This window comes from Pantoea sp. OXWO6B1 (assembly GCF_001641135.1).
Classification (GTDB): Bacteria; Pseudomonadota; Gammaproteobacteria; order Enterobacterales; family Enterobacteriaceae; genus Pantoea; species Pantoea allii.
Genome location: NZ_LWLR01000001.1, coordinates 2,438,850 through 2,495,657, shown reverse-complemented (window position 1 = coordinate 2,495,657; position 56,808 = coordinate 2,438,850). Strand labels below are relative to the sequence as shown.

Annotated in this window: 56 protein-coding genes (2 of these 56 running past the window's edge); 24 read left to right on the top strand and 32 right to left on the bottom strand. The window is 49.8% G+C overall.

Features of this window, described 5'->3' with window-relative positions; translation table 11 throughout:
* Window positions 1-1,359, bottom strand: the 5' portion of a protein-coding gene (rhaB, locus tag A6A26_RS13890) for a rhamnulokinase (RefSeq protein WP_063881160.1). The gene continues 123 nt to the left of window position 1, outside the view; only the first 1,359 of its 1,482 coding nucleotides appear in the window; the start codon lies at window positions 1,357-1,359; its stop codon lies off the left edge, out of view.
* 289 nt (window positions 1,360-1,648) lie between these two features.
* Here rhaB and rhaS point away from each other — a divergent pair, with 289 nt between their 5' ends.
* Window positions 1,649-2,470, top strand: coding sequence for an HTH-type transcriptional activator RhaS (gene rhaS, locus A6A26_RS13885; RefSeq protein WP_063879276.1), 822 nt, complete (start codon window positions 1,649-1,651; stop codon window positions 2,468-2,470).
* Window positions 2,471-2,484: 14 nt separating this feature from the next.
* On the top strand, window positions 2,485-3,348 hold the full coding sequence (gene rhaR / locus A6A26_RS13880; RefSeq protein ID WP_063879275.1) for an HTH-type transcriptional activator RhaR: 864 nt from the start codon (window positions 2,485-2,487) through the stop codon (window positions 3,346-3,348).
* 29 nt (window positions 3,349-3,377) lie between these two features.
* On the opposite strand, the gene rhaT is transcribed toward rhaR, so the two are convergent.
* On the bottom strand, window positions 3,378-4,412 hold the full coding sequence (gene rhaT, locus A6A26_RS13875) for an L-rhamnose/proton symporter RhaT (RefSeq protein ID WP_063879274.1): 1,035 nt from the start codon (window positions 4,410-4,412) through the stop codon (window positions 3,378-3,380).
* A gap of 767 nt (window positions 4,413-5,179) precedes the next feature.
* Window positions 5,180-5,485 (bottom strand): hypothetical protein, encoded by a 306-nt coding sequence (locus A6A26_RS13870; RefSeq protein ID WP_063879273.1) that lies wholly within the window; start codon window positions 5,483-5,485, stop codon window positions 5,180-5,182.
* A 376-nt stretch (window positions 5,486-5,861) separates the two neighbouring features.
* Here A6A26_RS13870 and A6A26_RS13865 point away from each other — a divergent pair, with 376 nt between their 5' ends.
* A complete protein-coding gene (locus tag A6A26_RS13865; RefSeq protein WP_063879272.1) occupies window positions 5,862-6,446 on the top strand; it encodes a sugar O-acetyltransferase in 585 nt (194 codons plus the stop codon).
* Window positions 6,447-6,611: 165 nt separating this feature from the next.
* Here A6A26_RS13865 and A6A26_RS13860 read toward each other — a convergent pair whose 3' ends face one another.
* Window positions 6,612-7,196: a histidine phosphatase family protein gene (locus tag A6A26_RS13860; RefSeq protein WP_063879271.1), complete on the bottom strand. Its 585-nt coding sequence runs from the start codon at window positions 7,194-7,196 to the stop codon at window positions 6,612-6,614.
* A 264-nt stretch (window positions 7,197-7,460) separates the two neighbouring features.
* On the opposite strand from A6A26_RS13860, the gene A6A26_RS13855 reads away from it, so the two are divergent.
* Window positions 7,461-7,976, top strand: a complete 516-nt coding sequence (locus A6A26_RS13855) for an MFS transporter (protein WP_063879270.1) — start codon at window positions 7,461-7,463, stop codon at window positions 7,974-7,976.
* 470 nt (window positions 7,977-8,446) lie between these two features.
* On the opposite strand, the gene A6A26_RS13850 is transcribed toward A6A26_RS13855, so the two are convergent.
* Both A6A26_RS13850 and A6A26_RS13845 read right to left on the bottom strand, forming a co-directional pair.
* Complete coding sequence (locus A6A26_RS13850; protein WP_063879269.1) at window positions 8,447-9,049, bottom strand: glutathione S-transferase; 603 nt, start codon at window positions 9,047-9,049, stop codon at window positions 8,447-8,449.
* 4 nt (window positions 9,050-9,053) lie between these two features.
* Window positions 9,054-9,905 (bottom strand): alpha/beta fold hydrolase, encoded by an 852-nt coding sequence (locus tag A6A26_RS13845; RefSeq protein ID WP_172823894.1) that lies wholly within the window; start codon window positions 9,903-9,905, stop codon window positions 9,054-9,056.
* Between the two features lie 101 nt (window positions 9,906-10,006).
* Between A6A26_RS13845 and A6A26_RS13840 the strand changes: the two genes are divergently transcribed.
* Entirely contained in the window at window positions 10,007-10,870 is an 864-nt protein-coding gene (locus tag A6A26_RS13840; RefSeq protein ID WP_063879267.1) for a LysR family transcriptional regulator, read from the top strand.
* A 210-nt stretch (window positions 10,871-11,080) separates the two neighbouring features.
* On the opposite strand, the gene A6A26_RS13835 is transcribed toward A6A26_RS13840, so the two are convergent.
* Window positions 11,081-11,914, bottom strand: coding sequence for an oxidoreductase (locus A6A26_RS13835; protein WP_063879266.1), 834 nt, complete (start codon window positions 11,912-11,914; stop codon window positions 11,081-11,083).
* A gap of 101 nt (window positions 11,915-12,015) precedes the next feature.
* Here A6A26_RS13835 and A6A26_RS13830 point away from each other — a divergent pair, with 101 nt between their 5' ends.
* Window positions 12,016-12,936: an AraC family transcriptional regulator gene (locus A6A26_RS13830; protein ID WP_063879265.1), complete on the top strand. Its 921-nt coding sequence runs from the start codon at window positions 12,016-12,018 to the stop codon at window positions 12,934-12,936.
* 269 nt (window positions 12,937-13,205) lie between these two features.
* The gene (locus A6A26_RS13825) at window positions 13,206-13,529 is read left to right on the top strand and encodes a hypothetical protein (RefSeq protein ID WP_063879264.1); all 324 of its coding nucleotides are present in this window, start codon (window positions 13,206-13,208) and stop codon (window positions 13,527-13,529) included.
* Window positions 13,530-13,591: 62 nt separating this feature from the next.
* Here the strand turns inward: A6A26_RS13825 and A6A26_RS13820 are convergent, their stop codons facing one another.
* Together A6A26_RS13820 and A6A26_RS13815 are read right to left on the bottom strand one after the other, a co-directional pair.
* On the bottom strand, window positions 13,592-14,110 hold the full coding sequence (locus tag A6A26_RS13820) for a GNAT family N-acetyltransferase (RefSeq protein WP_063879263.1): 519 nt from the start codon (window positions 14,108-14,110) through the stop codon (window positions 13,592-13,594).
* A gap of 167 nt (window positions 14,111-14,277) precedes the next feature.
* On the bottom strand, window positions 14,278-14,892 hold the full coding sequence (locus tag A6A26_RS13815) for a TetR/AcrR family transcriptional regulator (RefSeq protein ID WP_063879262.1): 615 nt from the start codon (window positions 14,890-14,892) through the stop codon (window positions 14,278-14,280).
* Between the two features lie 54 nt (window positions 14,893-14,946).
* On the opposite strand from A6A26_RS13815, the gene A6A26_RS13810 reads away from it, so the two are divergent.
* From A6A26_RS13810 to A6A26_RS13800, 3 genes are all read left to right on the top strand, one after another.
* Window positions 14,947-15,843 (top strand): DMT family transporter, encoded by an 897-nt coding sequence (locus A6A26_RS13810; RefSeq protein ID WP_063879261.1) that lies wholly within the window; start codon window positions 14,947-14,949, stop codon window positions 15,841-15,843.
* Window positions 15,844-16,308: 465 nt separating this feature from the next.
* Window positions 16,309-17,427, top strand: a complete 1,119-nt coding sequence (locus tag A6A26_RS13805) for an alkene reductase (protein WP_063879260.1) — start codon at window positions 16,309-16,311, stop codon at window positions 17,425-17,427.
* 14 nt (window positions 17,428-17,441) lie between these two features.
* Window positions 17,442-17,756: an ArsR/SmtB family transcription factor gene (locus A6A26_RS13800; RefSeq protein WP_063879259.1), complete on the top strand. Its 315-nt coding sequence runs from the start codon at window positions 17,442-17,444 to the stop codon at window positions 17,754-17,756.
* Window positions 17,757-18,042: 286 nt separating this feature from the next.
* Here A6A26_RS13800 and A6A26_RS13795 read toward each other — a convergent pair whose 3' ends face one another.
* The 8 genes from A6A26_RS13795 to A6A26_RS13760 form a co-directional block, all read right to left on the bottom strand.
* Window positions 18,043-19,212: a Gfo/Idh/MocA family protein gene (locus tag A6A26_RS13795; protein WP_063879258.1), complete on the bottom strand. Its 1,170-nt coding sequence runs from the start codon at window positions 19,210-19,212 to the stop codon at window positions 18,043-18,045.
* Between the two features lie 10 nt (window positions 19,213-19,222).
* On the bottom strand, window positions 19,223-20,146 hold the full coding sequence (locus A6A26_RS13790) for a TIM barrel protein (RefSeq protein ID WP_063879257.1): 924 nt from the start codon (window positions 20,144-20,146) through the stop codon (window positions 19,223-19,225).
* Window positions 20,147-20,357: 211 nt separating this feature from the next.
* The gene (locus tag A6A26_RS13785) at window positions 20,358-21,380 is read right to left on the bottom strand and encodes a LacI family DNA-binding transcriptional regulator (protein ID WP_063879256.1); all 1,023 of its coding nucleotides are present in this window, start codon (window positions 21,378-21,380) and stop codon (window positions 20,358-20,360) included.
* 417 nt (window positions 21,381-21,797) lie between these two features.
* Complete coding sequence (locus tag A6A26_RS13780; RefSeq protein ID WP_063879255.1) at window positions 21,798-22,292, bottom strand: glutathione peroxidase; 495 nt, start codon at window positions 22,290-22,292, stop codon at window positions 21,798-21,800.
* A gap of 105 nt (window positions 22,293-22,397) precedes the next feature.
* A complete protein-coding gene (locus tag A6A26_RS13775; protein WP_063879254.1) occupies window positions 22,398-22,787 on the bottom strand; it encodes a hypothetical protein in 390 nt (129 codons plus the stop codon).
* 176 nt (window positions 22,788-22,963) lie between these two features.
* Window positions 22,964-23,494: a glyoxalase superfamily protein gene (locus tag A6A26_RS13770; RefSeq protein ID WP_063879253.1), complete on the bottom strand. Its 531-nt coding sequence runs from the start codon at window positions 23,492-23,494 to the stop codon at window positions 22,964-22,966.
* 391 nt (window positions 23,495-23,885) lie between these two features.
* A complete protein-coding gene (locus tag A6A26_RS13765; protein WP_063879252.1) occupies window positions 23,886-25,850 on the bottom strand; it encodes a methyl-accepting chemotaxis protein in 1,965 nt (654 codons plus the stop codon).
* Window positions 25,851-26,220: 370 nt separating this feature from the next.
* Window positions 26,221-26,601 carry a hypothetical protein gene (locus A6A26_RS13760; protein ID WP_063879251.1) on the bottom strand — a complete coding sequence of 127 codons (381 nt, stop codon included), beginning with the start codon at window positions 26,599-26,601 and terminating at the stop codon, window positions 26,221-26,223.
* A 213-nt stretch (window positions 26,602-26,814) separates the two neighbouring features.
* Between A6A26_RS13760 and A6A26_RS13755 the strand changes: the two genes are divergently transcribed.
* Together A6A26_RS13755 and fhuA are read left to right on the top strand one after the other, a co-directional pair.
* A complete protein-coding gene (locus tag A6A26_RS13755; protein WP_063879250.1) occupies window positions 26,815-27,654 on the top strand; it encodes an AraC family transcriptional regulator in 840 nt (279 codons plus the stop codon).
* Between the two features lie 634 nt (window positions 27,655-28,288).
* Window positions 28,289-30,463: a ferrichrome porin FhuA gene (fhuA, locus tag A6A26_RS13750; RefSeq protein ID WP_063881159.1), complete on the top strand. Its 2,175-nt coding sequence runs from the start codon at window positions 28,289-28,291 to the stop codon at window positions 30,461-30,463.
* Between the two features lie 177 nt (window positions 30,464-30,640).
* Here fhuA and A6A26_RS13745 read toward each other — a convergent pair whose 3' ends face one another.
* The 8 genes from A6A26_RS13745 to A6A26_RS13710 all read right to left on the bottom strand — a co-directional run bounded on the left by A6A26_RS13745 (window position 30,641) and on the right by A6A26_RS13710 (window position 40,255).
* Window positions 30,641-30,958 carry a PTS lactose/cellobiose transporter subunit IIA gene (locus A6A26_RS13745; protein WP_063879249.1) on the bottom strand — a complete coding sequence of 106 codons (318 nt, stop codon included), beginning with the start codon at window positions 30,956-30,958 and terminating at the stop codon, window positions 30,641-30,643.
* 40 nt (window positions 30,959-30,998) lie between these two features.
* Complete coding sequence (locus A6A26_RS13740; protein ID WP_063879248.1) at window positions 30,999-31,304, bottom strand: PTS sugar transporter subunit IIB; 306 nt, start codon at window positions 31,302-31,304, stop codon at window positions 30,999-31,001.
* Window positions 31,305-31,436: 132 nt separating this feature from the next.
* Window positions 31,437-32,399 (bottom strand): alpha/beta hydrolase fold domain-containing protein, encoded by a 963-nt coding sequence (locus A6A26_RS13735; protein ID WP_082875184.1) that lies wholly within the window; start codon window positions 32,397-32,399, stop codon window positions 31,437-31,439.
* A gap of 35 nt (window positions 32,400-32,434) precedes the next feature.
* Window positions 32,435-33,718: a carbohydrate porin gene (locus tag A6A26_RS13730; RefSeq protein ID WP_063879247.1), complete on the bottom strand. Its 1,284-nt coding sequence runs from the start codon at window positions 33,716-33,718 to the stop codon at window positions 32,435-32,437.
* A 187-nt stretch (window positions 33,719-33,905) separates the two neighbouring features.
* A complete protein-coding gene (locus A6A26_RS13725; protein ID WP_063879246.1) occupies window positions 33,906-34,850 on the bottom strand; it encodes an AraC family transcriptional regulator in 945 nt (314 codons plus the stop codon).
* A gap of 36 nt (window positions 34,851-34,886) precedes the next feature.
* Window positions 34,887-37,502 (bottom strand): family 78 glycoside hydrolase catalytic domain, encoded by a 2,616-nt coding sequence (locus tag A6A26_RS13720; protein ID WP_063879245.1) that lies wholly within the window; start codon window positions 37,500-37,502, stop codon window positions 34,887-34,889.
* 55 nt (window positions 37,503-37,557) lie between these two features.
* Entirely contained in the window at window positions 37,558-38,796 is a 1,239-nt protein-coding gene (locus A6A26_RS13715; RefSeq protein ID WP_162287592.1) for a PTS sugar transporter subunit IIC, read from the bottom strand.
* Window positions 38,797-39,367: 571 nt separating this feature from the next.
* Window positions 39,368-40,255, bottom strand: coding sequence for a LysR family transcriptional regulator (locus A6A26_RS13710; protein ID WP_063881157.1), 888 nt, complete (start codon window positions 40,253-40,255; stop codon window positions 39,368-39,370).
* A gap of 101 nt (window positions 40,256-40,356) precedes the next feature.
* Between A6A26_RS13710 and A6A26_RS13705 the strand changes: the two genes are divergently transcribed.
* On the top strand, window positions 40,357-41,331 hold the full coding sequence (locus A6A26_RS13705) for a nitrilase family protein (protein ID WP_063879243.1): 975 nt from the start codon (window positions 40,357-40,359) through the stop codon (window positions 41,329-41,331).
* Between the two features lie 414 nt (window positions 41,332-41,745).
* Here A6A26_RS13705 and A6A26_RS13700 read toward each other — a convergent pair whose 3' ends face one another.
* Window positions 41,746-42,654, bottom strand: coding sequence for a LysR family transcriptional regulator (locus A6A26_RS13700; protein WP_063879242.1), 909 nt, complete (start codon window positions 42,652-42,654; stop codon window positions 41,746-41,748).
* 98 nt (window positions 42,655-42,752) lie between these two features.
* Between A6A26_RS13700 and A6A26_RS13695 the strand changes: the two genes are divergently transcribed.
* Window positions 42,753-43,475, top strand: coding sequence for an SDR family oxidoreductase (locus A6A26_RS13695; RefSeq protein WP_063879241.1), 723 nt, complete (start codon window positions 42,753-42,755; stop codon window positions 43,473-43,475).
* Window positions 43,476-44,080: 605 nt separating this feature from the next.
* Window positions 44,081-44,290, top strand: coding sequence for a DUF6434 domain-containing protein (locus A6A26_RS13685; protein WP_063879239.1), 210 nt, complete (start codon window positions 44,081-44,083; stop codon window positions 44,288-44,290).
* A 124-nt stretch (window positions 44,291-44,414) separates the two neighbouring features.
* Here A6A26_RS13685 and A6A26_RS13680 read toward each other — a convergent pair whose 3' ends face one another.
* The 4 genes from A6A26_RS13680 to A6A26_RS13665 form a co-directional block, all read right to left on the bottom strand.
* Window positions 44,415-45,446, bottom strand: a complete 1,032-nt coding sequence (locus tag A6A26_RS13680; protein ID WP_063879238.1) for a methionine synthase — start codon at window positions 45,444-45,446, stop codon at window positions 44,415-44,417.
* A 25-nt stretch (window positions 45,447-45,471) separates the two neighbouring features.
* Entirely contained in the window at window positions 45,472-46,455 is a 984-nt protein-coding gene (locus A6A26_RS13675; protein WP_063879237.1) for a DUF1852 domain-containing protein, read from the bottom strand.
* Between the two features lie 377 nt (window positions 46,456-46,832).
* Window positions 46,833-47,180, bottom strand: coding sequence for an HNH nuclease YajD (gene yajD / locus A6A26_RS13670; protein ID WP_063879236.1), 348 nt, complete (start codon window positions 47,178-47,180; stop codon window positions 46,833-46,835).
* Window positions 47,181-47,383: 203 nt separating this feature from the next.
* The gene (locus A6A26_RS13665; RefSeq protein WP_253851887.1) at window positions 47,384-47,731 is read right to left on the bottom strand and encodes a helix-turn-helix domain-containing protein; all 348 of its coding nucleotides are present in this window, start codon (window positions 47,729-47,731) and stop codon (window positions 47,384-47,386) included.
* A 195-nt stretch (window positions 47,732-47,926) separates the two neighbouring features.
* Between A6A26_RS13665 and A6A26_RS13660 the strand changes: the two genes are divergently transcribed.
* The 4 genes from A6A26_RS13660 (at window position 47,927) to A6A26_RS13645 (ending at window position 49,851) form a co-directional block, all read left to right on the top strand.
* Window positions 47,927-48,109, top strand: a complete 183-nt coding sequence (locus A6A26_RS13660; protein ID WP_063879235.1) for a hypothetical protein — start codon at window positions 47,927-47,929, stop codon at window positions 48,107-48,109.
* 212 nt (window positions 48,110-48,321) lie between these two features.
* Window positions 48,322-48,717, top strand: coding sequence for a VOC family protein (locus A6A26_RS13655; protein WP_063879234.1), 396 nt, complete (start codon window positions 48,322-48,324; stop codon window positions 48,715-48,717).
* A 172-nt stretch (window positions 48,718-48,889) separates the two neighbouring features.
* Window positions 48,890-49,324 (top strand): bifunctional diaminohydroxyphosphoribosylaminopyrimidine deaminase/5-amino-6-(5-phosphoribosylamino)uracil reductase RibD, encoded by a 435-nt coding sequence (locus A6A26_RS13650; protein ID WP_063879233.1) that lies wholly within the window; start codon window positions 48,890-48,892, stop codon window positions 49,322-49,324.
* 278 nt (window positions 49,325-49,602) lie between these two features.
* Window positions 49,603-49,851, top strand: coding sequence for a DUF2543 family protein (locus A6A26_RS13645; RefSeq protein WP_063879232.1), 249 nt, complete (start codon window positions 49,603-49,605; stop codon window positions 49,849-49,851).
* A 70-nt stretch (window positions 49,852-49,921) separates the two neighbouring features.
* On the opposite strand, the gene A6A26_RS25515 is transcribed toward A6A26_RS13645, so the two are convergent.
* Together A6A26_RS25515 and A6A26_RS13640 are read right to left on the bottom strand one after the other, a co-directional pair.
* Window positions 49,922-50,095 (bottom strand): hypothetical protein, encoded by a 174-nt coding sequence (locus A6A26_RS25515; RefSeq protein ID WP_156506666.1) that lies wholly within the window; start codon window positions 50,093-50,095, stop codon window positions 49,922-49,924.
* Window positions 50,096-50,165: 70 nt separating this feature from the next.
* The gene (locus tag A6A26_RS13640) at window positions 50,166-51,746 is read right to left on the bottom strand and encodes an APC family permease (protein WP_063879231.1); all 1,581 of its coding nucleotides are present in this window, start codon (window positions 51,744-51,746) and stop codon (window positions 50,166-50,168) included.
* 1,239 nt (window positions 51,747-52,985) lie between these two features.
* On the opposite strand from A6A26_RS13640, the gene A6A26_RS13630 reads away from it, so the two are divergent.
* The 5 genes from A6A26_RS13630 to glnP all read left to right on the top strand — a co-directional run.
* A complete protein-coding gene (locus tag A6A26_RS13630; protein WP_063879229.1) occupies window positions 52,986-53,843 on the top strand; it encodes a MurR/RpiR family transcriptional regulator in 858 nt (285 codons plus the stop codon).
* A 129-nt stretch (window positions 53,844-53,972) separates the two neighbouring features.
* Window positions 53,973-55,301 carry an aspartate aminotransferase family protein gene (locus A6A26_RS13625; protein WP_063879228.1) on the top strand — a complete coding sequence of 443 codons (1,329 nt, stop codon included), beginning with the start codon at window positions 53,973-53,975 and terminating at the stop codon, window positions 55,299-55,301.
* Window positions 55,301-55,852, top strand: coding sequence for a carboxymuconolactone decarboxylase family protein (locus A6A26_RS13620; RefSeq protein WP_063879227.1), 552 nt, complete (start codon window positions 55,301-55,303; stop codon window positions 55,850-55,852). The genes A6A26_RS13625 and A6A26_RS13620 overlap by 1 nt, the downstream gene beginning before the upstream one ends.
* Window positions 55,853-55,978: 126 nt before the next feature.
* On the top strand, window positions 55,979-56,731 hold the full coding sequence (gene glnH, locus A6A26_RS13615) for a glutamine ABC transporter substrate-binding protein GlnH (RefSeq protein WP_063879226.1): 753 nt from the start codon (window positions 55,979-55,981) through the stop codon (window positions 56,729-56,731).
* A gap of 50 nt (window positions 56,732-56,781) precedes the next feature.
* Window positions 56,782-56,808, top strand: partial view of a glutamine ABC transporter permease GlnP gene (gene glnP / locus A6A26_RS13610; protein WP_063879225.1) — the beginning only. 630 nt of this gene lie beyond the right edge of the window; only the first 27 of its 657 coding nucleotides appear in the window; it begins with the start codon at window positions 56,782-56,784; its stop codon lies off the right edge, out of view.

The following is a 56,808-nucleotide window of genomic DNA, read 5'->3' as shown; positions in this document are numbered from 1 at the left end:
GATGCAGCGGCGGAGTTCAGCGACATCGCGCAGTTCTCCCAGTGCAATCAGCTGGCAGCCGACATTGCCGAGCGTGGAGGCCTCAACCGGCCCCGCCAGCACCGGCAACTGGCAGGCATCGGCGCACAGCTGGTTCAGCAGCGGGTTCTGGCTGCCGCCGCCGACAACATGCAACTGGCGCAATGGCGTGCCGCGCAACTGGCTGAGCTCCTCCATCGTCTGGCGGTAGAGCAGCGCCAGGCTGTCAAAAATCGTGCGGGCCAGTGCGGCGTCGGTATGCGGAACCGGCATTGCCTGTTCTGCACAGGCATGTTGAATGGCGTGCACCATATTTTCAGGATTGATGAATCGGGCATCGTTGGGATTGATCAACGCCTGGCAGGCTGGTTGACGGGCGGCGGCGTCAATCAACGCGCACAAATCGTGGATGCCGCGTTCCGAGCAGACACGCTGCAGCAGCCATAATCCCATAATGTTTTTCAGTATCCGGTAGCCTTCCGCGCCGCCTTCATTGGTGACGTTGGCATTCATCGCCGCGTCACTCACACAGGGTTGCAGGCTTTCAATCCCCATCAGCGACCAGGTACCCGAACTGAGGTAGGCGGTGTTGTCCGCCAGGAGCGGCGTCGCCAGAACGGCGCTGGCCGTATCGTGGGTGGCCACGGCGATGACCGGAATCGGTTTGCCGCTCGCACTGATAAAGTGACCGACCCTGTTGCCCGGAGGCTGCGGTTTACCGAACCACGCGGGATCGACGCCCGCCCAGGCCAACAGGTCAGAATCCCACTCACCGCTGTGGATGTTCAGCAACTGCGTCGTGGTGGCATTGGTGTATTCCCAGTTCATCACGCCCGTCAGGCGATAATGCAGATAGTCCGGGATCATCAGCGCATGTTTGACCCGCGCCTGCCAGTCCGGCTGTTGCAGATGCAGAGCACGCAGCTGATATAAGGTATTAAAAGGCAGGAACTGAATACCGGTACGTTGATAAATGGCCTGCTGCCCAAGGTCCTCGATGGCTTGTTTCATCAGGCCTTCGGTGCGCGGGTCCCGGTAGCTCACCGCCTCACCGACGCGTGCTCCTTCGGCATCCAGTAACACCAGATCCACGCCCCAGGTATCAATGCCGATGCTGTCGGGCACAATGCCCTCTTCATCCAGTTGCGCCAGTCCAGCCCGGATCTCGTGCTCCAGCCTGTCCAGATCCCAGCAGTCATAGCCGGCCTGGCAAACGCGTTGATTGGTAAAGCGGCGCACTTCGCGCAGCCTGATCTGCTGGCTGGCGGCCGTCCACTGTGCAAGCATCACGCGCCCGCTCGATGCGCCTAAATCAATCGCCACACTATTACGCATGCTCATCGCCTGTTCTTCCTGAAATGACATGGCGACAGGATACGCAGCGCACCCTGCTGTCACCTTAGCGGCACTGCCAGACGGTTAGCGGCACTGGCAGGGTGACAAAGGTGTTCGTGAGGAAGCTCACAGAACTCCTTAACGGCAGAGTTGTGAGCTTTCCCGCATTTTTATCAATCACTTAAGCGATCTTGAAAATTTCACGCATTTCCTGCGCTGCACGGTTCAAAATTCAAGGTAAGCTGCACATCGCCTGCGTAGACTCGGTTGCAGTTTTGTTAAACGAGGGCGAATCATGACTGTTCTGCATAGTGCTGATTTCTTTCCGGCTGGCGATTACGCCATTGCCATTGAGCCGCGTGTGCCCCAGCAGGCGTTTCCTGAACATCACCATGATTTTCACGAAATTGTGCTGGTCGAACAGGGTTCAGGCATTCATGTGTTCAATGGTCAGGCGCAGACATTAAGCGCCGGTTGCGTCTGCTTTGTGCGCGATCACGATCGTCATCTGTATGAGAAAACCGACAACCTGTGCCTGACGAACGTGCTGTATCGCAGTCCGGTGGCGTTTCGTTTTCTATCGGGCTTACAGGCGTTGCTGCCCCTGGAGGATGACCGTGGGTGCGCGTCTCACTGGCGGATTAATCAAAAAGCGATGGCGCAGGCCCTGCTCCTGGTGGAACAGATGACGCCGCAGGCGGTGTGGTCGCTGGAGCGTCAGGCGCATCAGGAAAGGCAGTTTTTACAGTTACTCGTACTGCTGCGTGAAGCGGCGCACAACCCCAACGCGCAGGATCAGGAAGCCAGGCTGCACCGGTTGCTAGACTGGTTGAATGATCACTACAGTGAGGAGATTAGCTGGGAAGCACTGGCCGATCGCTTCTCGCTGTCACTGCGTACACTGCATCGCCAGATGAAGCAGCAAACCGGTAGCACGCCACAGCGATATCTTAACCGGCTGCGTTTATTGCAGGCTCGCCACCTGCTGCGTCACAGCGATATGCGCATAACGGACATCGCCTATCAGTGTGGATTCGGTGACAGTAACCATTTTTCTACCCTGTTCAGACGGGAATTTGGCTGCGCGCCCCGAACGGAGCGCCAGCCTATGTGGTAAGCGGAGCATTAACTATGTCACTGATCCTGTCACGTAAGGACTACTTCCCGGCCAGCAACTTGCCCATTGCTGTGGCTGAACGTATGCCACAGCCCTCCTTTCCGCCGCATCAGCATACTTTCAGCGAGATCGTTATCGTCTGGCGCGGCAATGGCCTGCATATCCTTAACGATCGCCCGTGGCTGATTACCTGCGGCGATGTTTTTTATATTTGCGACAGCGACTGCCATAGCTATGACAGCGTGCACGATCTGGCCCTTGATAACATTCTGTATTGCCGGGACCGTTTTCATCTTGCGCTTGACTGGGGCCAGCTGTTACCGCCCCAACAAGAAACCATGCCCAGTGGCTGGCGGCTCACGACTCGTGGTATGACGCTGGCACGGGGCGTCATTAGCCAGCTGGAGCGCGAGAGCCGCAAAAGTGATGCGCTCTCCGTGCAACTGTCCGAGGCGCTTTTTTTGCAGCTGGCGCTGATTTTACGTCGCCATGGTTATGCTCCCGAACGTGCCGGCTCCCTGCCTGAAGGCGAGCAACTGGATCGGCTGATGTCGGCACTGTTAGTGGACATCAGTCGCCCCTTGAATCTGGCAGACTTTTGCGAGCAGCATCAGCTGAGTGAACGCTCGCTTAAGCAGCTGTTCCGCCAGCAAACCGGCATGACAATTGGCCACTATTTACGTCAGTTACAGCTGTGTCAGGCCAAACATTTATTGCGCACCCAGTCCGGTTTAATCAGCGAGATTGCGGCGCAGTGTGGGTTTGACGACAGTAACTATTTTTCTGTGGTATTTACGCGAGAAACCGGCCTGACACCCAGTGCCTGGCGGCAGCGCTTTCTGCCACAACGCCTGCGCACCGATAATGAAAAAGCCTGACGTCAGCGTCAGGCCTGATTTCTTTTGTTTCAGGAAGCCATGCCAAGCCCGACGATGTTGGCCGCGATAATGATAACCACACAGCCAATCGATAACACCCGAACCGGACGGCGTCCCACGTCCTTCCACTCTTTCAGCACCAGCCCTACCACGCCGCCACACAGCACATACAGACTCATGTGCAGCATCCAGCTGACAAAGTCATACTGCGGCGGGATTTTGGCGTGTCCCCAGGCATAGAAGAAAAACTGCAAATACCACATGGTTCCACCCAGAATGGCGAAGGCGATATTGGCGAACAGTAGCGGTTTCGCGATGGAAAAGTCCTGCCGCACTGACAGCTCTGGCTTCAGCGCCAGGCGCATAAAACAGTACGCCAGGTTAATCACCGCCCCGCCGCCCATGATGACCACATAGCTGGGTAACGCCACGTAAAGAGGATTAATGCCCAGGCTGGCGGCCGCCTCATGCATGGGTTTCGCCGCATCCATTGCGAACGACATCCCGGCTGAAAAAATACCGCAGATGACGGCCAGCACCAGGCCTTTCTTCAGGTTGAACTCTTCCGCGTTAATCCCTAGCGCCCGCTCTTTCAGTAACCCCGCACGCGAGACGATGGCCACGCCCACCAATGCCACCAGCACACCCAGCAGCGTCATGCGGCCGCCGGGCGAGTTGAACAGCTCGACGAACCGGCCCTGCAGCAGCGGCGTCATCAATGTGCCGACGACAAGCGTAATACCAATCGCGATCCCGATGCCCATCGACATGCCCAGATAGCGCATGGTGAGCCCATAGTTAATATTGCCCACGCCCCACATAGCACCGAACAGAAACACCGGCAGCAACTGCGAGGCGCTGAAGCTGGTGTAATAAGCCCAGAAGTTTGGCAGCAGTACCGCACTGACCGCCCATGGCAAGATCAGCCACGACATCACACCGCCCACCGACCACATGGTTTCCCATGACCACTTTTTCACCTGCTTAAACGGAGCATAAAAACAGGCGGCACTGGCGGCCCCCACCAGATGCCAGAAAATACCTGCAATAATGGCGCTGTTCATTGTTATTCCTTTTTCAGGTTGAGGCCAAACAGGAAACCGATGTTTCCCGATTAGCAGCAGTCTAGAGGGAGCTGCTTTCTCTCAGCCTTTGAATGGCTGCCGGGAAAATAAAGTGGCTGGCAAAATCCAGTGAGTCATCAACATAAGGATCACAAATTCGCATTTGCCGATCTTTCGCAGGCTGTTAATTATAAGTTATTTATTATTCGGGTAATTTTCCTTTTTTGTTAAATGGAACAGCAAAACCATCACGACACTGCCGGGATGTCCTTTAACGTGGCATTCACATCAAGTGACGCAGCCTCTGACTGCCTCGCAGCGTGAACGGCAGACGAGAACACATGCGCGGGCCAGGGAATGAACAACGGTATGGGTAGTCGGGAGGGATAAATCAGGTGTGCGGTGGTCAGCGCGGTTTATTCGCGGGCTGTCTGTCGCGACAGGACAGGGTTTTCTCTCGTCATCGCATCAAGCGGGTTTATGGCACCGCGGACAGCCACAGCAGATAGTGCGCCCCGGTGTTGAACGCGGTCTTCACACGTAAGTTCTGCACGTCAGGTTTACAGGATTAAACAGCGCGAGGTTTCGGATAGATGGCATCGGGTATTTTTTTACCCGATGCCATGAAAAGCAGAGAAAGCCATTGCTGACATGCACATTTTATTCTGTTCACCGTGCGTCATCTTAACGAAGTTGCACGTCTTACGCGTCCGTTGAAAAATCGCGCCTGCGTGTCATCCCAGCCCTGAGCGAAGGAGAAAACATCATTAAAAAAGCGTTTCGCTAATACATATTTCCTCGACCCGAATAATATTCGCCACAGGAAACCCGGCCATATCGTCGCGGAATGCCTGGCTACGCATATATTGCTCATTCAGATGTTGAACATGACATCCCTCCGGTAAGGTGACCACAGCCATCACCTGATTTTGCTGGTCATTTCCCCCCAGAAACACATTGTCCACCTCTATGCCAAATTTCAGCAAACTGACCCTGTGTTTTGGCCAGCACTGTCTGAAATACTCCACAGCGCTCGCTTTATCCTTCAGTGTATAAATTCTTAACTGCTTCATAAAACCACGCCTCGCTGTCATGACCGGGAAATGAGGAGCCATAGTAAAAAACGGCGTTGGCAAAATTTATGCAAAAAAGCACATCTACGCTTTGCTTACATTTTGCTGTGACGGGTTTCGGGCGCTGAAACCTCAACCAGCGTGACGTTGGATAACGGCGGTGCCTGCGTCTGGTAGCGGGTCGGCATGGCGTCGTTCCCCTGCTGTTTCTTAATATGATTAAATCGTGTGCGATACATGTTTAAAGGCGCGAACATGCCACAGACGCATCCGGGACTGTCAGGGCCGCAGGGGTGACAGAAACGCGCTAAGCTGGATAGCACCTGAACACGGTGCCTGAGATAAAGACATTTAAGCCGAAAGGATAAGGAAGAAGATGAACGAGGTGACCCGAGTACCAGATGGTACTTTGTATGATGCAAACCATGATGAACGCATTCTTCAACGCCGGGGGCTCGCTAAGATGCTTTGTTATGACTATAACCTGAGTCGGCCTGATAATAATGAAACACGCCTTGCGCTGCTCACCCGGCTGCTTAAAAAGTGTGGCAGCAATCCCGTTATCGAACCCCCTTTTTACTGCGACTATGGCGTTAACATTACGATTGGCGACAATTTTTACGCTAACCATAATCTTATTATTCTTGATGGGGCTGACGTGGTGATCGGTGATAACGTCTTTCTCGCACCCAACGTCGGTATTTATACCGCAGGCCATCCTCTGGATGCCGAACGCCGAAATCAGGGACTGGAATACGCGAGCCCTGTGACCATCGGCAATAATGTCTGGATTGGTGCGGGTGTCAGCATTATTCCGGGCATAACAATAGGTAACAACGTTGTCATCGGGGCGGGAAGCGTAGTGGTCAAGGATATTCCGTCAGGCGTTCTGGCTGTGGGTAATCCTTGCCGCGTCGTGCGTGAAATAACCGAAAAAGATCACGCCCGCACCTCATTTTGAAAAGAGGAGCTTGTAACCTGCTGCTGCGCAGTAGAATGCTCAGCCATCAGGCTGGACGCTTTCCGCCTTTTCAGCGTGACGCGAGTCGATTCATTTGACTCAGCTGCGCGCCCAACCCTGGGCGCTGGCTCTGCATTTACCTTACATGCAGAGCCGCTAAGTCAGTCAATGATGAGCGCTGTCAGGGCATTCCGTTGAGACGCCATTCAGCCCCTCAGTCTCGTGAGAAAACGATTTGAAATGCTGCTGGTCGTCAATTTTCACAACATACAGTGAATCAAAATCTGCCGAGGGCCAGTCAGGGATCTGCCCGGCATCACCTCCCGTTTTTTCAACCAGCGTTCGGGCTGCCGTGACCAAATTTTTATGTTCCCAGGCGATAAATGTCAGCGGAACCTGTTTTTCTGAAAGCAGGTCAGAGACCAGTTTACCCGGTTTGTCAGCGTGAAAACGAAGTATCACAGGCTTCGAAATCTGGACCGCCAGGGGAATAATGGTGGAAAGTGGGCGCAGTGAACTTCCTGTTTTATCCTCTTTAGGTGCAGAAGCATAAAGCGCATCCGGGTTTCCATAGCGGCTAAGCAACACAGCAGGAAGCTTCAGGGCGCGGTTCAGTCCTTTGCAGGTCAGTTGCCCACTGGTGTTATCGGGTTTCTCCCCATGACGGAAGAAAACATACGTGCTGTCCGCGTCGGCACTCAATGGGATCATGATGGTCAGTCCAAACAGCAGCACAAAAATTTTCTTCATCCGTATTTCCTGTCAGCGTTAAAAACAGATCTTATAGCTTATTTTATGCTCATCTATGATGACAACGCGTAAATGACAGGTATTTAGTGAATTGCAGAATCTGGACCTTAAAAGCTTCTTTTACTGGCGATGCAACAATTTGCTCTTAGTTTACGCTCTTTGAATTCCAGGCAAATATAGGCCTGTTCATTTCACCAGGGCCGCCTCCCTTCCTGAAAGCGTAACGCGCCACACCCAGCTGAAACCACATGCTTAACTTCTGCAATGACTTTCACCTCTGACGCTGGAAAAGTCTGGCCATCACTAAATGTAGGTCTTGCTTTTCTTCCACTAACCCTGATGGTTACATTAGGCAGCTTTAGTGCCGGAAAGCTCAATAGCCTGTTCGGCCCTTTTAGGCTGATAGCCGGATGTTATGGGCTCTACGCTGCAGGATTCGCAGGACTCATGATACTAAATGAAAATGCATACTACTGGCAGATCGCGCTTTGCTTTCCGCTTCTCAGCCTTGCTGCCGGCATCATTACGCCAGTCGCTACAGCAGCGGTCATGAATGCTGTTGTCAAAGAACAATCGGGACTTGCTGCCGGTGTACTCAATGCCAGCCGGCAAGCTGGTTCTGCGCTGGGCGTCGCCATCTTTGGTGGTCTCCTTGGTGATATAAAAACCCTCGCAGAGAATCCAGATACAGCTATTTATATCGGTATCGCTTTCTCACTTCTTGGCGGCCTGGTATGGATCATTTGCATGGACAGACATTCTGCCTCTGTAAAAACTTAAAAAATCTGATTATTGAGATAATGTCCGCTTTATATGAGAAACGGACATTGACTTATATAACGTCCTACTCAGAACACCACTATGTATCAATAATCAATTAAATAAATTCTGCTAAATAAACCGGAACTACGGCTTCATAAAAATATTCTTTCGAGTAAGCAGCAACGTCCCGCTTGATTAAGGATAGCGTTGCATCGACCCGTTGAACTCGCAGCACGAGGCGGACTTTAGAAGGGGAACGGTTCGCTTTGAGCGAGAAGCGAAAGATAACTGTTCCCTGCGTATAGCCACGATAATGTCCTTTTACAGGTCTATAGAAGCCATGGCGATTCAGTTATTAAGGGTTGTGCGTCTTTTCTATAGATATTTAACTGGCGTCTACAGAGTAGCCTTTTACAACGGATTGATTTTAATGCAGTAAGTGTTTCCCTTATACAGATACTGCATCAATGAGACGCCACCCGCACTCTTTAACTCAAAGGTGTTGCCAAAAATTCCGGGCGCTGTTCGGCCAGCAATGTAAACCCGGTTACTTCCGGATACAGCTCACGGCTGAGGGTATCTGGCAACATCAATTCTGTAAAACTCCAGGCCACTGCGATGCTGATACCGGCCACGGACAGTATGTCAGGATGACTTTCTCGCAGCTCGTTCTCCAGCGTCTGCCATGCACCATGAAGTTGTTGAGTTACCCGATTCAACCAGGGCTGATACTGTTTTTCTTCCGGCCTGAGACGCTGTTCGTACACAATCTGCACCGCTTTTTCGCAGGCTGCCAGGGCGAAGCCGGTAAGATGCAGATCCCGGAGTTCTTCCACTCCGGACTTTGCTGTGGGTGCAGGCGAATGACCGCAATATCTCTCAAGGTAATGAATGATTAGTGTGGAGTCGATCAGCACCTGATTATCATCTGTGATAAGCGTTGGAACTTTGACAGCCGGATTAATTTTCGTTAAGACATCAAAATCGCCGAATACCGAAAGCGGTCGATGCTCGAATTGAATACCCAATACTTTCATGTAAATAGCAACCCGTCTGACATAGGGTGAATCCAGCATTCCGATCAGGATCATGGCTCTACCTCATATTATGTTGATTAACAAAATCAATTAACTGTGCGGCGACAGGCAAGGGAGCATCTTCCATTAAAAAGTGTCCGGCCTGTTCATAGATATGAAGCGAGGAAGAGACGATGTCGCGCTGCAAACGCCTTCCATACTCAACGGGTTGCCATTCATCTTCGGCGCCCCATAAAACCTGCACAGGCAGCCGGAGTTGCGGCAATTTTTCTGCAAAGTCACTGGTGTAACAGGCATTATAGTGCGCAACCTGATGCTGGTAAAACGAAGGTTGCCCTACCACACCACAAAGCGGTGCGAGATAACTTTCCAGCCGCTGCTCTGTCATCAGATGCTTATTGAAAACAGCCATCTTTAACTGGCGAGACATCGCGCGGTAATGCTCAGTGGCGGGGATCAGCGCATAATCCGCATAGTTATCCCGCATATCTTTCCATGTGGGTGAAGGCCAGGAGTCGTAGCTGGGAATATCGGCAATCGTAAGCGTCTTCAAAAGGGATGGGTTATCGAACGCCAGTCTGAGTGAAATGGCCCCGCCGATATCGTGTCCAAAAAGATGTGTTTCTTTGAGCTGCCAGTGTTCAAGCAGTTTCAGCAGAAAACCGACTTGAGCGGCAACCGAGGTATCAGCCGTCAAAGGGCGCTCTGATGCGCCAAACCCAGGCAGGTCATACAGATGAACATGAAAACCCGCATCGACAAATACCGGCACCAGTGACTGCCAGATCACTGAGTGTGCGGGCGTGCCATGAACCAGCACCAGAGGTGTTCCTGAACCATGGACCCCGGTCGCAATGCGACAACCCTGGATCAGAACGTGGTCATTCATTAATGCGTTATTAGCGGACATCAGCTTTTTCCGTTGTGTTTGTTTCAGTCAGGCTATCCGTTGACTGCATATGACACCAGTGACATTCTTTCCCGCTGTAAACCCACTTTTGTCATATAAAAATGAATAAACGACTCTCCGTTGACTCACTCAGAGTGTTCCGGACCGTGCTGCAAACGGGCAACATGAGTAAGGCCGCATTACTTCTCAACCTGAGCCAGTCCGCTGTAAGCTGGAAGCTCAGACGGCTTGAGGATCAACTTAAATGCCAGCTACTTACGCGCATCGCCGGAAAAGCCGTTGCGACAGAAAAGGGCAGCGTTCTGCTGCAACATGCGGAAAAAATACTCACTGAACACGATCTCGCCGTGGCCTATTTTTCGCCTTCGTCGCTACGTGGCAAGCTGCGAATAGGGGTTACTGAACACATCTCAATGACTGAAATATGCGAGGTGATTTCAACCTTCACTCATCACCACCCAGAGGTGGATATACAACTGGTGGTGGAGCAAAGTCATCTCCTGCGTCAGCATTTTGCTGAAGGCGGTCTGGAGATCATTTTACATCAGGATTTCACGGGCACGGCATCGACGGAAGATAAGGTATTGTGGAGTGAAAAATTAAACTGGTACGCAACGCCTGCCTGGCGGCATGAATCGGATAAGCGCCTGAAGCTTATTACCTGGGGACCGGATTGCTATTACCGAAACCTGGCTGAGGAGAAACTTCGGCAGGCAAAAATTCCATTTACTGTGATGCTGGAGTGTCCTTCAGTGGCTGGTATGCTTGCGGCGATAACCTCGGGTCTGGGGGTAGGAATTCTCAATCAATACAGCGTTGAGAAAACAATTTGTAATGCGCATGAACTTGAGACATGGATGCCTCTGCCGTCGGTTGATTGCCTGCTACGCCTGAATAAACACCGCGTTAATCCAGCAAGCGAGGCCTTCTGCGAGATGCTGACCAGGCTGATACATAAACATTGATAGTGAATTGGCTGCAATTAATTGATGAAAATAACGTGTTGTTAGTCATGTCCGCTTCTGGCACAAAGCGGACATGCTGACTGAGCTGGAGGTCCGCTATGAGCGAAAAGCGGACCATACATAAGTACTAGCATCATCCTTAAGTAAAATGGCCGACTGTCTGAGCGGCCATACCAGATTGTCCAGTCAATTCCCGCGGTCAGAGACGGGTTAGCCATCAGTCGAAAGCGTTAATTTTTCCCATTTTTCTATTTCCCTAGAAAAATCAGTGAGCTTTTGCCGCACCAGACTCAGAGCATCACTGCCTAACAACAGGTGTGTGGGTGGGTTCTGACTTTCAATCAATGTCAGGATGGCCTGCGCCGCTTTTACGGGATCACCGGGTTGATTTCCGCTTTTTTCCTGACGCGCCTTGCGAATGGGGTCAAAGAACGCGTCATAGTCTGTGATGGTTCGAGCACTGCGTGACATTGAGCGACCTGCCCAGTCGGTGCGAAACGAGCCGGGTGCGACAGCGGTGACTTTTACGTTAAACGCGGCCAGTTCCTTGCTTAAGGTTTCTGATATGCCTTCCAGCGCAAATTTGCTGCCGCAGTAATAGCTGATACCGGGCAGGGTGATGAAACCGCCCATCGACGTGATATTGATGATGTGCCCGCTGCGTCGCTCTCGCATGACCGGCAGTACTGCTTTTGTCATCGCTACTGCGCCAAACACATTCACGTCAAACTGGCGACGCATGTCTTCAAGAGAGGATTCTTCCAAAATACCTTCATGGCCGTAACCGGCATTGTTGACCAGAACATCAACAGGACCGACAGTTTCCAGTATTTCTCTGACCACCTCATCGACACGTTCAGTGTCAGTCACGTCAAGCAGACGGCCGAATGCCCGCTGCGCATCAAGCGCTTCAAAAGCATCAATGGATTCACAGTTGCGTAAAGTGCCGATAACCCGATGGCCCGCAAGCAGAGCTTCCTTCGCCAGGGCAAGACCGAAGCCGCTACTCACACCAGTGATAAAAATCGTTTTTGCAGATGTCATAATTAATTCCCATGCAGTAAAAGCTGCATGATATTGTCTGTACTGATGGATTTTCAGGCCAAATCTTATGGTTTTATTGCCTGATTTTATGAGGCTCTATAATGTCCGACATGATTACACGGGTGAAAACACTGGCAATTCAGGAGGGATATAACCTTACTGCATTGCCCGACGTGAGAATTTTGCGCGCCAACCGACCGCTTGCAAGAACGCCAGTGCTGTATGATCCCGGAATTGTTTTTGTCTTTCAGGGCAGTAAACGCGGTTACTTCGGCAAAAAGACCTATTTGTATGATGAACAGCACTACCTTGCCGTCTCAGTGCCCGTGCCTTTTACAATGGAGACTGACGCATCAGCAGAGCATCCGTTGCTGGCCGTCTATATTCATCTTGATTTTCAACTGGCCGCTGAACTGATGCTACAGATCGAACAGTATGGCGCTCTGCCCCCTTCCGCCGCGCCTGAGAGCATGATATCAAGCCCGATGGATGACACGATAAAAACAGCGGTATGGCGCGTGCTTGAGGTTCTGGACAATCCGACTGAAGCTGCAATTCTGGGGCCAGCGAGGATGCGTGAACTCTATTTCCGTGTGTTAACCGGCGCGCAGGGCAATGCAATGCGCGCGGCGCTGGCCTTGCAGGGGCAGTTCGGCAAAATTGGGAAAGCGTTACGGCGCATTCATGCCACATATGCTGAGCCTGTAACGCTCACCGAACTGGCGAAGGAAACCGGCATGAGCGTGCCGACATTTCATCACCATTTTAAAGCGATAACCAGCATGCCTCCGATGCAGTATGTAAAATCGGTCCGCCTGCACCAGGCGCGAATGCTGATGGTCCGCAAGAAGCTTACTGCTGCTGCCGCAAGCTACGCTGTTGGCTACGAAAGCCCACCGCAGTTTAATCGTGAGTTTAAACGGCTGTTTGGCCTGCCGCCGGCAGAGGAAGTAAAACGTATGCAGCGTAACTTCGCGTTTCCCTCTTTGCAGCAAACATCGACATTTGTTTCGTCGCACTGAGGTTTGGATGATATTTTGAAAATAAACTGATCAATGCAATGTCCGCTCCTGGCACAAAGCGGACAGGCTGACTGAGCTGAAGGTCCGCTATGAGCGAAAATCGGACATAGTGCTGAACTTAAATAATTATCCCTTACTAATCTTTGCGAAAAAGGCCGTTAACCCTGACCAGTAAAGACAAGGCAAAATCACGCATCCGGTCATTCAGTCGCGTCTGGTCAAGATATGATATCCTCTAGGATACTTACAGCATTGAAAGGTGAGTCCGGATGGAAAAGACCTTCACTCCTGAACAAATTGACATTATCAATCGTGTTGTCTTCAACCATATAGATAAAATGACTGAGGAAGTGGCTAACATAGTTGAAAAAACAGAGAAAGCCGCGCACCAGCAACTATCAGATCACGGTATAAATATGGCAGATTTTTATCCTGCCAATCAGCTATTTCTAATGATGACAATCGTACAAACATTGATAGACCGGGTGCATGGTGGGGACATGGCTCTTGCTCAAAAAATGATAACTATGGAAGCGAAAAGACTGAATGTCAGCGTCAGTGTCAAGGCTGTTAAATCAGGCGGACGGGCTTGAACGATTAAATTGCTAATCATGTCCGCTTCTGGCACAAAGCGGACATGATGTTCACATCCCCATTACGACGGATCGCGCTGAATGCTAAGTTCATAAACGACGCAGGGCACATCATAATGCTGTTCTGTTGCTTTGTACGTCATGCCTAATCGCTGCATCACTCGCTGAGAGGGCGCATTTTCAGGGTCAGCAACAGCCACTAAATATGTTGCGCCCATCTGCTCTGCTGCGAAATCAATAATCGCTTTAGCCGCTTCTGTTGCATAGCCTTTGCCATTGTGTTCCGGGACAAGCCGCCAGCCAATCTCTAAGGGTGCACCTTCAACGTTTGCCAGGTACTGGAGGCATGCTGCTCCAACAATGGCACCGGACGCCTTCTCTTTGATAGCCCACCACGAAAATCCATATTTCTGCCATCGGGCCTGAACTCGCCTGATATTTTCCCACGTCTCTTCTGGTGTTTTAACAATACCTTTGCTGATATACCGCATCACGCTGGCATCGTTTTCCATTACCCTTAAGCCTTCGTAGTGTGAGTCATCATAGGGTTCAAGCCTTAAACGCGCAGTTTCTAAATTCATCTGACACTCCTTTTACCTGAAGGCATTGCTTTCGCTGAACTTCTCCACATAAACCACCATAGCACGATGTAAGCTGCCTCCGCTTCTGGCACCAGGCGAACATCTGAGAATCTGTATCCGCGATGAACCCATTGCGGTGATGATATTAACAGCAGATTGCTGCTCTTTTAGCGCGGAGGGTCGGCGGTCAGGTCGGCACCGGCGTCGGGCTCTGAAAAAAGAATGCCTGGTAGCACTTGTGTCAAAAAATCATAAGGACAAGTGCTCCCCTCTATGCGAATACGTATCATAATCCCTTCGTAACTGTGAATAACCAGCTTTGCCGCGCTTTCCGGCGTCATCCCTGGCGAAAGCGTCTGGGCATCATTAAACACGGTAATCAGATCGCGCTCCCAACAGGCAAAAATTGCCCGCAGCTTTTGCCGAATCTTTTCACTGTGTACGGCCCCCGTCTGTCCAATAATCCCTGCCAGACAGCCCGCGACTTCAGGTTCACGCTCAATATACAGGCTGTGCCCGTTTAGCCAGCTGATGAGACGCAGGCGGGGATGCAGGGAGCGGTTCAGTAACGTCTCTGCCCGGAGTGCGTCAAACGTCTCGATATAAGCGTCAAGTGCGGCGCAGGCAAACTCTTCCTTACTCGGAAAGAGATTATAAAACGATCCTTTAGGCATACCTGCCTCACTCAGAATCGTTGTTATCCCTCCCCCTTCGTACCCTTCTCTCATGAAAACCCGTATACCGGCACTCAAAAGACGTTTGCGCGTATCATTCTTTGCCATAATAATTAGACCGTTCTACTTATTTTGTCAGACTATAAGGGATAAGGATAAACGATGCCACCGATAAAGACCGCCAGCAGACACACGTTGGGACTGATTATGGTGTTTCTTTCGGCCATCATGTGGAGCTCCGCAGGCTTCTTCGTGAGGATGCTCGATATGAACACGTGGGCGATGGTTGCATGGCGCTCGCTGTTTGCTTTTCTGTCGCTGGTTCTTCTGCTCATGGGGAGCGGCTATCTGCGCCGCTTTTCATTCCGTCATGATGTGGGCTTAAAAGGCCTGATAACCGCCACTGTTATGGCGATTTCCATGTTTTGCTATGTCGCAGCGCTGAAACTCACCAGCGTCGCAGGCGTGATGACCGTTTATGCAACAATTCCCTTTTTTGCGCTGGGGCTGGGCTGGCTGATACAGAAGAAGGAAATTACAAAACGTGCGCTTATTTCCGCAGCAGTGAGCCTCACAGGGGTGATTGTTATGGCAGCCTCTGCCTCAGGGAAAGGCGATATGGCGGGTAACACACTGGCTCTGGTGATGACGGCCGGGTTTGCCGCCAGCATAGTGATGTCAGGAAAGTGGCCAGAGATGAACCTGCCGGCTGTTACGGCTCTCGCATGTGCCCTCTGTGGTGTCTTCTGTTTTGCGATGATGCCACAAGACCTTCCCCTTCCCGGTTTGCATGACATCTTATGGTTGTTCGCTTTTGCGCTGGCGACGCAAAGTATGAGCTATCTGCTGTTCATGGCAGGAAGCCGATATGTTAACCCCGCGGAGGCCAGCCTGATTGCACAAACAGATATCCTCCTGGGGCCTTTGTGGGTCTGGATATTCTTCAGTGAATTACCGACCAACAATACACTCCTGGGTGGGGGAATCACCTTTGTTGCGGTAACGGGTTATCTGGCAGCGGAGTATTACCTGAAAAGAAAATCAGCCCGGAATAACTGAGGGCTTGCACCGCTCAAAAGCAAACCCGATGCTGAACACATCACAGCATTGACAACCTCCGCGTCTGGCCCAGAACGCGCTGCGTGCAGGCTGAACAATGATGCCAGCTATAAGCCAACAGCGGATATCTGCTGTTTTCCGGCGGCAAACAGAGGATGGGCGTTACGTGATTATGAATGCCTGCCTTATGCATCCCTTTGCCTCCCTGCAACGCTTTCACCTGGACGTCAGCCTGTATTCAGTTGCCGACACAGGCTGCCACCATGAAACAGATGAAACTGTCGGCGTAAGCAGATGCGTTTTGATGGAAACCTCCCCGCCTTGCGCAAAGGCATAGTGGTCGCGGTAAAACGTGTCGACAGCGACGTCATGGGCCATGCGGTACAACCGCACAAATTACACATTTACAAATTTAAATGTATAAATATAATGCCCACCTTTGTTTCTTCTCACAGGATAGTTGTTATGACGTCTCTTTTCGCGCCCCTGACGCTGGGTGATCTCACATTACGTAACCGCATTGCGCTCCCTCCCCTGACCCGTTGCCGCAGCGAGCAGCCGGGCAACGTCCCCGGTACGATGATGGTGGACTACTATCGCCAGCGTGCCAGTGCCGGTTTTATGGTGACCGAAGGGACACAAATTGAGCCTCGCGGACAGGGTTATGCCTGGACGCCGGGCATCCACAGCGAAGCACAAATCGCCGGATGGCGAAACGTCACCGATGCCGTTCATGCCGAGGGCGGAACCCTCTTTTGCCAGCTCTGGCACGTGGGACGCGTCTCGCACAATGAACTGCAGCCCGGGAAACAGCCGCCTGTTGCCCCTTCAGCTGTTGCCGCCAGCGGCGTACGGGTATTTATCGAAACCGGGCCTGGTGCCGGTGTGCTGACGGACCCCAGCCTGCCGCGCGCGTTGACGACCTCTGAAGTGAAAGAGATTGTGGCGATGTACCGTACGGCGGCGGAGAATGCCAAAAAAGCCGGTTTCGACGGTGTCGAACTGCATGCGGCCAACGGTTATCTGATCAATCAGTTTATTTCTGAACACACCAACTTCCGCACCGATGAATATGGTGGTTCGCTGGACAACCGCCTGCGCTTCCTGCGCGAAATCGTCGAGGCGGTGAGTTCAGTGTTTGGCAGTCACCGTGTCGGGGTACGTTTCGCGCCGCTGTTCTCAAGCACAGAGGAAGAGCGCGTTTATCTGGGGCTGGTTGAAAGCGATCCCCATGCCACTTACCTTCGTGCTGCCGAGATGCTGAACGCGCTCGAAACAGGCTATCTGTCTATCGCCGAAGCGGACTGGGACAACAGCCCGGAACTGCCAGAACGTTTTCGTATTGCGCTGCGCGAAACCTTCCGTTCACCCATTATGTATTCTGGGCGTTACACCAAGGAAAAAGCCGAACGCATGCTGGAAAAGGGATGGGGCGACCTGTTTGGTTTCGGACGTACGTTTATCGCTAACCCGGATTTACCGACACGTTTTAAAATGGGCTATCCGCTGAACGAGGTGGATGCTGGCTCGCTGTATGGCGGAAGCGAGAAAGGCTATACTGACTATCCTTTTTATCCTGCTTGAGGTTCGAAGACGGCATGACACCCGAAAATGCCATTAAATTACTGGCCAATCCTACGCGGGTTGCGGTGCTCAAATGGCTTAAAAACCCTGACGAAGCCTTTGCTGACTATGCTCAGCTCTATCCCTTCGATCAGTACGGTGTCTGTGCCAGTCTCATTCAGGACAAGGCGGGCCTCTCACAGCCCGCGACATCCTTGTGTCTGAAAGCGCTGCATGATGCCGGTCTGCTTGAGGCCAGTAAGGTGGGAAAATGGACCTACTATCGCCGGCGCGAACAGGCGGTATACGAGATGAATGAGGCAATCATCAAGTCTCTCCAGCAGCTGTAGGCCGTTCCTCCGAGAGGATAGCCTCTTTTAAAGCCGGGCATCAGCTATCAAAATCACCAGCAAAGGCTACTGTCTGCTTCTGGCACCAGACAGACAGTAGCCTGATCACTGTCCAGCATGCGCAACATGCGAGCCATGCTCATTTTACCAGGTCGCCCTGAAGTGTAGTCCTTGCGACCTCGCCTGAGGTCGGTTTTCAGGCCGCGAAAGTCAGTGAACTCACCCAATCTACGGCTTTTTCAGCCCTGTTAAACAGAGTGAGTCCAGACTTTTTATGGCAGAGATTTCAGCACTCTACCCACACCGAACCGGCGTCGGCTGAACGTACACAGTTTTCCACCCATCTGACGCCCGCCAGGCCCGCATGCACATCGGGATACCAGTAATTGTTCAGGAAGGCATCGTCACCGCGATCGGTGGCATCCATCGCCAGCGCAAAACGTCTGTAGAGATTCGACCATGCTTCGAAAAGTCCTTCCGGATGTCCCCCGCCTATGCGGTCATCTTCACGGGCAACTGGATGAAGATAGTCCATGCCTCTCTCCAGAATGCGTACCGGCTCACCCTGAATTTCGAAGCGGAGCTGGTTCGGCTGCTCATCCCACCACTCAATACTGGCTCTGGAACCGACGATTCGGACTTTCTGTCCATGCATTGAGCCGCAGTTAACGGCCGAGGCCCACAGACTTCCTACCGCACCATTCTCGTATTCCATCAGAACAAACGCGTTGTCTTCAAGAGGAGCACGGCTTTTCACAAAACTCTGGCGTGAGCAAAGCAGCCGCCTGATTTTCATGGCAGGTGCCATGGTTTCAGCGATACATAATGGATGGGTCGCAAGGTCACCCAAAACGTAACTGGGCCCGACAAAGCGTGGGTTCACGCGCCAACTGGTACTGGCGTTATTCTGTTCAACCGATTCGTTGTGAAAACCGTGTGCAAACTGCATGTTGATAATGCGGATGTCACCCAGTAATCCCTCCGCAATCATTTCCCTGGCCTGATGGATAAGCTGATGACCGGTATAACCATAAGTCACGCCGACGATCTTCTTTTTCTCCCGGCTCAGTGTCGACAGATGCTCCGCCTCTTCGACCGTAAAACACAGCGGCTTCTCACAGATCACATGCAGACCGGCCTCAAGGGCTGCGCAGCAGACGGCAAAGTGGGTGTTGTTCGGTGTGGCGATCGAGACGGCCTGAATACCATCATCGCGTTTTGCTTCTGATGCAAACAGGGTTTGATAGTCGGCATAGCACCGGTCCGGGCTAAGGCCCAGTGCTTCACCAAACGCGCGTCCCCGTGCAGCATCAATATCAAAGGCCCCGGCAACCAAAGTGAAGGTGTTATCGCGTAGCGCCGATGAGCGGTGGATGTAACCGATTTGGCTGGTTCCGCCACCGCCTACCATGCCCCAACGCAGTGATTTTTCGAGCGGTTTAATACCGTTAATCATGATTTTCTCCTCAGAAACCGACTGAATGCAGATACTGCAGACTTGCCGTGACGTCTCGCAGGCTGGTATCCGCATCACGCGGGTCCCTTTCCTGTTCAATGGTTATCCAGCCCTGATAATGCCGCTGGCGCAGAAAGGCGTGGACTTGTGGATAGTCGATGGCACCGCGGCCAAGTGGGCACATAACGCCCTGCGCACAGGCGGTGAAAAAATCCAGGCCTTCGTTGATGGCACGACGCCAGACAACCTCGTTGACGTCCTTGAAGTGAAGATAATCAATGCGGTCCCAGTAACGATCCAGCGCAGCAACCGGGTCCATGCCCGCGTAATACAGATGGCCGGTATCCAGGCACAACCCGGCTACTGTATGGGGAATATCCTGAACCAGCTTTTCCAGCTCATCGGCAAACTCAATGCAACCACCCGCATGGGGATGAATGACCGGCCTGACACCATATTCTTTCCAGGCAATCTCACTCAAAACAGTGATGTGTCTGATCATTCTCTGCCAGTCACTATCCTTAAGCCGTGGGGCTTTTTCTGACTGGCCGGCGGTGGCGGCACGTTCAGGATCACCGAAGTCAATAATCACAAGATAAGGTGCAGGTTTATCCTGACCGACAGACTCGCCTTTTTGGTAAAGGGCGCTCAGGTTGTGACAGATTTTGTGAGTCAGCGCGATCATTGCCGGGAAGTTCTCTTCACTCACCAAATCGTCGAAAAGGGTGCCCGCCACGACGGTCAGCTGAAACCCGTCAAGCGCCGATTTCAGCGCATCTGGCTGGACTGGCAAATATCCCCACGGCCCCAGTTCCAGGCTTTTGTAACCTGCAAGCCGGGCCTCTTTGAGGACATTCTGCCAGGGGGGAAGAAAGGGATTCTTCGGATCGTCCACGCCCCAGCTACAGGGCGCAGTTGCGATGGACATGGTCATGATTTTTCTCCTGATGCGGCAACACTGATGAACACAGACAGGCCAGACGCAAGCGCCTGACTCACTGCGCGCAGTATTGCGCCGGTTTTTTATTACCGGCAATCATTCGGAGTGAGTTATTTGATAGCGATCATGATTTTTTTATATCATTATTTTGATAGTTTTAAATCAAATCCAGACAGCACAAGCCTTTGCCTGATGGCCAGGGGATTTAGATATTTTCCGGGGTGATGAGATCGAAAGGCAGTGTCACGTAGACAGGATTGCGATCGATTTCCTGATGCCTGCTGATAAAAAGTGAGACGATCTTTTCAGCCACTGCATCGATACGGTGACGTAGCATGATTTCGACATGGGCTTCGATGAGCGCCATCTCATCACCGATAAACGGGCCATGACAGAGCATTTTTATATCCTGCCGCTTACTCTCGACGATGGCCTTAATTACGCCCTCAATGCCACCGCATGGCGCATAGATCATCGTAATCATGGGATTATTTTTTAGCAGCTGAGAGGCAGCTGAATAGCCCCCATTGATACTTTCGAGCGTCTGTAAAGGCTCCAGAACCACGACATCTTTTCTGTTTTCACGCAGATACGAACGGAAGCTTATTTCACAGCTTTCCTGACAGTTAAAACGGTGGTCACCAAGCAGAACGCCAATCACACTGTCTTTTTCAGCCATGCGTTCGGTAAACCATCCCGCCGTGCGCCCTGCTTTAAGGTTATCCAGCCCTATATAGCCAGCCTGGCCGCAGGGAGACAGATCGGAAAACAACGTGAAAATTTGCACGCCTGAAGCGGAAAGCTGCTTAATGGTATGCCGTATAAGAGGATGATCGAGCGCAACAACGCCAATAATATCAACGCGTTTTGCCAGTGACTCAAGAGAGGATACTACTTTCTCAATATCATGAATATCCGCCCACAGAAACACCGGTTCCGTTGTCAGTTTTCCCTGTGCACAGCGACTGATTTCGTCCGAAAGCACCTGATAAAAAGAATAATCATTGGGAAGAAGAATGAAGCCGGTGCGCACAGCACTTTTGACCGCCGCGGCTTCATGGGTCATCACCTTGCGGAGGTCTTCCCGGTAGCCGAGCGCGTCAGCAGCACGCAGAACCCGATCCCGGGTTTCCTGCCTGACCGAGGCTCTGTTGTTTAACACACGATCAACCGTAGCGACGCCGACACCCGCCGCTCTGGCCACAGCTGACATAGATATTTTTTTCATTGCGCCGCCTGGAATGATAGATTTCTATCATTTTAAACACAGAAACCGTGCAGCGGCAAAATACTTGATCGCATTCTGCTGTTTCATCAGGTTTTTTATGAGATTGCTCTCTCAAAAACCTGCGCCCGAAACCCCGAGCTTTTCATCTTCATCTCCATCACGTCGCCTCTGATCAATTCATAAAAGGCTGCCGGGCCTTGTTCAGCACGATGCGCCAGAGACCTGCAATCTGTACCTTGCTGTCAGTTCACTTCTGGCACAAAGCGGAGATGTGCATCAGGTCAATGCTTGCCATTGTTCTGTCGCAGATAACGGGGTTGCTGACGCCGCGGCGTATACCCAGCAGGGCGCAAGCTCCGTGCTGAATAAATCTTCACACGGCGATAACCCGGTTAGCGCAAACGCTTTCAGGATGGGCTAGCGCAACACGTTGCTTTCAAGAGCGGTCAGGATGGTGGCTTCCATTTTTTCCGGGGTAGCGATCGGTGCAAAACGCTTGAGCGGTTTGCCGTCGCGTCCAATCAGAAACTTAGTGAAGTTCCATTTGATACGCCCGCCCAGCACGCCGGGCAATTCAGCTTTCAGGTAACGAAACACCGGATGCGTTGCGGCGCCGTTGACCTCCACTTTCTCAAACATCGGGAAGCTCACACCATAATTGATGTGACAAGTCTGGGCGATGTCATCGGCACCGCCGGGTTCCTGCTTACCAAACTGGTTGCAGGGAAAACCCAGTATCATCAGTCCCTGGTCGGCGTACTTCCGGTAGAGCGCTTCAAGGCCGGCGTATTGTGGCGTGAAGCCACAGTGGCTGGCGGTATTAACCACCAGCACCAGCTTGCCTGCGTAATCACCCATAGAAATGCGTTCGCCACGCAGGCTGATGGCATGAAATTGATAAAAAGGGGTCATCGCGTCATCCTCAAAGTAAAACCCGGTCTGTGGCGGCATTGCCGGGCATCGCACAGGGCCAGATAGCGTGGCGCAGGGCCAGCAGGCTTACATCCTGTTCAGCGCTCACGACTTTGCCGCAGAACGTCGTTCCATGATGTTTTTCGCATAAAGTTCTATACCGATGTGATGTTCATGACTGACTTGCGCAATGAATGTCTGCAGGCATTCTGGCGTTGAGTGAAGCGTGTTCGCAACAAGGTCATCGAAATCGTGCGGGGTAAAGCGGTCATAGCCCTTTAACGTCGAACGCTGAAGCAGCGTATGTGCCGTAATTTCGAGAACGGCGCGTCGGTAATCATCGGACAGCAGGACATCAAGATCGTCCTGGCTAATCTCAAAGGCAAATTCATAGGTGATAAAACCGGAATCGACAGGGAGGGAGTAGATCAACGTATCCCCTTTCTGTTCGACATAGGGTTCATATCCGTCACCCATGAGGTGGACTGACTGCATATCACGCTCCTTCTTTTTCCAGCCATTCAAGAGTACAAATTCACCAAACGCGCTGGTTGCCGCTGCGGGCGAATGTCCGCCATTCGCCCAAAGCCACTGACATCACGCGCCTGTTCAATGAAGCGATGACGCAGACATGGCCCGCTTAGCCGCTATGACCAGGCTGACCACGCCGATCAGCCCTGACAGAAACGGAGCCGGTTGCCAAAGGGATCATGCACTTCCATCACGCGCCCCCAATCCTGCTCAACAATGTCCGGGCGACCGTAGCCGTACTTTTTCTCATGCAGCTCATCCCGGAATACCTGAATATTCTGCACAGGAATAAATACCGTTGCGCCAGGGCTGGCATCGCCATGATGCTCAGAGAGGTGCAACTGTAAGCCGTTTCTGACTATCCCCATATACAAGGGCAAACCGGGTTCGAAACGGTGTTCGAATTCGGCACTGAAAGACAGAAAATCCAGATAGAATTCTCGCGCCTTGCGCTCATCAAAAATTCTTAATATCGGGATGGTTTTACTGAAAGAAACGGCCGAAGGCGGGGTTTGCGCGGGCAATGTGGCGGATGCCGTATTCCAGTCTCTGAAACCCAACTGATGTGCCACTGTTTCCAGGGCGGCTGAGTGAGAAAGCGTGAGGTCACGCTGCGCCAGAGAAGATTTGAGTTTTGTCGCCATTTGTTTGGCTTGTTCGATAGATAACATGGGTTCTCCTGTCGTCAAGGCTCGATGGCGCTCGCATTACCCTGCCCCGACTCTCAAGAGTTGTTAGCTATTTGATATCAGGAAAAACCATGCTTTCACCTTATCCTTGCGGACGCGAGCGGCAGGCAGCATTGGCCCTGGGTGACAGTATAGCGCAACGGTGTAAGACGCAAGTTCGGGTCCTTCTGTAAAGTGTGCAGCATCTGGCGTGCCGTTAACGGTTTGCCTTAGCCGCGCGAGGGTTGCCATCAATAAGAAACCGGCGCACCGCCCGCGTTTGCAGACAGCCGCGCTGCGTCAACGAGCAGCTGAAGCGATCACATGGCCAGGCCAGGCAAACGATAAAGACTGGCTGGCGCAGCGCGTTTATAACCGCTGCGCCAGCGCTGCCTTAACGAGAAGTGGACAGGGTTTGCAGGACTTTCAGCTCGGCCACCGCTTCCTGCATGGCATCCATGCCCGCAGTTAAGGTGCGCAGACTATCCAGCTGCTTTGCCATACCTGCCCGTTCATGCCGGGTGCGATCACTCATCACCGCAATCGCATCGGCAGCGTGAATGCTCCGGTCAGCCATATCCGTGGCGGTTTGTACGGTGCTTGTCGCAACGTCGCGAATGCGTGAAATCGTACTCACCGCATCGTTGATATTGCTTGCCGTGGCTTCCGCCTGCTCTTTGGAGGACTGCGCCAGACGACGCACTTCTCCGGCAACCACGGCAAATCCCCTGCCCGCCTCGCCTGCCCGTGCGGCTTCCACCGCCGCATTGAGCGCCAGAATATTGGTCTGGAAAGCGATATTGCTGATGCCATGCGTAATAACGTTGATGCCATTGGAGATCGCTTCCAGATCGTCCAGCCCCTCGCCCAGGCGACTCTGCGCCTGCTGGCTCTCTTTGGCGATATCGCTGATGGCACGGATGCTGCTTTCGGCCATCATCAGTGCTTCGCCCTGGCTCTGGGTTGCCGCCTCAAGCACCGGCAGCGCCTGCACGATGGGCGCTAACTCCTGCTGATAGTTCACCACGCGGGCCAGCACGCCCGACTGCACTCGGTTGAGCGCCTCCCAGCGACGCAACGCGCGCTGAGCGTAATGCGCGGCATAGCTCGCATATTCCACTGGAAATTGCGCCATGGCATTGACGCTGTGATTAAAGAACACCAGCGCAGAGAGCGTCTGGTTGATCGGCACGCCAAGAATCTCACCAAAGCTGGAGAAGCCTGCGGCAGGAATCCCTTTAAAGAAATGCGCATCGTGCAGCTTATCGGCATTGCCTGCGCGACGCAGTATGCAGTCGTTCATCAGAACAGCCGCCGGTTTGCCGTGACGCTGGGTAAACGCCTGCCAGTCACGCTGCGTGGCCTGTTTAAAATCGGTCTCACGCATTAAATAAAGCCGATCGCCAAACTCCAGATCGCAGAAAAACTGCACACTCTGGCTGTCCATCTTCGCCACTGAGCGAATAAAAAACACCTCGCCCACCTTAACGGCAAATGTCAGCCCTTTCAGCTTCTCGGTTAGCTGCTGTTCGTTGCAGCCAAGATGTTCGGCCAGTGCCTGGGTGAAAGGCTGCTGCTGCCCCTGCGGGTTGAACACCGAGGTCAGCGTACGCTTAACGGGATCGGCTTCCGCAATGAGCCAGCTTTTATTCAGCGGCTCAAAGTTCTGACTCTTGAAGGGCGAAAAAGATTTACCCGCTGCCATCTGGCAGAAAACGATAACGGCTTTGCCCTGCAGCACCTGACCACCCACGCCAATCCATGTGCCATCAAAGGTTGCGCGTCCGCCTGCGGAGCCACCAATCGCCAGGCACGGAAAACGGCCGGTGTTATACCAGGCCTGCATCAAAAATCCTTCCGATGCTGACAGGCCGTCACAGTAAATCATGGCAAAGGTGCGGTCAGCAGAGAGCGGCATACGCAGCTTCAGCGCGGCCAGTTCATGCTGAATGGCGCTGATGCGATCGCTTGCCGTGTGGGTGTCATGAAGATGCAAATCGACGATGTGCGTTTCATGCTCCGCAATCAGATTGCGCGGTAGCCAAAGCCAACTGCCTTCCTGCCCTTCACCTTTGCAGTAAGTGGTCTGCTTACCGCTGGCGCTGAGTGCGCCGTTCGAGGAGAGCGTAATGACGGTCAGATCCGCCGATGTAAAACGTTGCCATACCTGACTGACCTTCTGAAAATCTGCCTCTGGCGGCACAAACGTCAGCAAAATACCCGCAGCACGATTGCTGAGGCCTGCTGCAGAGAGCGATGTTGGTAAGCTTTCACAGTTGAAAATCCCGTCGGCGGGCTGAGCGGCCCCTGCAAAACGGGAACCGGTTAAGCTTCTGGTCATTGTCTTGATGACAGACATAGTGTTATTTCCGTTGTTATTAAAAGGAATGCACGTACTGGTGTTGTAAAAAAAAGAGGGCTACATGCCGATCCGTTCGCGATCGGTATTCGTGAGCCCTCCTCGGCACTAAAAATGAGCCGAGCAAGCGTTATCGACTCATGCGGCCATAGCTTCAGCGATTGCTGTGATTATTATTTTCGATGGGTGTAAAAGGAGGTATTGGGAAGGATGTCTGCTGACGGTCAGAAGCAGACAGCGGCTTAAGAAATGCGCTCACAGGCTTTACATGCAGGGATTGAGAGGAGGCTCGGAAAGGCAGTCGCCATTTCATCTTTTAATTGCGACTGTTGGTTGTGAGCGGTGTGCGTTTTAACCGGATTTATCTCGCTTAAAGTAATGTTTTTGCGGTTGCTAAAGCCTCTTCTTTTGAGGGGACCATCAATAAAGGATAGCCCCAAAACTTTTCATATATCACGGCGAAAGGTCTGGCTGCCGTCCTTTTGACAATGTTTGGCTCAATCATTATGGAGGCTTTAACAAAGGTTCTTAATTCATTTTTGTGAGCTTTCATCCAGCGTGTTGTGAGCTTCATCTCATCGGCGGAATGCTCATGTTTGCTTTCAGTAAAACCTTCATCGTTAAGCAATACGAAGGGTGTCTTACGCGCCAGTAACGCTTCGAACTCACTAAACGGAGACGCAACCGTGTCCTTGCCCGAAGCATTCATGTTTATCCATACAATAGGAAAATGAGCATCATCAATTCGCATAGCAATAATCCTGTCAATCAGTTAATTAAATTTTCAGAGCTGATGTCGCGCCGATAAACAGCCACGTCAGTGACGTGGCGCGCAGCACAGAAAGAAACCAAAACTCTTATTTAATAAAATTATCTAAATACCCCTTAGACTGCATTGCGAATGTTGGTCATAATGTTGTTTAAATCCGCCAAAAACGCTTCGCTCAACCTTAAGGCTGAATGTATGTCCCTGGGACCGTCGCTAAATTCTGTTGTTATGCCTGATATTGACAGCATTCCGCGCGCCGTTTTTGCCATGAGCGCATCCATGGTTTCACGCGGCTGGGAAAATAAAACACACCAACATCGTAAGTCGCAATTACTCTATTCCGTCCGGGGCGTGCTCAATTGTGAGGTAGACGAGGGGATGTGGATTGTTCCACCGCAATGTGCCGTGTGGATACCGGGCAACATGCCACATTCTGCACGTGGTTCTGGAAATACAGAATGCTATTGCCTGTTTATTGAACCCGAAGCGATGCCTGGGCTGCCGAAAACCTGCTGCACACTCTCAGTAAACCCACTCATGCGTGAATTATTGCTTAAAGCAGCGAGTTTACCGAGGCTCTATGCGACAGAGGGGCCTGAAAGCCGTTTGATAGCAACCCTACTTGATGAATTATCTATAGCGCCTGTAGAAGACCTGCATCTGCCAATGCCACGTGATCGAAGGCTGCGTCAGCTTGCTGAAATGATGCTGGCCGATCCCATTAACAAATCCTCTTTAAGCGAATGGGCTCATCGCATTGGTATGAGTGAAAGAAGCATGAGCCGGCTGATGCTGCAGGAAGTCGGCATGAGTTATGGCCGTTGGCGTCGGCAGCTACATGTCATTCTTTCACTTCAGCGCCTAACCCGCGGTGAAAGCGTTCAGACCGTGGCGCTGGAACTTGGCTATGAGAACGCCAGCGGATTTATCACCATGTTCCGAAAAGCAGTCGGCAAGCCGCCAGCACGCTACCTTTTTGAAAGAACAGAGAAATTTGCAGCAGGTGTTATGCCTGGCAAAATTTATCTGGATTAAACGCACAGCCTGATCCGTCATCCCTTGCTCGTTCAGTTCGCCCAGACAACAGACGTTCCCCCCCTTTTCTTGACGGATTGTTCCGCCTGGGGGTTGTTGTTTATCACACTTCATTCATACCCAGTGGCATGACGCCCTGGCGGAAAAAAGCCGGCCTTTAACCGTCGTTGACGCCAAGAAACATTCAGGTGTTTCTCTGATTTCGTTGTAGCGATATTGCCGGTGAAGGCGACATCAACCACATCATTTCTGACGTTAAGTCTGGATTCCCCCCCGCTGAAAAGAAAAACTCGTCACTTTTGGCTGAAATGAAAAATTTTATGTCTGGGTTTCGCTATCGAAAAAATCATTCTCGCTATTAAATGAGAATGATTTTTATTTGTGTTGGATGTTTTACGACTGAAACGTTATGAATCCGCGTGCTGAACAGCGATAACGGCTGCGTTCCCACCGATGCGCAGCCTGAGTGGCGTTGCCTGACAACAGGGTCACAGAAGGCGCAGATGCCGCTGTTCGGGGCCGGTTTACCGTCATGGAAAGCAGACTTCTTTTTTAGAAAGTGGCGCGCGCGGGCCTGGCGCTTATTCGTTTCAGTCAAATGTATTTTATTCAAACCCTACGAGTGCATACAGACATGAAAGTACGAAGAGTCCTTGTTCCACGTTACTGTGCGGTCATCATTAGCGCATTAATGAGTTCACTGTCATTTCCCGCCCTGTCAGCAGACAGCGACGGGGCTTCACCTAAGCAGGATACACTTACGGTAACAAGCGATGGGCAGAGTAACGCTGCAGAAAATGCCTGGGGACCAGTAGGTTCCGTGGTGGCAAAACGAAGTGCGACAGCCACTAAAACAGATACGCCACTCCGTAAAACCCCCCAGTCAATTACCGTTGTCACGCGTGAAGAAATGGATTTGCTCGGCCCACAGACACTGAAAGATGCTTTTCGTTATTCAGCCGATGTGATGGTTGACAGTCGCGGTTCAGTAAGCGGGTTTAATTCAGTTAATATCCGGGGGTTCAGCCAGGTCGGCGATAATATTTATCTTGATGGACTCAAACTGCAGAGTGACAGTTTCACTTCATTCCAGGTCGATCCTTATATGCTGGAACGCGCTGAATTGCTGCGTGGTCCTGCCTCTGTCCTGTATGGCCTGAGTGACCCCAGCGGCATTATTGCATTGGTCAGCAAGCGTCCGACACCGGAAACCCTTCGCGAAGTGCAGTTTAAAGCAGGCAACCATAATCTTTTCCAGACCGGTTTTGATTTTGGCGGCGCGGTTGATGACGACAATAAGTTAACTTACCGACTGACAGGCGTGGCCAGCGATCAGGATCAGCAACAGACGGGTGAAAAAGCCAAGCGTTATTCTATCGCGCCGTCCTTCACATGGCGTCCCAGCGACAAAACCCAGTTTACTTTTTTAAGCAGTTTTCTCGATGAACCCGATACAGGATGGTTTGGCTACCTGCCTAAAGAAGGAACGGTAACCAGTGGCGCGGGTGGAAAATTACCCACCAGTTTTAACGATGGTGAACCGGGCTATAATAAAATTTCCCGTAAACAGAAGTTAGTCGGCTATGCCTTCGACCATCAAATCAATGACAGTTGGACAATACGACAGAACCTGCGCTACGGAACGGTAGATATGGATTACCGAACAATCTTTGGAAGCCAGATTTCCCCCTTTGATCCGTCGCAACTGACCCGAGGTGCGCTTAAGGCTAAAGAGCATTTGTCGACCTTCGCTGTTGATACTCAGGCGCAACATACGTTTTCCACCTATGAGGTAGACCACACGTTGCTTATGGGCGTGGATTACCGGCGCACGCGTAATGATGTATGGCAGGCGCTGGGTATAGCGTCCAGTCTGAATCTGGTCAATCCTGTATATGGTAATACGGCGGTGCAGTATTTCGGTTACCGGGATCAGGTCGATCATCTGCAACAGACGGGCCTGTACTTGCAGGATCAGGCGGAATGGAATCACTGGGTATTCACACTGGGTGGGCGTTATGACTGGTCTGAAGTAGACAGCGTCAATCGTCTTACTAACAATACCTCCGCCGGACAGGATGATAATGAATTTACATGGCGTGGAGGCCTGAACTACCTGTTTGATAACGGTATTTCACCCTACATTAGCTACAGTGAATCCTTCCTGCCAACCACGGGATCAGACTATACAGGTAAAATGTTCCAGGCATCTCGCGCCAAACAATATGAAGCCGGGATAAAATATATTCCTGACAATCAATTGATTTCCGCAACCTTGTCGGTATTTCAGTTAACAAAAGATAAAAATCTGAGTTCAGATCCTGAGCATATTTTATATTCAATACAAAATGGCGAGCAACGCTCCCGAGGTATTGAGCTTGAGACAAAAGCAGCGCTGACAGAAAATGTCGATATTATCGGCAGCTATTCCTACACGGATGCAGAATATACCAAAGATACGTTGTATCAAGGTAATCGTCCTGCTGAAATTCCAAAAAATATGGCGGCATTATGGGGAAACTATACTTTCCATGAAACGTCTCTTAGCGGATTGACGGTAGGATTAGGCAGTCGGTATATCGGGTCTACGGAAGGTGATAACGCAAACTCCTTTAAAGTGAAGCCCTACACGATCTGGAATGCCGTCATACAGTATGATTTGGGCAGATTCAGTATGCCGGGTTCAACCATAGGGCTGAACGTTAACAATCTCTTTGATAAGAATTACGTCGCAGGATGCTACGCCACAACAGCGTGTTTTTACGGCGCGGAGCGACAGATTACCGCAACCGCTACGCTCAGGTTCTAGAGCGCACGTCCTGGAGTACATTTTTTCCGCCATCACACAGGGTTAATATTGTCCGCTTGTCGCTCATGGCGGACAGTTTTCCTGGTTCAGTCTGTTTTGTGCAGCAGCGGACGTTAATCAATAAGCGTCCATATTATATGGACGCAATAGATGAGATCTGTCAGCAAAAGCGTGAGGCTATGCAGAACGCGCTGGAAGCTGGCGATAAATATCAATGAATTCCTGGACCATTTCCCGGACTAACATCGAATTCATAATATGATCCTGCGCATGAACCAGGACCAGATTTACCTGAACTTTGCCGCATCCCTCGTCCATACCAATAAGCATTGTTTGTACGTCGTGAGCCCGCTTAGATGCGGCAAAAGATTCATTCATTTGCGCTTCGACCTCATGCCAGTCACCCTTTTTTGCAGCGCTAAGGGCCTGCATGGCACAGCTACGGGACTCACCTGCATTGATGATGAGTTCCATTACCGTTGATTCCATATCCATTTGCTACCTCAATTCTGTTATTGCTGATGATTACCGTTCGTTATTCAAAAAGAGCCAGTGCATCATTGAGGATTTTCTCTCCGCGCATCATGCCGTAATCCATGCTATTGATTACCGCTATTTTTTTTCCCGCTGATATGGCTTTAGCCTGAAACTCCTCAAATTTATACTTGATCTGTGGTCCCAGAAGACAGCAGTCATACAGAGCCAGAGTCCGATCAAAATCTTCCATCGAAACCGCAACGATATCGACTTCGATGTTGTTCTTTTCTGCAGCCTGTTTCATTTTTTTCATCACCATGCTGGTAGACATACCGGCAGCACAACATAAAAAGATACGTTTCAAGTTAACTCCCTATTTTTTACAATCGAGATTTTCACTGAACCAGTGAAATAATCCCCAGAATATGTTCAATTCAATAGTGCAACTGACCTGCAATTCGTTTTTATCACGGGAATGATCCGGCATTACCCGTAGTTATTTTTTGTCCTTCAAATGGGTATCCAAAAAATTAATGATGATCTTGGTTATCTCAGGCTGATACCACATCAAACCAGCATGGTCGGCCCCCTCGACGATATAACGCGTTGAATCACGTCCATGTGCAATAAGCGCCTCATGCAAAATACCTGTCTGGCCTGGCGACACCACATTGTCGGCATCGCCGTGCATCAGTAAAAATGGCGGGGTTTTGTCGGAGATATAGGTTATAGGATTTGCCGCTTTAGCCTTGCCTGGGTTAGAAAGAATGGACCCTCCGCCCTGCCACGGAATGCCGTTGACCAGCATTGCTTCCGGAATAGCGGGAGACTTGTGCGCCTCTATAATTTCATCAGAAAAATCTTTCCCGACCGTGGTGAGATCAGATAAGCCATACAGATCAATCGCTGCCTGCACATCGCTGCTTTGCCCGGAATATTCGGTCGTATCGAACGTCTTGATGCCGTTAGTGGTGGCGACCATTGCAGCCAGATAGCCGCCGGCTGACTCACCCATCACGGCGATCCGGGAAGGGTCAATACCCAGTTTGTCAGCATTGGTGCGTAAGAACCTGACGGCCGTTTTAGCATCTTCAAGCAGGCCTGGAAAGACCATTGTCGGGACTACCCGGTAGTTTATGCTGGCCACCACATAACCCGCCCGTGAAATATCGACACGTTGGCCAATGAACTTTGATTTCGGTGCATCAATAAATCCCCCACCGGTGATAAATACCACTGCAGGAAGCGGTTTTGGGGAGTAAGGCTTAAGAACGTCCATTGACAGTTGCAGAGGCCTGCCCATGGTATTCTGTGTAAATGAGTAAGTAATATCAGGGATCATTTCAACAGCCAGTGCATTTGGCGTTAATTTGATATTTTTACTTTCTGCTACCTGACCGGCTGCGGAAACAGATAAGGTAAAGAATGCGGTCAATGCCACAATTGATTTTCTATACATTTTTTACTCCTGAATAGCGTTAAAGACAGACACCGTCAGAACCAGACTTCCATGCGATAGCCCACTCGCCATTCAGATGCTTTTGGCAACAGGGTTATTTCACGATCTCCCCCGGCGTAGGTCAATGTCAGACTGGCAAGTGGTGCGATATAAGGGAGCACGTCCAGTTGAAGAGCCGGACCTACTGAAATTTTGTAGGCATTGCCATTAGCACCGGCGACCCCATTCTTGTTTTTGGTATTGTTTACAATAAATTCATAGAGCATTGAAATGTTCTGATGATGAAGGTTTTGTTTTACCGTTACGCCACCAAAAATCCCCGTTTCATTTTCGTAGCCATAAATCATATCGCCACCAGAATAAGCCAGGTCGGGTATAACCGTGGTTCGGTCTGCAGACTTATCACGTTTGGTATATTCATATATAAAAGCGGGATTTACGGTAAAATCTTCAAATTGTGAAATGCTTCCATCGACAGTAAATCTGACAGATGAATCCCCTTTCTCACTGAGTACACTTATTCGGCTGGTATTCAGGTATTGCGCTATAACGCCTTTGCCATACTGAATTTGTAGTGAAGATTGACCTTTAATCAGGCCAAGGTAGTTTGGCATAGTGTATTTAGCTGAGAAACTTGTGGCCTGCTGTACACCGGTACCAAGTGGGTTATCCAGTTCTTTGACATAAGTAATGCCCCACTCTGTTAATCCGAGCCGATAAGTGAGGTCGAAAATCCGGCGTGAACCTTCTGCGGCCATCGGCGCGCCAGAGCTTGACCAGTCAATCTGAGCGGTCCCTACAGCAAAATCAAAATTTTTACTGCTGTAACCTATTCCTGAATCAATGTGAACTTCTTTAGTATTATAGGCAAACACATTGATCCGCTCGTCCAGATAGCGGCGGCCCGCCCAGATATTCGACTCATCTGGCAGGAAATTCAGTCCACCAAATCTCCCATAGTTTTGTGCAGTTTCAAGAGCTTTATCTCCGTACCCTACAACCTGATAAGTGTAATCAGCCCACTGTTCAGGCGCGCCGATCCCTGTCCATTTCTTGGTAACGGCAAGCGACGTATAATAATCGTGCCAAAAGCTGTTACCGAGATCCCCCATTTTTCCTCGCGGGTCCTGATTCGGGCCAGTGGGATCTGCATGAAGCGTCATGTTTTTGGGTCTGTTGTATTCGCTCTGAAAATCGCCGGCAACCATTCCATAGCCATTTAATTGAAACGAGCCATCCTCAGAAATATTTGCAGAATAGCTTTCATTTATACAACTACAAAACAGCAATAAATAAAGCGTTATTTTATTTAAACACATTATTATAGCTCCACTGGTAATGGTAGGGTAATTTTTTAATAATAAAAGAAATCACAACCATTATATTTGACCGCCAAAGTAGAGTTATAACCAGGCTTGTGTTTTTGTATGTCGAATTTTGCATTCAATATTAAATTTAAAAAAAGCCAGACAAAAATGCCTGACTTTTCCGAACAGGGAAAGAGGGTTAGTTAAAACTATTGCGATATTCCTTGATACTCATGCCGTATTTATTTTTGAATATTTTATAGCAGTGAGTGGCATTTTCATAACCGGACATGTTGATTGCGTCAATTATTGAATAATTTGTGTTTTTTAGTAAATGCGTTAGGATATCCAACCTTTTTTCAATAAGGAGTTCACTAAAGTTCTTTCCGGTGAAGTCTTTGAGTAATTTGCTTACCTTATAATTCGGCTGATTTAACCTTCGAGAAATGTCGTTAAGTGTCGCAACTTTATAATTCTCATCAATATATCTGAGGACAGATGTTGATATCGAATTATTGTAAGTTCCATTAATGTGATAGTCACTACACTCAATATTTGCAAGTAATTCGGTCAGCAACAAACCCACTAAAAAATTAACGCGCACCTCTCTAAGTTTATTTGCGCTATAAATCTCAGTAATGATGATGTGCATAATGTTCTGGATAGAATCTATCTCACCCACTTTGAAATGAATATGTTCCCCATAACGACGCTTACCATTTATTGACGCGAGAATGAAATCCGATATCAGGTTATCCTCATCAAACAACGACATTAATTTGCCAAAAAACTCCGTTTTGATGATGAAGTTAATGATGATGTCGTTATGGCCGGCAGAATCAATTTCGTGTTTAGCAAACTGGTTGAGGAGCATAATTTCCCCTTCCTGTAATGTCATGGGCACGCCATTGACATTTTGACGCATACTTCCTTGATAGATATAGATGAGTTCTATAAAATCATGTGAATGCAAGGACACTTTTGTGAAACGAGTCTGTTTTTCAATATAAATATAGTTATCTTTAAAAAACCTACGCTCCATGCGGTTCTTAAACTTATGACTCAGCTGATAGTTAGCACGTAAAATCTCAAGTTCTCTCTCTGTATATGCTAACAGACTGTCATGTATTTCAGGATTGATCATAAAACACCTACATGGAGCTTTTAATTAATGAAGCGTTCAGGTCAGTAACACGCTGACCTCACCAGCATTTCGTATATCAAAGTATTGATTAACACCATCGGAATACTGAGGTTCATGGATGTTACCCGTGACATTATACTCTTCTGAGATAACCAGAATGCATTTTTTTAAATTAAATGGAATATTGATCACTATTTCAATACCTTTTGCAAGACGTTGCCATTTGCAAGAAATGTATCCCCTCACAGTTTGATGTGTACAGTCGACGAACTGTAATGAATCCAAAAATGCAGGTTGTATTCTTACAGTATCACTACCTCTTGCATTATCCTCAATAATAATACCTCCTGGCCCTTGAGTCATCCAGCTAGTATAAGAACTGAACATCGCATGATTGCATGAGCCATTCTTATTATCACCAAAAAATTCTTTCAGGGTAGTATCCTCGTCATGAAGCATACTTTTGAATCCCCCACAGGCGTGAAGCCATTTCATGATTACTTCATTTTCATCATAATGACGGAGAACTTCATACAGGAAGCTTTGCCCAAAAATTCCGCAGGTTACCAGGTAATTATTATCGCGGATAGCATTAGCCAGTTCACTGGCTAACTTTTTGGGGTTATCACTTAATTCCATATAGAGTGCAAAAACATAGCTTGTCTGACTTTTATCTGCAAAGCTGTCATCAGCATTTCGAAAATCAGTAATAATACGATCCCTGATTTCAAGTGCTTGTTTCGCATAAAATTCAGACTTACCGTTCAGTCTAAGAATAGTGCTGAATTTATGGAGTAACTTTACATGCAGATAATAGATACATGCGGTCGTGAAATTGCGAGCGGGCGAACCAGACTTATAGTCAACGGCACCAGAATCTCGACTCCCCCAATCCCCGAGGCAGCAGTCGAGAAGCCCTTCATACCCGACACTGTTAAGGTGTTCAAGCTGACGCTCCAGGAATGGAAAAAACGCACGTGCGAGATCCAGCGTTCCATAGTGCTGGTAATGAATGTTAAGCAAAAAGGGAACAACAAGCTGCCATCCCAAAGGGCCGGCTGTTTCCCCGGTTCCGTTTGTTTTAATTCCCACAAATGGTGCCGTTTCAGGAAAACCACCATTTTTCCGCGTGTCGTTGATAAAGTCTGAAAGGGTTTTTTCGTACATCTTTGCAGAATTAAACTGATAAACCTGAGATTTTGCCAGAGCAACGATGTCCCCACCATACGCAAACCGCTCCCGCGCGCAATCACTGAACACGGAGTGAATATTGTTTAGTTTGGTATTACGCGCAATCTCATACAGCCGGTTTAAATACAAGTCTGAGCAAAGAAAATCGCCGGCGCTTTCGAGTTTGCTGTATGCCTTGTGCGCCATAATGCAGAGTAACTGATCCAGGTTCATTCCACTCACTTTCACATAGCGAAAAGAATGATAGGTATACTTGTTAACCAGATGATTGATGCCACTTCGACAAATGAGCTGGTCGATTTGCTCTGCACGACCGGGTGATGACTCTCCACCATTTATAACAATGCCGGGTGCTACCTCTTTTCCAATGAAGCCAGCCAGCGTTGACCCGGTATTCAACGTGTAATCATCGTCGAGACACTCAGCATATGTCAGAGTGATAACTTGTCCTTCGGAGGCGCTCACCGAAAGGTCAATAAGCCCAGAAAGGGTTTCCCCAAAATCTACGATGAATTCTGATTCATTCAGAACATGGATTTCTTTAAAGTCCAGACACTTAATTTTTTCTATCTTGGGGATATAACTGGACACCATCTGCCCTTGTGGCCCTTTCGCCAGGAGGACGTTATTCCATCTGGGTGATACCAGTTCTGTGGTATTGCGACCACTGAACAATCGGGAATCTAAGGTTTCGCCCAGGTAGATATTGTTGGTAAAATATGCGCCTTCAGTGCATTCCCATGTCTCATCCGTCGATAGACGTACTGACAGTTCCTCACCCTGTATAAAAATATCAGCGATTGCCTGAGTCACCCCTGAACATAACATGTCACGAAGATTATACTTCCCGAATAGTTTCATTTCGGAGGGAGCATACCATCCATTTCCCAGTTCAATGATTAAAGTATTGCCACCTGTTTTTAAGTAATCTTTTATCTCATAGGTATCGTAATAGACGGTTTTCGAGTAATTAGTCCAGTCGGTATTAAGTTCATTCCTTGATACTTTATCCCCATTTATATATAGGTTATAGAATCCAAGGCCAGTAATGTTTATTACAGCCCTATCGATTGCATTTTGGATAGGGAAACATTTCCTGAGAACTGTGTTTCGCGCACTACTATCTTCGGGTTTATCTTTATTGTTCTGAAAAGGTTTTGCTATCCAGTTGCCGTGGAAGTTACCCAGATTACCCGTAATGAATGAATTACTCAGTGAAACCATACTACCAGCACTGTTGCATGAATTAATCTTCACAGTATATGTGCCGTACTCACTCAACTCAAAGCCAGTTAAAAGGAGATCTGTGCTATCGCCAACCCCAGTAAGTTCATGCACCACGGTATCGTCTTTTAAAATTGTTACATGGTACGATGTTTGTATATGCTTAACGCTCCAGTGACATGCAACAGGGAGTCTGTCGACAACAATTCGACTGGTCTGATAATTAATTTGCAACATTTAACCCACCGTGGCGTAGTGTATTTCTCATGGTCAACTTCCAGATTTTGATTATCTAACTCGCACAGATTTCATCCGTTTCTTCTTTACAGGCTAACGCATCAGCTATCTTGAAGAAGAAGTACCAGGCTGAAAATCTTACAAACAACCCAATAAACTGGAATGCCGCTATTTTCCAGCTACCCTGCATGAATCCTGAGATTATGATAGGCATCCCCGCAGGCGTGCTGACGCCAGCGACCCTCGGCAATATTCCAGTTACAGTTAGATAATATGCGATGCCCAACATAATCCCGTTGATAAGGATGTAGGGAATAGCTAAAGCAAAGTTCATGACCAAAGGTACACCATAGGCCATGGGTTCACCAATTGTGAATACCGCGGGAGGAAGGGCTATTTTACCTAAAGTTTTATATCGACTACTCTTTGCAAAAAAAGCCAACATAATCGCTAATGGTAATAAATCGCCCGCAACACCATAGGTCATAAAGAATGCAAAACCGGTGATGTTAGGTAATTCAATGCCTGCAGCATACGCAGCCAGCTGCTGTGCATCCATAGCAAACCATATAGGGGCTACAATGCCTAGCGTTATGGCGTGCCCGTGAAGACCAAAGAACCAGAGTAACTGAGCAAGCACTGCAACAAAAATAATAGATCCAATGCCTGATCCAAGAGATGTGAGTGGCGACTGGATGAGTTTATAGATGATTTGATGGATGCTACCATAACCATTAATCGTTATAACCGCAGATATAACAGTAAATGTTGTCAGGATTACAATACCAGGAATGAGCGATGAAAAGGATTTTGATATAAAATCCGGGACATTCTCTGGCATTTTAATAATTAATCCCTTTCGGGTAATGCCTGTAAAAATACGGGTTGATACAATGGCAACCAAAATCCCCGTAAACAACCCCATGGCGCCTAACCATTGGCTTGGAATTAAATATGATTGCCCCAGTGGACCGATCTCTCCAGGGTTATAGGGTGTAAGTATAAAGAATGAAATCATTGAAAGCAGACCGGCCATGAAGCTATCAACATTGAGGTTTTTAGCCAGCGTGTAAGCTACCGAAAATGAAACAATGACTGCCAGAAAGTTGTTGGTGAAATTGATAGGTATATCAAAAAACCTTACTAGTTCGTAGCGAACAAGAAAATCCTGGTAGGGCTGGAAAGGGAATACCTTAAGAAGCGTGGCGACGGAACTCATGATGGTTGCTGGTAACACGAGCATCATGCCGCTCATCACTGATTTCAGGTAGATATTTTGACCAACGCTTTGCATTAAACTTAATAGTTTTTCTTGCATGGCAGCTGTATTTATTGGCATGTGATATTCCATCAGTGTCTATTTTTAAGTGCGTTCAAAAACTTAAATGAGATTAAACTGTCCGGCCATCATAGTAATGGCATATTAAATTGCGAGGCATGTCGGCTGTTGTCATTTAGAATGACCTTTTTTGCGAAACGGAATATTTAGTGACACAAATCACAATACTATATTTATGACTTGAATTTCTGGCCACATTTTAATCATGGCCTGAGAAATACAGCGGAGTTTCCCCTTCTGAACTCAACTATATGCGGCAGCGGGAAGAGGAATATCTGCGGCTAAAGAGTCTGGTGCCCCGAAAAGGCGATGCTGCAGGATGTACTGGCAAAAAAGAGCTGACGCTGGGGCGACTGCGGGATTGGGTCAGGGATTTACAGGCCCGATATGGTGCCAGCGAAAGACAAATTCGAGCCCTAATGGGGATGTGAACACAATGTCTGCTTAGTGCAGTAGCGGACGTTGCCAACATACGCATGAATCAGTCGATTATTAGCGTTGTTCAGCTTCAGCCTGGAATGAAACCCTATAGCTGATTACTCGTTTCGACCGCAATACGCGTTCTTATACTGGCAATAAAATTATCGCGAATGACATTCTCCGTGCTTGCGTTCCAGGCTATGCCAACATTCCAGCTTATTGACTTGCCTTCTAGCGGAATAATAACCCGTTCCGGTGGCGCGATATGCAGAACACTATAGGGCAAAATTGCAACGCCTGTACCCGCGATCACCAACGCGACAATAGTTTGTATATCATCAGCCAGTTGGGTGGATGATATAAAAAGACCGTTATCATGCAAAAAGCGGTCAATCTGCGCATTTAAACCCTGCCCTCGTTCAGTATGAAGACGTAACAAAGGATATTTTTTTAGCCATTCAGCAGCAGACAATGATAACGACGGCGTTGCAGGTGCTATCAGAACCAGCCGGTCTGTAAATAATGGCAGGTAATCAAGCGCTATCGGTGGAGGTACCCTGACAAATCCTACCTGAAGCTCATCATTTTGCAGTAACTGGTACTGTAAGAAGGAGGGAAGATCCGTTAAAGACATCTCTATTCCCGGACAATCTTTGCGAAAATCAGCAATACAGCGTGGTGCCAGATAAAAGCTTGAGAGGCCAAACCCGACGGCTATATGGCCCTCAATACCGACTGATACACGATCTGCGTGTTGCATAAACAACTGAGCTTGCCTGACCACTTTTTCAGCCTCTGGCAGTAAGCGTCTCCCGCCGGCGGTCAGCGTTGCGCCGTGACGCCCGCGTGAAAAAAGTGACACCTTCACCGTCGACTCAAGAAGATTAATTTGCTTGGTCAATGCGGGTTGCGAAATACACAGTGCCCGTGCCGCATCGGCATAATTTCCTCTTTCAGCCAGTATCAAAAAAGCTTTTAACAAACGGATATTCAATTTTTTCATTCCAAAAGGTTATCGGAAATGGAAATCATTTGATTATACAGTTATCGGAAAGCGTTATGTAATTCAGTTTCGACAACAACTGGAGAAGCATCATGCGCGAGCCTACATTCTTAAAGGCTGCAACCGTACAGTTTCAGCATCAGGCCAATAACAAAAAATATAATCTGCTGATAATTGAGAAATTTATTGAACAGGCAGCCATCCAGCAGGTGAAGATCCTCTCGTTTCCAGAAATGTGTATCACAGGCTATTGGCATGTACCCAAGCTCACCACCGCAGAGGTTTCTGCTCTTGCAGAACCGATTGCAACCAGCCCTTCCCTGATGTTAGTTCACTCTTTGGCGATAAAACATCAAATGCTTATTGGCGTAGGGCTCATTGAAAGAGCCGAAGATGGTCGCCTTTATAATGCGTATGTTGCCTGTATGCCGGACGGATCAATGCAGACGCATCGTAAACTTCATGCCTTCGAGCATCCAGCCATCAGCAGCGGTGACCGCTTCACCGTTTTTGATACTCCCTGGGGGGTAAAAGTAGGAATTCTGATTTGCTGGGACAATAATCTGGTGGAAAATGTGCGCGCTACGGCATTGCTTGGTGCAGATATCCTTCTTGCACCACATCAAACAGGCGGTACCGATTCCCGCAGCCCCTATGCGATGAAACCCATTCCGCTGTCACTCTGGGCAGAACGGAAAACGCGAAAAGAAGAAATTACTGCTGCATTTAAGGGGGCAAGCGGTCGGGAATGGCTGATGCGATGGCTACCTGCCCGTGCTCACGACAACGGGTTATTTCTTCTGTTTAGTAACGGTGTAGGCGCAGATGATGACGAAGTCCGAACAGGCAATGCCATGATCCTGGATCCTTATGGAAGAATCATTAATGAAACCTGGGCTTTTGAAGATGTTATGGTGAGCGCTGAACTGGATTTAAGCCTGCTTGCCATGAGTACCGGACGTCGCTGGATCCACGGTCGTCGTCCTGATTTATACCAGATTCTGACACAACCGCAGGGTTATGAACGTGATGCGATCACCGCACGATTTTCGGATGAGATACCTTAGGGATGCCCCGTCGAATGTGGTGTCAGTCATTTTGAACGAAACGTCAGCTGTTCACTCATAGCGGACATCACCTACCCACAGTCCGCTTTGTGCCAGAAGCGGACTTAGCAGACATAACTGGCGAACCCACCGTCATGGTAGCTACCGGGATTTAAGCGTTTGTTTCCAAAATCCGCAGTCTGAATTGAACCTGAGTTCATCTATCAGAGGAGTTTGTAGAAATAAGGTGGCAGGACATGGGCGTTATATAGAGGAAGTTAAGCAGGACAACAGGACAGCTTGCAAAGGTGCATGGAGCAGTGAAGAAAATATGCTTTATCACGTAATACTGGACAAGTCCGCAGCATCTGCATGCGCTAATCTTAGCCTTTACCCTGAACTAACTCACTGATTCAAAAAATGGAAATGAACCACTCAGAGGGGGCAAGTAAACGTCTGCCGCCATTCTTTGATATGGTCAATCAGAGCACGGAGCTTTGGCGCAATATTGCGGCGCTGGGGAAAATACAGATAGAAGCCTGGAAATTGTGGAAGATACTCATCCAGCACTGACACAAGCTGACCGCCTTTTATATATGGCCTGAATGTTTCTTGAGTAGCCATAGTGATGCCGCCACCAGCCAGAGCCAGTCTTAACATCAGACGCAGGTCATTAGTCGTAATATGCGGTTCAATCGCCAGATCGAAGGCTCTCCCGTTTTCTTCAAATGGCCAGCGATAGGGCTCAACATCCGGGGATGAGCGCCAGCCGATACACTGATGATGAACCAGCTCACGAGGATGATAAGGGCGACTATTGGCTGCAAGATAGGAAGGGGAAGCAACCACCATTTCACGTTGATCACCCGTAAGCGGAACAGCAATCATGTCTTTTTCAATCACTTCTCCGAGCCTGACACCGGCATCGTAGCCTGCAGCCACAATATCAAACTCTTTATCAGTGACAACAATATCAAGCTTCACACTGGTGTTAGCTGCCGCGAAGGAAGCGATTAACGGGCCTGAAAGAAATTCTTCCGCTATCGAGGTCACCGCGATTCTGAGAAGTCCTCTTGGCTTACTGTCAGGAGCAATATTGTCGAATGCAGCTTCGAGACTGGTTAAAGGCAATGAAAGAGATACACGCAACTGTTCTCCCGCTTCCGTCAGATGAACCGAGCGAGTCGTCCGCATGACAAGCATTGTGCCGAAAGCATCCTCGAGCCTTCTTATTCCCTGACTGACCGCCGAACGGGTCACGCCCAGCCGTGCTGCAGCTTTACTGAAATTATGCTCTTCTGCAACCGCAATAAAAACAGGTAAAAGATTGAGATCAATTTTCATTGTTTAGTACTGCTAACCACTGAGTCCAGTGAAAGCAGGATACTGCAACTTATCGTAAAGTTCTATTCTCTCTCCGAAATCAATGACAGGAGAACATCATGGACAAAGTTATATTAATCACTGGTGCATCAAGTGGCATCGGGGAAGGTATTGCCAGAGAACTTGGAACTGCAGGTGCGAAGGTATTACTAGGAGCACGTAGAGTGGAACGTATCGATGCCATTGCAGCAGACATTTGCAGCGCGGGCGGTATTGCTGATGCGCGGGCTTTGGATGTTACCGATCGACAATCCATGTCTGACTTCGTCCAGACAGCACTGGACAACTGGGGCCGTATTGATGTCCTTATTAACAATGCAGGCATTATGCCGCTTTCACCCCTTGCCGCTGGCAATCAGGATGAATGGGAACGAACAATAGACGTTAATATTAAGGGCGTGCTTTGGGGTATTGGCGCTGTGCTACCCGTGATGGAAGCACAGAAATCGGGTCAGATAATTAATATCGGCTCTATTGGTGCCTTTACTGTCGTACCAACAGCTGCCGTCTATTGTGCATCCAAGTTTGCGGTGCGGGCTATTTCTGAAGGGTTACGACAGGAAAGTCCTAACATACGTGTAACCTGCTTAAATCCCGGCGTTGTAGAAAGTGAACTCGCGTCAACAATTACCCATGAGGAAACCATGGCGCTGATGGATGCCTACCGTTCTGTCGCACTTAAACCCGCTGACATTGCCCATGCTGTAAAGCATGTCATTGAGGCGCCTGAAACCGTTAATACATCTGAAATAACCATAAGACCTACAGCGTCTGCAAACTAGCGTTTCGGCATGGCTTCATGGTCACTTGAAGCAACGACTAAATTCCGCTTTTCGCGCATAGCAGACATTAACCTGACATCAGTCCGCTTTGCGCCATAAGCGGACGTTACCAGCATGGCTTACCCTTCACCGTTATGGCGCAACCACCTGATAAAATCCTGATGGCGAGAAACGCCAATCAGATTGGCTGTAGTGAAAGTGTCAGCCTTGTCCGTCTGCAGCAGAGTTATTTTACCTGCCAGGCTCTGTACAAAAACCCTGCCCCGGAAATCAAGAGCATGTCGTGTATCAGTAATGGAAGATGTGCCACCGTGAATCTTCGTACCAAAGCTTTACTGCTGAGGGTTCCGAGCATAATGCCACCACCGACGAAACGTCCCATAAGGGCAATGAGGATCGAAAGCTCATCAAGAAGCTGGTAGCCGAATACGACTTTTCGGGAACAGACGTGATGCGCCGGGTATTCAGCCGCCTGACCGGTATTACGCCTGCCGCATATCGGAAGATGATAAGCCAGGCATAAACGTCCCGTCAGCGTGATCACCTAAGAGCAATGTGCAGCACAATGGGTTACTCTTTCACCCCGTTTTACATGAGGCAAGCGAATGAGCATTGACTGGCACAGCGCGGAACTGACTCGCATGACGATCGTTGATAAAAACTATAAGAACACGCAAAACGTGCGTCGTTTTATGGTTGCGCAATGCGGGGAGACATTCCGGTTTGATCGGGAGTTCATGGCGTGGATACGCAATGATATTGCCAAAAATCTGGGAGACGTTGTGGATGAGTGGAAGCGCAGGAAAGGCCGCTAGCCCTTATCGCCTTTACGCAGCCTGCCGCTGGGGAGGCACAACCTCGCCCGGTGAGTAAAAAAAAGACCCGATCACCGATCAGGTCTCCGTTGATGTGCTTTTACCTAACCGACGACTGGCGCGATTATTTAGACAGCAGTTCTTTGCGGACGATTTCAGCACCGGCACTTAAGGCACTCAGCTTGCCCCGGGCAACCTGGCGGGATAAAGGCGTCATGCCGCAGTTGGTCGACGGATAAAGTTTATCGGCATCCACAAACTGAAGGGCTTTCCGCAGCGTATCAGCCACTTCTTCTGGCGTTTCGATAGCATTGGTTGCCACGTCAATGGCCCCGACCATCACCTTTTTACCGCGAATGAGTTCGATAAGATCCATTGGAACGCGAGAGTTTTGGCATTCCAGCGAAATGATATCGATGTTCGACTTCTGCAGTTTAGGGAACACTTCTTCATATTGACGCCACTCGGTTCCCAGCGTCTTTTTCCAGTCGGTGTTGGCTTTGATGCCGTAGCCGTAGCAAATGTGCACAGCGGTTTCGCACTTAAGACCTTCAACCGCTCTTTCCAGCGCGGCAATGCCCCAGTCATTCACCTCATCGAAAAACACGTTAAATGCCGGCTCATCGAACTGGATAATATCGACACCCGCCGCCTCAAGTTCTTTGGCTTCCTGGTTGAGAATTTTGGCAAATTCCCAGGCCAGTTTTTCGCGGCTCTTGTAATGGCTGTCATACAGCGTGTCGATCATGGTCATGGGGCCAGGCAGCGCCCATTTGATCTGTTTATTGGTTAGCTGACGTAAAAATTTGGCGTCTTCAACAAATACCGGCTTCTGGCGCACCACCTCACCGACAACGGTTGGAACGCTGGCATCGTAGCGATTACGGATTTTAACGATCTCGCGTTTTTCAAAATCCACACCGCTGAGGTGTTCAATAAACGTGGTCACAAAGTGTTGGCGCGTTTGCTCGCCATCACTGACGATATCGATACCTGCGCGATCCTGATCGTCAAGAATCAAACGCAGCGCGTCTTTTTTGCCATCGATGAGTTCTTCATTTTCCAGTTTCCAGGGCGACCACAGCGTCTCAGGTTGCGCAAGCCATGACGGTTTAGGCAGGCTTCCCGCCGTCGAAGTCGGTAACAAAATTTTCATAACAGATAACCTTATACTGAGTTAATCAAAGAACGTAATTAGCAGACCATTGCTCAAGAACATGTTTGTAGGGTTTGATGAAGTTCTTCTCAGTAAACTTCCCTTGTTCAATAGCCAGATGGCTACGTTCTTCTCGGTCGTAAACAATTTGCGTTAATGAAAAATCCCGATGGCTCAGGCTCGGTTGATATTCGATACCTGCAGGAGAATTTGCATTATAAATCTCAGGACGATAAATCTTCTGGAACGTTTCCATCGTGCTGATGGTACTGATGAGTTCAAGATTGCTGTAATCACGCAGCAAATCACCCGTAAAATAAAACGCTAAAGGTGCAACGCTGTTTTCAGGCATAAAGTAACGTGCATGCAGGCCCATCTTGCTGAAATATTTATCGGTCAGTGAATATTCATCCTGCTGGTATTCAATGCCCAGTACCGGATGACGGTTGCCGGTGCGCACATAGGTGTTTTTGCTTGAAACGCTCAGGCAAATCACCGGTGTTTTGCTAAAATTCGCTTTGTACGCTTCTGATTTTATGAAGGATTTAAAGATATTGCCATGCAGCTCACCAAAGTTATCCGGGATGTTAAACACGGGATTATTTTTGTTATGCTCTGACAGCAATACGCTGAAGTCGTAATCGCGCACATAAGAGGAGAAGTTATTTCCGACAATACCTTCAATGCGCTCATCGGTTTTTTTATCGACGATATTTGTTTTTAATATTTCGATTACCGGGAAGGCATCACGATTATTTTCGACATTGATATTCATTTCAACAGAAATGATCTCAAGCTCGACAGAATAACGGTCCCCTTTTGGGTTGTCCCAATGCGCCAGGGAATTGAAACGATTATCAATCATCACCAGGGCGTTGTGCAGGTTATCCTGACGGTTCTTACCCCGGGCCAGGTTAGCAAAGTTGGTGGTGATGCGCGTATTTTCTGATGGGTTGTAATTCTCATCAAAAACACTGCTCTTAATCGTAAATGTGAAGTTGTTATTCATCGTGTTTTAGATCCTGAATTCTGATGTGAAAACTGCATTGTTCGCCAGAACGGCCTGCTTTTGTCTTGTGGCTTGCGTGTTCGGCAGTCTTCAACGCGTCGGTAATCAATAAGCATATTTTATGCCAGAGTCATGGCATGAGTGAAAGCGACTTAATTTCACATCAACATGAGCCTTCTTCATGTCGTCCTGCGGGTGCTGTACGCGCCGCTTTCCCAGCAGAGCGACCGGGGCAAAGCGGGCAACAATGCCCTGCATGAAAAAGGGCAATAAAGGCTCGCCGCCTGCCCCGCTCACAGCGTGGGACAGGTTTCAGCGCCTTGCGCTTTTCGCTGATAACGACGGCCGAAATCTGTCCGCAGAGGATGTACCCAGCGTTATTTCTTTTTGGTAAGCATCGACTTTAAATCAGCAAAAGGATTGTAGGTGGCTGCACCCACATCGTCCTGCGCATCCTCGCCCGCCACAACGGAGGTGCCGTACTGATCGGCTTCCGTGTACTTCGAGTGTTCGTGGTCGTGGCAGTACAGGCACAGTAACTCCCAGTTACTGCCGTCTTCCGGATTATTGGTGTGGTCGTGATCGATGTGGTGAACCGTTAATTCACGCAGGTTCGAATACACAAACTCCCGCGAGCAACGCCCACAGACCCACGGATAGATTTTTAACGCTTTCTCACGGTAGCCACTTTCCAGACGCGTATAGTTTTTGGGGATCAAAGCCATGACCGACGTTACCTGTATGATGAGATATTTTCACTTGTGATAAAGCAGGCTGACCTGCCTGCCGGACTACTTTAACGGGATCTGGGGCCGTCTGGCGATGTAAGTCTGCCAGAACGGGTAAAATATCTTCCTGAAGAAAGAAACGGCCTTCTGTCTGGCCCGTCATATCCGCTTTGCCGCTTCACCGGCAAAAAGCACCCACGTTAATCTTTTTCATCTTCCGCAGGCGGCATAACCTCGGTCGAATCAGCCGTTCGCACTGCCTGGGGCGTTTTTCCTGTCCAGGCGTGAAACGCTCTGGCAAAGGAGTTGACGTCTTCAAAACTGAGCAGGAACGAAATTTCCGCACCCGACATAGCGGTACTGCGCAGATAATGTATCGCGAGAGATTGCCTTACCTTGTCGAGGATCTGCTGAAACGAGGTGCCTTCATTCTGCAGTTTGCGCTGCAGCGTCCGTGAGCTGACTGCCAGCTTGCGACAGACCGTCTGCATTGCGGTTTCGCCAGCAGGCAAACTCTCCAGCAAGATGCAATGTACCCTTTCAGCCATACTCGCCGTTTTATCAAGGTCCGCCAGCCGCTGGCGCAGCGACGGCTCAAAAAACTGCCCGCCGCACGTCCGCAATATGTAGTGATTATGCAGACCTTTTCGTGCAGCAAGCATTCAGCGGCAGGATGCGATCCTTTCCCCTTCAGTGCGCCTACAGACCGGCTTTTTCTGACGTTCCCTTTTAAAGGCCAGGTCATGCAACTGATGGAAATGAAGGCCAGGATATATCAGTCAATTCTCCCTGCAAGGGCTGAGGTGCGACGAGATGAATATGACCTGCTCACCCTGACAAAATATCAAGACCCTGCGCTGGACGAGCCTGTCTTCTCTGGCTTTTATCATATCCCTGTCAGTCTGGGTGAAACGTCGAGCCGATGATTACCCCCGAAGTTAAGCCTGACGAGATTGTCATCTGTAAAAGCGCGTGTGCGGGTTATGCAGTAGCGGTTATCGCTGTCAGGGTGAGCTGGACTTTGGGGTTTTGTTTAACTCGGCCTCAACAGAGTGAAACGATCCCAACAGAAAAAGGGGGCCGTTTATGGTAAATGTCTTTATCGGGCAACTTCACCTGAAATCTGACGGAGCAAAAAATGAGAACCCAAAAACGGTGCCTGGGTTATGTCGCCATTGTGGTTGATGACTACGATCGCGCCATTGACTATTACACTGACAAGCTGGGCTTTACGCTTGTGGAAGACACACCGCAGCCGGGTAAACGCTGGGTAGTCGTCACGCCCAATCCGGAAAGCGATTGCAATCTTCTTCTGGCCCGTGCTTCCAATGAGCGCCAGGAGAGCGCTATTGGTAATCAGTGCGGTGGCCGCGTTTTTCTGTTCCTGCAGAGCAGCGATTTTTGGCACGACTACAATGCCATGAAAGCCAAAGGTGTGACGTTCTGTGAGGAACCGCGTGAAGAAGAGTACGGCACCGTGGTGGTATTTGAAGATATTTATGGCAACCGTTGGGATCTTTACCAGAACAAGTAAAATCCAAACTGTTTGCCTGTTAAACATAAAACACAGGGTCAGAAATTAATAATAATGACTCACTCATCCGAACTAAGCGCGGTTGGTGAGTCAACGAAATGGCTGGACATTAATAACAGTAGCCTTAAAGATTGCTGGTTTTAGATCCCAGACATTCAACAGATAAAATCATATGGAAGAAAAGCTCAAATTCATGATGTTGGCGCTTGAATATTCCCGCCGGGCATTGCCAGAATGCAGACCTAATCCCCCTGTCGGCTGCGTTATTGTTCATAACGGCGTTGTCGTTGCTAAGGGTTTTACACATCCACCAGGCCACCACCATGCCGAAATCGATGCGCTCACAAAGCTTACATTCCCCATTAGCGAATGCGAAGTATATGTCACTCTTGAACCCTGCTCTTTTCAGGGCAGAACGCCCTCTTGTGCTTTAATGCTTGCAGAGCTAAAGCCGGGGCACATTTATATTGCCATGGAAGATCCGCACCCTAAAAACAGAGGCGCGGGACTCAATATTTTAAAAAATGCGGGTATCAGCCTTACATCAGGTATCGGAAAACAGGCGGTCGAGACGTTTCTTTTCCCCTATCTGGATAAGTCTTCATGATAAACACCACTTTGTGGTGGCGCACTGTCTGGTTGACCTGGACAGTACTGCCTTCTCAGTAGCAATCGACCTTTTCAATAACTACGCCCATCACGCTTGATCCAGCGCTTCCCCCCTTTTCCGTGCCTGGCCACACATATGTAAACAAGCTCATGCCCATGTGCTACTGACTTTTCCGCCCCAACAGCGCTAACTGGCAGAAAAATCGCTATATGAATGATATGATTACCCCATTCGATTCAGTCAAAAAATACAGGTCGTCACCCTGAGGGCAAGATATGAACAATGAAGTCTCACTGAAATATTATGACATTGCCGATGAGTATTCGTCGGAAACGGAAACGCCGGTAAGCGAATCTGAACGTGACGCGCTGGCGCACTATTTCCAGTTGCTGATTGGCCGTTTAATGAATAATGAAGAAATCAGCGAAGACGCTCAGAAAGAGATGGCCGTTGAAGCGGGCATTAATGAACAGCGCATTGATGAGATAGCGACCTTCCTGAATCAGTGGGGCAACGAGGACTAATTTCGATACATGATGCGCGCTAAGCCGTGCATCATTTTTTGCCTATCCACGGCCTGTCCAGTCTGCTTTATTACGCCAGCCCATCCCCAATATCGTCACTCGTGGAATCCCCCGTTCCCATCGCTAACCGGGTTGATGCGCAGGTATTTTGATCATAGCGATAATGCGCCCTCTGCATGTACACCACGTTATCCGCCTTCTTTCTGCCAAACAGGACTGCGCCATGCCCGGCAAGTGCCGACATGCGCTAATGCTGTCTCCTGGCGTGCGGGAAAGCACCTGTGCCAGGGCACAGGTGCAGGCGATAAACGTTATTATGCGTGTTTGCCAAAGGAGGCGGATTCATCGTCCTCATCAGTAATATTAGGTTTCGACAGGCTGGCTTGAACGCCCCAAAAGTAGCAGACCAGAGACGCGACAATGATGAGGATCATATCTAAGGGTGCACCAATCGCCCCGCTTCCGCCGTAGGTACCGAGCATAGAAATCACCATTACCGCGATGTAATAAGCCAGCAGCCACCATGCGCACCGTAAATCCTGACTGAACTGGCTGTTCTTTTTACCAAAAATCGCATAAGCGACCCAGGCAACAATCAGAATCGGAATGAGGATCTCATTCACGGACCAGCCGCTCCAGTAAATCAAAAGCGTACTGGCTACAAACGCCAGCGGACTGAGAAACGCCGCAACTGGCAGACGGAACGGACGCTGCATATCGGGCAGGTGATTACGGAACGCGCCAAGGGTTATCGGGCCGGGCATGTAGGTAAAGACCGTTGCCGAGGTTACTGCGCCAATTAATCCGCCCCAGACCTGAAACTCAGAGGGCAGCGTCCAGGCAATGGCCAGCACCAGCGATAGCCACAACGCGCCACGAGGTACGCCAGATTTTGCATCCACTTCACCAAACACTTTGAACAGATGACCGTTACGCGCCCAGGCAAACAGCACGCGTGCGGCTCCTGCCAGATAGATGTTGCCGGTCCCGGCAGGCGAAATCACCGCATCGATCAGAATCAGGTTAATCAGCCAGGTCAGCCCCAGGCTGCGCGCCAGGTCGGCATAGGGAGACTGGAATACCTCCTTCAGCCCTGCCCAGCCATGTTGTGACAGCAAATCGGCCGGTACTGCCCCCATAAAGGCATATTGCAGGGCCAGGTAAATCACGAAGCTGACAGCAATGGCAATACCAATCGCCAGAGGCACGTTGCGCTGTGGATCTTTGGCTTCACTGGCAAAATCCACAGCCTGACGAAAGCCGAGGTAGGCAAAAACAATCCCAGCCCCCGTCAGCGAGCTGAAAACGCCATGTGCACCGCCAGGTGGTGACGGTGGCACATCAAGGTTCGGCGCATGAAAGTAAAGCAGGAGCGTGATGATAGTCAGTAACGGCACGATAAATTTGAAGGTGGTGACAATGGTGTTCACGCGACCAAAGAAGCTGACGCTCCAGTAGTTAAGCAGGAAAAACACCACCAGCAGCCCAATCTGTACAACAAACCCTAACCCCGTAGGGCTGCCGTCCGTGTGCCCCAGCGCGGGCCACCAATAGATTGCATACTGACGCACGGCCTCCACTTCGACCCCGGCAGTGCTGGTATAAGCCAGCAGAGAACTGACACCAATCACGAAGCCGACGATGTTGCCGTGGGAATAATTGGGATAGCGAACAAAACCGCCTGCGCGCGGCAGTGCCGAGGACAGCTCGGCGTAAACCAGACCAATCATCAGCACGATCACGGCACCCAGCACCCATGCCCAGCCGGTATGGCTGCCCGCATAACCAGAGCTGTTAAGCGCGGCATATAACCAGCCCGAACCGATCATTGAGCCGATGCCAAGTAATGACAGATCGACCAACCCTAATTTCTTTTTGAGACCTGTAGATGCCATGATATGCCCTTATCTGATTATTAGATGTTGTACGTGGGAATAAAGCATATTGTGTGCCAGCAATATTTTACTGTCGTAACTGTTTATGTAAGAAACATTCTGGATCACAGAACCTGACAGATAAGGGTTTCAGGAAGGCGTTTAAACAGAAATAAAAATATCCGTCGACATTTATAGCGATATTAAGCATGAGATCAGGGTGCAATGCGCACTGCAATGATCCAGAAAATACAACGCGACGCTATTTGAAACATTCCGTCACCAGTGCAAAAGTTGTGACATATATCTGGGTCGAGCCGCTGTCAAAACCGTGGCGAAAAAACGCGGTAATACTGCCATCCTCTGAACAGATAGCGGCATTTCGTGGGTCTGCCTCGTCAAAGATCCGATAGATGACATCATGCAAAATAACGTGCGTGGCTTTCACCCTCCGCCATCGCTGCTCACAGGCTGCACGCTCATGCGCTACAGGTGATGGCGAACACGTTCAGGGTTAAATGAGAACAGCGGCCAGGGCGGATATGGCCGCCGCTGTCCGTATTACACCTGATACTATTTTCAGGTTTATTAACGCGTTAATTTCTGAAAATCATTAAAGCCACGGAGAGGGTTATGGATATCAATCCGTCATTTTCAGGAAAAGAATCATGAGAATATCGATTTCTTTGGCACCCATGCTGTCGATTGAGGAGCCTGTTTCTGAGGGTTATGAAAGCCATCAAACCTTTTGTCATTGCGATCCTTAAAAGGTGCAGATATTCATTTTCCTTTGAGCATTGTGTTTAACTGCTCAATTACCGCCCAGATGCAGTCAGGGTGTTTACGACTTTCAATCATACCAATGCGAATATGGTGATTAGCCGATTATTCGCCCCATTTCGCCCTTTTCAAATAACGCGTCATGTTTAGCAAGCAGCCGCATTACAGGCGATACAAAAACGCGAGAGCCGTTTCATCCAGACAGCCTGTCGACGATGATGGCAGCGTTAATAATCTGTTTTCCCTGACCCCGTGATGACCGGCTTAAAGACGTAGCAAGGGCAGAACGGTAACAGCCCGCCCCTGAACGCCCTGGCGGGATCAAATACGCCGTAAGAACGCTAATAAAACCTGTACTGCGCTGAGCTTAGCCCGCCGTCAGTTATCAGGCGAAGGCATTACGGGGGATTTTCCCGTGTATAGAGTCTCGTTAACAAATGTGTTTAGATACCAGAACCTTAAAGCCTGTGAAACGTGACTATGAATCCAAGGGAAACCATTCTCAGCGAGTTCAATGCGTTGTCTGCTGAACTGCAGCGTGCTGCGGAATACTCACTGCAGAATACCAATCAACTGGTTGTGCAATCGATGCGCACCTTTGCCCTGCAGGCCGGGGTCAAACCTGCCACCCTGCTACGTCTGGCAAAGCGACTGGGTTACAGCGGCTGGGGTGAACTTAAAGATGCTTTCATCGATGATATTGGGCTACGCAATGATACATATGTATCCAAAGCGGAAAAGCTCGTCGCGTCGGGTCCGCAGTCTCAGCTCTACAGCGAGATGTTTCAGGCTCACCAGGCCAATCTGGAATTCACATATAACCAAAACCGTCCGATGATGGAGCAGTCCGTGTCCCTACTGGATGCGGCTGAGAATGTCTACGTCTGCGGTTTCCGCGCCAGTTTCCCCATTGCCTGGTCGCTGTTCTACGTCTACCGGCTGTTTCATCGCAAGGTAACATTGATTGATGGTCTGGCGAGTAATATCGAAGTCTTTACCCGGGAATTCACCTCTCGGGATTGTGTGTTGCTCATCAGCTTTGCCCCCTACTCGCGTGAATCGCTGGCGGTATTGCGTGCCGCACAACAGGCGGGCGCGAAGATCGTGGCGATTACCGATTCTCTGGTTTCGCCCCTGGCCCAGGCCGCCGACTGTAAAATGTTGTTTTCCATCGACAGCCCGTCATTTTTCCCTTCCGTTGTTTCTGGCATGGGGCTGGCAGAGTGCTTACTTGCCATGCTGGTCGCGCGCCACGGCCGTGATGCGGTGAATAAAATTGAAAATGCTGAACGCTATTTAATTGAATCGGGTGCCTATGTGGTACAGGGTAAAACCTGACAGAAAGAGACAAAGGGATCGGTCATAAGAAAACAGAATACATTTGAATCATAATTTCATTGACCTGATTCAAATGAATCCTGCAAGATGCGCAGAGTGTATACAGCGTATTCAGGAGCAGGGTCCAGCATGAGCCACATCATCCACCGTAGTTTGCGTAGCACGCCCGCCGTGGCAGCGCGCGCACAAGGCGCGTACCTCTATGATACAAGCGGTAAACAGTATCTGGACGCCTGCGGCGGTGCTGCCGTTTCCTGTTTAGGACACGCACATCCCGATGTCCTGGCCGCGATGCATCGCCAGATCGATCAGTTGGCTTACGCGCATACCAGTTTTTTTACCAGCGACACGGTGGAACACCTTGCCGATCACCTGACGCGAAACGCGCCGGGCGATCTTAATTATGCCTATTTTGTCTCTGGCGGTTCAGAAGCCGTGGAGACAGCCCTCAAGCTGGCCCGTCAGTACGTTGTTGAAATCGGTCAGGCTTCACGCACGAAATTTATAGCCCGCAAGCAAAGCTATCATGGCAACACGCTGGGGGCGCTGGCCGTGGGCGGTAATGAATGGCGCCGCCGTCAGTTTGCGCCGCTGCTTATCGACGTTATCCGTGTCTCCGCCTGTAATGAGTATCGCGATCGGCTTGCGGATGAAACCCAACAACACTATACCGATCGCCTGCTCACCGAACTGGAGCAGGCCATCATGGAAGCAGGGCCGGAAACCATAATTGGCTTTTGTGCGGAAACGGTGGTCGGCGCAACAACCGGCGCGACGCCGCCAACGCCTGGCTATCTGAAAGGCGTGCGCCGCCTGTGCGACAAATACGGCATTCTCTATATCGCTGATGAAGTGATGTGTGGCATGGGGCGTACCGGCACGCTGTATGCCTTTGAACAGGATGACGTGGTGCCCGATTTAGTCACCATCGCCAAAGGACTGGGCGGCGGTTATCAACCCATTGGCGCCGTGCTGGCGAGTGAGAAAATTGTGTCAGCGATCAAGGCCAGTAGCGGGCTGTTCCAGCACGGTCATACGTATATCTGTCACGCCACCGCCGCGTCGGCAGCGCTGGCGGTTCAGCAGGTGATTGAGCGGGATAATTTGCTGGACGCGGTGAAACAGCAAGGTGCTTATCTGCACAACGCACTGCGTGAGGTGCTGGGCGAGTTACCGCATGTCGGCGATACACGCGGCCGCGGTCTGTTTGCCGGTGTTGAGCTGGTCTCCGATAAAGCAGGTAAAACACCTTTTGATCCGGGCCTGAAACTCCATGCGGCCATCAAAGCAAACTGTATGGCACGCGGATTAATGGTCTATCCCATGGGCGGCACGGTGGACGGCCAGTATGGCGACCATATTCTACTCGCCCCGCCGTTTATCGTGACGACCAGCCAGCTTGATTTTGTGGTGGATACGCTGAATACCGTCATTCGTGAAGAGACAGCCAGATTATGATGAACCGTTTACCCCCGCTGAAAGCAGATGAGTGGGACGATGAGCAACGCGTACTGGCTGAAGAGATCATTAACGGTCCGCGCGGCGCACTGCTTCCCCCTTTTGAGCCGCTGTTACGCAGCCCGGAGCTGATGGCGCACGCACAACGCATGGGTGAATATCTCCGCTACCGCAGTGCGCTGGGGCAGCGCTTATCTGAGCTGGCGATTTTGATGACGGCACGGCACTGGTCGCAGCCCGTGGAATGGGCGATTCATGCGCCGATAGCCCGTGAAAAAGGGATTTCAGCGGCAGCCGTGCAGGCCATCAATGAAAAACGTCAGCCCACGGATTTACAGCCGGACGAGTGGGTCATTTACGATTTCTGCCAGCAGTTACATCAGCAGCAAAACGTCAGTGAGACCACCTGGCAGCAGGCCATCGGTTTATGGGGCGAAAAAGGGGTGGTCGATCTGATTGGCATTAACGGTTATTACAGTTTTCTTTCCATGGTCATGAACGGCGCGCAGACGCCGGTGCCCGATTCACGGGATCACATTATTCCGGCGTAAGCTTTGGATTAAATCAGGGCACGTCCTGACCTGCCCTGAATAATTAAATTTTTCCTTTTTTATATCCCGATGCACGCCATCGGGTGTCATTCACTGCACGCTATTACACTGACGCTGAGGGTTATTATGTCTGGATTATTCAATAAGTTAAAAGTTGCATTCGCGCTGATGGCCTGTTCCGCCACCTTTGCTGTGACGGCGCAGGATAAATTAGTGGTCGGGGTTGATACGGCATTTGTGCCTTTTGAATTTAAACAAGGCGATAAATACGTTGGCTTCGATATTGATTTATGGAATGCCATCGCAAAAAAAATGAATGTCAGCTATGAATTACGTCCGATGGACTTTGGCGGATTAATTCCCGGCCTGCAATCCCGCAATCTGGATGTTGCCATGGCGGGCATTACCATTACTGAACCCCGTAAGCAGGTCGTGGATTTTAGTGATGGCTACTACAATGCTGATTTATTGATTGCAGTAAAAAGCAGCAACACGTCAATCACCAAATTCAGCGATTTGGTGGGCAAAAAAGTCGGACTGAAGCAAGGCACTGCCGCCGCCAGCTTTATGAAAGGCAAATATAAGGCAGACTATGTTGAATTCCCCAACATCGATAATGCCTACCTCGATTTACAGGCCGGTAACCTGGATGCTGTCGTGCACGACTCCCCGAATGTCCTCTACTACGTTAAAACTGCAGGCGATGGCAAGATTAAAGCCGTTGGCGAGAATGACAGCATTCTGCCCCAGCAGTACGGCTTTGCCATGCAGAAAAACAGCAGCCTGACACCCAAAATCAATGCGGCCCTTAAGGCACTGCGTGCTGACGGTACCTACAACAAAATCTATGTGAAATGGTTTGCTAAACAACCGAAATAATCCCGCCAGGCCGGTGTACGCCGGCCTCGTTTCGTTCCATGGGTTGAATTATGAACTTTGAAAGTAAATATATTTGG

Excerpts from the sequence above, each read along its gene's own strand:
- rhaS (WP_063879276.1), top strand. The coding sequence starts at position 1,649 with ATGACTGTTCTGCATAGTGCTGATTTCTTTCCGGCTGGCGATTACGCC.
- rhaR (WP_063879275.1), top strand. The coding sequence starts at position 2,485 with ATGTCACTGATCCTGTCACGTAAGGACTACTTCCCGGCCAGCAACTTG.
- rhaT (WP_063879274.1), bottom strand. The coding sequence starts at position 4,412 with ATGAACAGCGCCATTATTGCAGGTATTTTCTGGCATCTGGTGGGGGCC.
- A6A26_RS13870 (WP_063879273.1), bottom strand. The coding sequence starts at position 5,485 with ATGAAGCAGTTAAGAATTTATACACTGAAGGATAAAGCGAGCGCTGTG.
- A6A26_RS13865 (WP_063879272.1), top strand. The coding sequence starts at position 5,862 with ATGAACGAGGTGACCCGAGTACCAGATGGTACTTTGTATGATGCAAAC.
- A6A26_RS13860 (WP_063879271.1), bottom strand. The coding sequence starts at position 7,196 with ATGAAGAAAATTTTTGTGCTGCTGTTTGGACTGACCATCATGATCCCA.
- A6A26_RS13855 (WP_063879270.1), top strand. The coding sequence starts at position 7,461 with ATGACTTTCACCTCTGACGCTGGAAAAGTCTGGCCATCACTAAATGTA.
- A6A26_RS13850 (WP_063879269.1), bottom strand. The coding sequence starts at position 9,049 with ATGATCCTGATCGGAATGCTGGATTCACCCTATGTCAGACGGGTTGCT.
- A6A26_RS13845 (WP_172823894.1), bottom strand. The coding sequence starts at position 9,905 with ATGTCCGCTAATAACGCATTAATGAATGACCACGTTCTGATCCAGGGT.
- A6A26_RS13840 (WP_063879267.1), top strand. The coding sequence starts at position 10,007 with ATGAATAAACGACTCTCCGTTGACTCACTCAGAGTGTTCCGGACCGTG.
- A6A26_RS13835 (WP_063879266.1), bottom strand. The coding sequence starts at position 11,914 with ATGACATCTGCAAAAACGATTTTTATCACTGGTGTGAGTAGCGGCTTC.
- A6A26_RS13830 (WP_063879265.1), top strand. The coding sequence starts at position 12,016 with ATGTCCGACATGATTACACGGGTGAAAACACTGGCAATTCAGGAGGGA.
- A6A26_RS13825 (WP_063879264.1), top strand. The coding sequence starts at position 13,206 with ATGGAAAAGACCTTCACTCCTGAACAAATTGACATTATCAATCGTGTT.
- A6A26_RS13820 (WP_063879263.1), bottom strand. The coding sequence starts at position 14,110 with ATGAATTTAGAAACTGCGCGTTTAAGGCTTGAACCCTATGATGACTCA.
- A6A26_RS13815 (WP_063879262.1), bottom strand. The coding sequence starts at position 14,892 with ATGGCAAAGAATGATACGCGCAAACGTCTTTTGAGTGCCGGTATACGG.
- A6A26_RS13810 (WP_063879261.1), top strand. The coding sequence starts at position 14,947 with ATGCCACCGATAAAGACCGCCAGCAGACACACGTTGGGACTGATTATG.
- A6A26_RS13805 (WP_063879260.1), top strand. The coding sequence starts at position 16,309 with ATGACGTCTCTTTTCGCGCCCCTGACGCTGGGTGATCTCACATTACGT.
- A6A26_RS13800 (WP_063879259.1), top strand. The coding sequence starts at position 17,442 with ATGACACCCGAAAATGCCATTAAATTACTGGCCAATCCTACGCGGGTT.
- A6A26_RS13795 (WP_063879258.1), bottom strand. The coding sequence starts at position 19,212 with ATGATTAACGGTATTAAACCGCTCGAAAAATCACTGCGTTGGGGCATG.
- A6A26_RS13790 (WP_063879257.1), bottom strand. The coding sequence starts at position 20,146 with ATGACCATGTCCATCGCAACTGCGCCCTGTAGCTGGGGCGTGGACGAT.
- A6A26_RS13785 (WP_063879256.1), bottom strand. The coding sequence starts at position 21,380 with ATGAAAAAAATATCTATGTCAGCTGTGGCCAGAGCGGCGGGTGTCGGC.
- A6A26_RS13780 (WP_063879255.1), bottom strand. The coding sequence starts at position 22,292 with ATGACCCCTTTTTATCAATTTCATGCCATCAGCCTGCGTGGCGAACGC.
- A6A26_RS13775 (WP_063879254.1), bottom strand. The coding sequence starts at position 22,787 with ATGCAGTCAGTCCACCTCATGGGTGACGGATATGAACCCTATGTCGAA.
- A6A26_RS13770 (WP_063879253.1), bottom strand. The coding sequence starts at position 23,494 with ATGTTATCTATCGAACAAGCCAAACAAATGGCGACAAAACTCAAATCT.
- A6A26_RS13765 (WP_063879252.1), bottom strand. The coding sequence starts at position 25,850 with ATGTCTGTCATCAAGACAATGACCAGAAGCTTAACCGGTTCCCGTTTT.
- A6A26_RS13760 (WP_063879251.1), bottom strand. The coding sequence starts at position 26,601 with ATGCGAATTGATGATGCTCATTTTCCTATTGTATGGATAAACATGAAT.
- A6A26_RS13755 (WP_063879250.1), top strand. The coding sequence starts at position 26,815 with ATGTCCCTGGGACCGTCGCTAAATTCTGTTGTTATGCCTGATATTGAC.
- fhuA (WP_063881159.1), top strand. The coding sequence starts at position 28,289 with ATGAAAGTACGAAGAGTCCTTGTTCCACGTTACTGTGCGGTCATCATT.
- A6A26_RS13745 (WP_063879249.1), bottom strand. The coding sequence starts at position 30,958 with ATGGATATGGAATCAACGGTAATGGAACTCATCATCAATGCAGGTGAG.
- A6A26_RS13735 (WP_082875184.1), bottom strand. The coding sequence starts at position 32,399 with ATGTATAGAAAATCAATTGTGGCATTGACCGCATTCTTTACCTTATCT.
- A6A26_RS13730 (WP_063879247.1), bottom strand. The coding sequence starts at position 33,718 with ATGTGTTTAAATAAAATAACGCTTTATTTATTGCTGTTTTGTAGTTGT.
- A6A26_RS13725 (WP_063879246.1), bottom strand. The coding sequence starts at position 34,850 with ATGATCAATCCTGAAATACATGACAGTCTGTTAGCATATACAGAGAGA.
- A6A26_RS13720 (WP_063879245.1), bottom strand. The coding sequence starts at position 37,502 with ATGTTGCAAATTAATTATCAGACCAGTCGAATTGTTGTCGACAGACTC.
- A6A26_RS13715 (WP_162287592.1), bottom strand. The coding sequence starts at position 38,796 with ATGCAAAGCGTTGGTCAAAATATCTACCTGAAATCAGTGATGAGCGGC.
- A6A26_RS13705 (WP_063879243.1), top strand. The coding sequence starts at position 40,357 with ATGCGCGAGCCTACATTCTTAAAGGCTGCAACCGTACAGTTTCAGCAT.
- A6A26_RS13700 (WP_063879242.1), bottom strand. The coding sequence starts at position 42,654 with ATGAAAATTGATCTCAATCTTTTACCTGTTTTTATTGCGGTTGCAGAA.
- A6A26_RS13695 (WP_063879241.1), top strand. The coding sequence starts at position 42,753 with ATGGACAAAGTTATATTAATCACTGGTGCATCAAGTGGCATCGGGGAA.
- A6A26_RS13685 (WP_063879239.1), top strand. The coding sequence starts at position 44,081 with ATGAGCATTGACTGGCACAGCGCGGAACTGACTCGCATGACGATCGTT.
- A6A26_RS13680 (WP_063879238.1), bottom strand. The coding sequence starts at position 45,446 with ATGAAAATTTTGTTACCGACTTCGACGGCGGGAAGCCTGCCTAAACCG.
- A6A26_RS13675 (WP_063879237.1), bottom strand. The coding sequence starts at position 46,455 with ATGAATAACAACTTCACATTTACGATTAAGAGCAGTGTTTTTGATGAG.
- yajD (WP_063879236.1), bottom strand. The coding sequence starts at position 47,180 with ATGGCTTTGATCCCCAAAAACTATACGCGTCTGGAAAGTGGCTACCGT.
- A6A26_RS13665 (WP_253851887.1), bottom strand. The coding sequence starts at position 47,731 with ATGGCTGAAAGGGTACATTGCATCTTGCTGGAGAGTTTGCCTGCTGGC.
- A6A26_RS13660 (WP_063879235.1), top strand. The coding sequence starts at position 47,927 with ATGCAACTGATGGAAATGAAGGCCAGGATATATCAGTCAATTCTCCCT.
- A6A26_RS13655 (WP_063879234.1), top strand. The coding sequence starts at position 48,322 with ATGAGAACCCAAAAACGGTGCCTGGGTTATGTCGCCATTGTGGTTGAT.
- A6A26_RS13650 (WP_063879233.1), top strand. The coding sequence starts at position 48,890 with ATGGAAGAAAAGCTCAAATTCATGATGTTGGCGCTTGAATATTCCCGC.
- A6A26_RS13645 (WP_063879232.1), top strand. The coding sequence starts at position 49,603 with ATGAACAATGAAGTCTCACTGAAATATTATGACATTGCCGATGAGTAT.
- A6A26_RS25515 (WP_156506666.1), bottom strand. The coding sequence starts at position 50,095 with ATGTCGGCACTTGCCGGGCATGGCGCAGTCCTGTTTGGCAGAAAGAAG.
- A6A26_RS13640 (WP_063879231.1), bottom strand. The coding sequence starts at position 51,746 with ATGGCATCTACAGGTCTCAAAAAGAAATTAGGGTTGGTCGATCTGTCA.
- A6A26_RS13630 (WP_063879229.1), top strand. The coding sequence starts at position 52,986 with ATGAATCCAAGGGAAACCATTCTCAGCGAGTTCAATGCGTTGTCTGCT.
- A6A26_RS13625 (WP_063879228.1), top strand. The coding sequence starts at position 53,973 with ATGAGCCACATCATCCACCGTAGTTTGCGTAGCACGCCCGCCGTGGCA.
- A6A26_RS13620 (WP_063879227.1), top strand. The coding sequence starts at position 55,301 with ATGAACCGTTTACCCCCGCTGAAAGCAGATGAGTGGGACGATGAGCAA.
- glnH (WP_063879226.1), top strand. The coding sequence starts at position 55,979 with ATGTCTGGATTATTCAATAAGTTAAAAGTTGCATTCGCGCTGATGGCC.